The sequence below is a fragment of the Lactobacillus ultunensis DSM 16047 genome, from assembly GCF_001436305.1.
Taxonomy (GTDB): domain Bacteria; phylum Bacillota; class Bacilli; order Lactobacillales; family Lactobacillaceae; genus Lactobacillus; species Lactobacillus ultunensis.
Map to the genome: position 1 here is coordinate 57,672 of NZ_AZFO01000004.1, position 48,393 is coordinate 106,064.

Sequence of the window (48,393 nt, forward strand, 5' to 3'; positions counted from 1 at the left end):
AGATTGCTTTAACAGTAGCAACAGTCACAGCCGCACTTGAGCCTAAACCATATTTTTTACCATCTGCCGAATCAAGATCGGAATTTACATGCAAATCATATACTTTCATCTTGATATTTTGTTCAAGACAATATTGTTCTGTAAATGAAATTGCGGATAAAATATATTCAAATGGGTTGTCACGATTATCAATTACCATCTTGGAACCTTGACGGACCCAATGAATTGAATCTTGTGAATATTGTTTTGAGTGAATCAAGCCCGTAGAAGTCTTGCTCTTAGTAATTGACACACGTACAAACTGGTTGACTGCAACTAAAACAGCAGGACAATCTTGCTCTAAAACCGCATATTCTCCAGCAATATATAATTTTCCGGGTGCTTTTTCTGTTATCAAAAGAACTAAATCCTCGAATCTAATTAACTTTCTATTACAACTTAGTCCAGATAAGTAATGCCAGGACCAAAACTTGCATCCACTATATTAACACTATTAAATATTCTCTCAAAGCGTTCTTTAATTTCTTTGCTATTTCTTAATTGACAAAGTACTTTGATATTTGGACCAGCATCAATAGTGTAATAACACTCAATTCCTTCATTACGAAGCTGTTCAATCAACTTAATAGCTCGCAGAGTGTTGGGCTCGAAATAGGTGAATTCTGGTTGGGCTGTCAAGTTAATGGCATGCATTTCATTTGCGTTAAGTTCTGCTAGTTTGCCTAAGGCAGTGAAGTCATTTTTTTTAATAGCAGCAATCATTTGCTTCATTTCTAAATCATTACGTTTGATCCATGGTTCAAAAAAAGGAGATGATTGGGCATCCTTCATTCCTCGTGTAGAGGAGATCTTTTTTTGTTTAGTATTTAGCTCGATTGCTAATAGGTGTAGATCCATCTTAGGCTCTTCAACTAATGCATATGCATAAGAACTCTCGTCAGATTCACCTTTTTGCCAAATTGCAAAACCACCAAAAATAGAACGGCAGGCTGATCCAGATCCCATTCTTGCTAAACGAGAAAGTTCTGTTTTGTCTACTGAGATATTGTAATATTTACAAAAAGCAGCTGCCAAAGCTGCAAAAGCAGAACTCGAAGAAGCTAAACCAGCTGAAGTAGGAACGTGATTAGTCGATTTGATAATCAAATTGTCGTGACAATCAAATTTTCTTTTTAGAAGATCAAGATATGAAAAAACTCTTTTGCTATTAGTTTCATCTTGTTTTTTATTATTTAGATAAAATTGATTTTCACCATTAGTTTTTTCTATAGAAGTATCAGTGTAGAAAGCATCGAGTGTCATTGAAAGACTAGACATTAAAGGTAGTCTTAGCTTGGGATCTTTTTTACCCCAATATTTAATTAGAGCAATATTAGTATGGGCACGTACCGTTTTATTCATTTTCAACTCCTAAATTTCTTCTATCCAATAATTACTGATGATATTTTGACATTTGCCAGCAATATTTTTGGCGATCTGGGAATTCTTACATAAAGTAATAGTAATTCCGCCTAAACCACCACCTGATAATTTAAAACCTAAGGCTTGATTTGCCAGTGCAATTTGTTGGAGTTGATCGATCTTTTCAGTAGAAATACCGAAGGAATGTAAAATCTCTTGTGCTTCATTAAAGACCTTGCCTACGGTTTGAACAGCGTGTGTCATCCAGGCTTTTTTAGTAATATCTGCTAATTCACCCAAGCGTTGCATATTATTTTTTGCATCGACAGATTTGTCTAAAAGATTATGAACTTTAGTAACCGCCTCTTTAGTATTGCCTAATTGCCCGGTATCCATAATTAGAAGGGTGGCTCCTAATTTTGCATGTAACTTTTTAGGTCCCATTTTTTTATTGAAAAATACTAAGTAATCAGAATTTACTGTTGCAGCATCAAGGCCTGAAGCTTTACCATGGTTTATCATTTCTGCATGATTAGTCACAGCCATAATTTCATCTTCAGTCAAATTAAGGTCAAAAAATTGATTCATTGCTTTGGTTGTTCCTAATGCTACGGTAGCACTTGAGCCAAATCCACGTTCCATTGGTATTTCACCAGTATAGGTTATCTTTAATGGTTGCTGAGACTTAGCTTTTTCACGCATTGTTTTGACAACGTATTTGAGGCCGTTATATTCATCTGGTGCATCAAAAAAAGGTCCGTGATAACGGGCAGTATCCATCCACATTTCGTCAGCATCTTCAACTGTAGTTTTGATATGCAAAACTTTAATAGGCATGGCTAAAGCATCGTAGCCATAGACAACTGAATGTTCTCCGATAATAATAACCTTCCCATGGGCTAAATAACTACTTTTCATTCTTTAATCATCCTTAAATTTCAAATTTTAAAAGTATGCTAAAATATTAAGCAAGGAGTACGAACAAATGATCAAAATTTTAACAGGACGGCAAACCGATCCAGTACAAGAAAAAATTCTGGAAGAAGCAGTTGAAAATTATAAGCAACATCCAGAAAACGAAACTTTTATCATTGTCCCTAATCATATTAAGTTTACCACAGAAGTTAGAGCAATTAACAAACTTGCGACTAGTAAACATCAAAGTGAGACAGCTGTTAAAAATTTACATGTTTTATCATTCTCACGTCTTGCTTGGTTCTTTTTAAAAGATGCGGAGCAAGGTTTACCTATGCAACTAGATGATGCAGCTAGTGCAATGCTTTTAACTCATATTGTGGAGCAGGAGAAGGATAAACTTTTAATTTTTGAAAAAACCAATACCGGTTTAATTAATCAGTTATACAGAACTATTTTACAAGTTTATGATGGCAATTTGGATTTAGATAATATCGAAGAAGATAATCTGGATGAAGAAACTAAAAGTAAAGTTCATGATCTCAGAATTATTTATGATGCTTTTATCAAAGAAATAGCCGGCAAGTTTTCAACTAAAAATGAGGTCCAGGTTCAGTTAAATGATATTTTAGGTAAAAGCAAAAATTTGAATACTACCAGTTTTTACTTCTGTGATTTTTCTCATTTTACATTGCAGGAAACCCTAACTATCAAATTATTGATGCGTAAGGCGAAGAATGTTGTTTTAGCTTTTAAGACTAGAATTGGAGATATTAATCCTCAAGCTGAAGAGGGTGATTATGACTATGTTATCCAACAGACGATTAAACATTTTACGTCTTTTTTGCATGAAAGAGATATGGATTATGTGGTCGATAGTTTGCCAATTTCACCTAAGCCTACGGCAAGAGAGCTGTTAAATGGTTTATGGACAGAAACTATTCCTAAAGTTGATGAATTAGATCAAGTACAACTAGTAAAAGCTGATTCACGTTATGCGGAGGCTTATTTTGTTGCACGGACAATTTATCAGCAAGTCGCACTGGGGAAATTTAGGTATCATGATTTCTTAGTTTTAGCTCCAGATTTAAAGGAATATGAAACTTACCTCATACCTATCTTAAGGCAGCATCATATTCCGTTTTTCAATGACTTACAGCAAGAGATGAAATATCATCCTCTGGTTGTCTTAATTGAAAGTCTGTTTAATTTACGTGATTTAAAAGATAACCCATTTCAAACTTCAAATATGTTGGCTATCTTAAAGACTCATTTGCTTATACCATCGTGGTATAAAGAAGAAGCAGAATATATTCATGATGTTGATGAATTGGAAAATTTTGTTTTAGCTCATGGAATTAATCATGGCTTATGGAGAAAGTCTTTTTCTCATTTTGTTGATGCGGAAGTCATTCGTTTGGACAAAATGGATGAAGAAGTCGCCAAAATTGATCGTTTACGAGGTTATCTAGTTGATAAAGTAACAACATTATTTGAAAGTCTTGGTGGGGAAGAAGATAGTCAGAAAGCTTTAACGATTTTCTTTGATTTTTTAACTCAAAATGGAGTGGCAGCCAAGCTTGAACAATGGAGGGATGCTGCTAATGAAGCAGGGGATCTTCAACAAGCACAGCAACCAGAGCAGTTATGGGATTTGTTAATTCAACTTTTAAAAGATTATTTGACAATTAATCCTGAAAAATTTGATCTAGAAGAATTCTTTAATATGTTGATTAATGCATTTAAGGAAGCCAATTTCTCTCAAATTCCATCAACTTTAGATGCAGTGAACCTATCTGAAATGGGAATGGTTCAAACTAGTGGCTATGAGCAAGTATTTATCATTGGGGCTACGAGTGGTAATTTGCCAGCTATTCAAAAGATGCCAGGTTTTTTGACTACAGAAAATTTGAATCAGTTACAAACTAGCTTTGATTCAGATTCATATTTGGAAGATAATCAACAATTAAATAATTTGGATCAGAATTATCAGTTCGGCCTTTCTTTATCTCTTGCGCAAAAGAAAGTTTATGTTTCTTATCCCGTTTTGAATGCATCTAATGAAAGTTTAGATCCTTCGATTTATTATAAGCGACTTGAAAGTTATGGTGCTCATGAGTTTTGGCAACATGATTTACCTGAAAAAATGCAAGATTTGTTGAGCTTCATCACTAATCCTGATTCAAGTCTTGGTTATTTGGCATACATGAATTCAATCAACTCATCAAAAACAATTGACGAATTATTGGAGATCACGCAAAAAGCATTACCACAAAAGACTGATGATATTTTAAAGGCTAGCCAGTTTGATAATCAACCAGAAGATATTGGACAGGATTTAGCTTCTCAATTATACGGACAGAATTTGAATTCATCAGTTTCTCAATTAGAAACTTTCTATGAAAATTCATATGAATATTTTTTAACTTATGGTTTGAAATTACGTAAGCGATTTGAAAATGAATTTGATGTTATTCAAGCGGGTAATTATTTCCATGAGACGTTTGATCGCTTAGTTAAACAGTTAAATAAGCGTCATCTTGATCTTGCCGATCTGAATAGCGTTGAATTAGAACAAATGCTTAATTCTGTTCGGGATGTGATGAAAGATGAAGGTAAATATGCACAATTAATGAATGATCCATTTAATCAGTATTTGTTTAAATGCCTTGATCATACTACCTCAAAAGTGGCTCATAATTGGCGTAAATCATTAACTAAGACACCACTTAGAGCTAAATATTCAGAATTAAGTTTTGGTATTGGAGAAAAAATCAAGGGTTTGAGTTTTGAAGTACCTGATCTGTCTGGAGTTCATAAAGTGGACTTACGGGGAAAGATGGATCGTGTAGATCTAGCTAACTTTACAGACAATAGTCAGGTTTTGGCTCAAGTTATTGACTATAAATCTTCTGCTAAAAAATTCGATTTAGGGATGTTTTATAACGGTATTGCACTGCAAATGGTATCTTATTTGGATGTCCTAATTAAAAATGGTCAATTCTTTGCTGGTGATGAACAATTATCATTACTGGGAGCCTTCTATCAAACTGTTACTAGACAATTAGAGCGATTAAATAGCAATAAGCTGATTGATAGCAAGTTAAATATTCGTGAATCTGCTACTGATAGTAAGCCTAAATTAATGTATAACGGTTTAATTAGTAATGATCCCCAAATTTTAACTGAAGCTGAACCTCTTTTAGAAAATAGTAGCAGTCAGCCTTCTCAGCTTTACACTGGCGTCAAAACAAAAGCAAAAGGTGGATTCAGCTTACCAACTAATCGAAGCTTTAGCGAGGAAGAAATCGAGTTGTTGCTTGAATATGATGAGTATTTGATTAAGGAAGCATCAAGCCAGATTCTTTCAGGTAAGATTAAATTAAATCCATATAAGTATGGTAAAACCAGAAGTGCTCTGACTTATTCTGACTTTAAAGATATTTTCTTCTTTGATGCAATGCTTAGACAAAACCAATATCATGAAATTTCAAATATGAAGAAAAAAGAGTTATTAACTAAAATCAAGGAAAAACTAGGAAAGGAGGATTAATTTTGCCACATTTTACGAAAGAACAAGAAAAAGCTATTAATGATCGAGGACATGATATATTAGTTTCTGCATCAGCTGGGAGTGGTAAGACAACTGTGTTAGTTGAACGAGTATTAAGAGAAATTTTAGCTGGTACTCAAGTTAACGAACTATTAGTTGTTACTTTCACCAAAGCTGCTGCCGAAGAAATGAAAACCAGGATTAAAAATGCTTTGACTAAAGAATTAGCAAAACCAGGTGCAAATCGTAGATATTTGCGTGAGCAACTTAATCAAATCGATACTGCTAATATTTCAACTATTGACGCTTTTTGTCTTGAAGTTATTCATCGTTTTTACTATTCAGTTGACTTAGATCCTAGTTTTCAAATTTTAACTGATGAAACTCAGGCAGCTTTGTTGAAAGAACGTGCTTTGAGAGAAATTGAAGGAGAGCGCTTAACTGCTAAGGATTCTAGCTTTAGAAAATTTTATGATAACTTTGCTGGTGATAGGGATGCCGATAGTTCACGAGATTTATTGTTAGATTTATATAATTTTGCAATGGCTAAGCCGGATTATCAAAAGTGGTTACAAAAATTACCAGTTATCTATGAGACCGATGATAAAGTTGTTGCTTCGAAGTTGTGGCAACGAAAAATCAAGCCTTATTTACTAGATAGCTTTGGTGATTTGCAGGGTAAGATTAATAATCATTTAGAGGCAACAATTTTTGAAACAAAAGAATTGAAAAAATGTCGGGATGACTTTACTCTTTTTGAACAAAATTTAGACAATTTTATAACTGCCTTAGAAAATGATGAAGACTACGATCATCAAAGGAAATTATTACGTGCTTGTACCTTTAATGGTAGGTATCGAAAATCAAAAAATTGGGATGAGGATATCCTAGATTTTTATAATGAGATGCAAAAGATTAAAGATGAGGCTAAGGACCAAATATTTGATACGTTTACATCATTTTTTGCAACTAATGAAAAAGAACAACTTGAAATCATGCAAGATGGGGAAAAAATAGTCAGCGCTATTTCCCAAGCAGAAATTGCATTAATTCAGCGATTTAATAAATTAAAGCGTGACGAGAACTGGCTGGACTATAGTGATATGGAACAGTTAGCATATCAAATCCTAAGTCAAGACACATCGAGTTCAAAGATGGCACGAGAATTCTATCAAAACAAATTTAAGGAAATTTTGGTTGATGAATATCAAGATATCAATGCGCTCCAAGAAAAGATTATTCAACAAGTCAAGAATCCTGAAAAGAATACTTTGTTTATGGTAGGAGATGTTAAGCAGTCAATTTATGGTTTTAGACAAGCAGAGCCAAGTTTGTTTCTTAAAAAATATCACGATTTTGCTAGTGATCAGGATGATCATGAGGAACGAATTTTGCTTTCTGATAATTTCCGTTCTACTCAACCTGTAGCAGAAACTGTTAATACTTTATTTAATAGTATTTTGAGTTCTAATTTTGGCGGAATTAATTATCAACACGAAGGCCAACTGATTTTTGGTGCGAAATATTATCCAGAGAATCTACCCAAGGCTAGTGAAGTTATTGTTCATAAAAAAGAAAAAAACAACGAGGAAGAATCTAATAGTGATGTAGATTTCTCTGAAATTCAAATGGTATTGGCTCGTATTAAGCAATTAAAAAAAGAACACGTTCAAATTTATGATTCTGATAAAAAAGAAGTGCGTGAGCTAAAATATAGTGATATCGCCATACTGACAAGAAGCCATAGTGATAATCTGAACATCATGCAGGAATTTGCTAAGGAAAATGTCCCTCTTTTTGTTACTGATGCAGAGAATTACTTTCAAACTTTTGAATTAACTGTAATGATGAATTATCTGAAGATCATTGATAATCCAGATCAAGATATTCCATTGGTTACTGTTTTACGCTCACCATTATTTAATTTTGGTGAAAAAGAACTAGCTATGATTAGAATTAAAAGTAAGAATAGCAGTTTTTATAGTGCACTCACTTCTTACGTTGGAGTTGGAGACACCTTAAGTAAAAAGTGTAAGGATTTTTTAAATCAATTAGCTGATTTGCGTGAATTTGCGACTACTCATAGAATTTCAGAATTAATTTGGAGTATTTATGCACGAACTAATTTAATAGAAATAATGACTGCTTTACCTAATGGGGAACAACGGAGGGTTAACCTAGAAGCACTTTATGAACGCGCATCTTCCTATGAAAGCGCAGGGTTCAAAGGACTTTATCAATTTATTAATTTCATTAATAGAATGAGACAAAGCCAAAAGGATTTAGCGCAACCTTTATTAAGTAAAGAGGCAGGTAACGCTGTTCGTTTGATGACAATTCACGGTTCAAAAGGATTGGAATTTCCGATTGTTTTCTATCTAGGGATGCATCATCAATATCAACTACGTGATTTGAAAGGAAATTATGTAATTAATCCAGACAGTGTTGGCATTACTCTTAGAGAAAAGCATTATCGCGTAGATTCTTTAGTAAAAGCAATGGGTAATGTTACAAAAAAGAGACAATTGCTTGAAGAAGAGGCGCGTGTACTTTATGTTGCATTAACTAGAGCTAAACAGAAGTTGATTTTAGTGGGTGATATTCCTAGTTTTGATAAAAAAGTAAAAGATTGGTCAAATGAGTTAGATCATAAAGGGCAATTACCACTGGCTGATAAATTATCTGCAACAACTCCTTTGAGCTTTATGGGTCCTGCTTTAGCTTTTGATCGGCATGTTGCTATTAAGATGAATGATATTACTAATTCAGTTGACCAAAGTCAGTCATTGCTTTTTGTAGATTATTCAGATGAAGAAATCCAAAAAATGAATAATTCAAATGAAAATCAGTCGGAAGATGAGATTGATGATAATTTGAGGTCTTTGCTGACTAAGACGACTAGGAATATGTATCAGTTTAACTATCCATTTAAAGATGCTAGTGAAACTACTGCATATCAAGCTGTTTCTGAGATTAAGAAGGTTTTTAATGATCCAATTGATACAGATTTAGAAAATTCGCATGTATTAACGTCAACTAATCGTTATTTACAACCAATTGATACAAAACCTAATTTCCTATATCAAACGAAATTTACTGGTGCTGAAATTGGTACTGCTACGCACTTAATTTTGCAATATTATAATTATGCAGGTGATGGTAGTACTGATCAGCTAGATCAAGAAATTGCAGAATTAATTGACCAAAAAAAGCTAAATCCAGATATTGTTTCTAGTTTAAAGAAAGATCAAATTGAATGGTTTGTTCATAGTGATTTTTCAAAAGATTTTTGGAAATTTCCAGAAAATCTTAAGCGAGAAGTTGACTTTTCAAGTTTATTGTCTGCTAAAACTCTATTTGAGAATTTTAGTGATCCAAATGCTAAAATTCTTGTTCATGGGACAATTGATGGTTATTTTGTCACAAATAATGGTATTATTTTGTTTGACTACAAAACTGATCATGTAAATAAATCACACTTGGATAAGTCTATTGAATTAATTAAAGAAAAGTATACTGGACAGCTTCGTTTATATGAACGAGCTTTAAATGAATTTAGTCAAAAGAAAGTAATTGGTAAGTATTTAATACTGCTTGATGCCAAGAGAGCAGTCGAATTTAAGTAGGAAGGAGGAAAGAAATGGCAAAGATTTTTGCGAAAGATACCTTTGCTGTTGTTGATTTAGAAACTACAGGAACACAGCGAGAAAACGGCCATCATATTATTCAATTTGGTTGCGCTATTATTAAAAATCTGAAAGTTGTCAAAACGTATTCTTTTATGATTAATCCTCATCGTGAAATACCACAATCCGTTGTCAATTTGACAGGAATTCATAATGAGGATGTAGCTAAAGAAAAAGATTTCAAATTTTATGCACCTAAAATTGTCAAAATTCTGCAGAATGCTGTTTTTGTAGCTCATAATGTGGATTTTGACTTACCTTTTTTAAATTATGAATTAACTCAACATGGTTATGATGCGTTAACCAATAAAGCAATTGATACTGTTGAATTAGCTAAAATTGCTTTTCCAACTTTGCCATCATATAAATTAAGTGATTTAACTTCTCAGCTAGAAATAAAGCATTTGAACCCACATAAGGCTGATTCCGATGCTTATGGTACAGCTATTTTACTAATTAAAATTATCAAACAATTAGAAAAGTTACCACAGGCAACCTTGAATACATTAAGCTCTTTATCACATGGTTTAATTCGTGATACTTCGTGGGTTATTACTACAATCGCTGATAATCTGAGGAAAGAGAAAAGACCACTTGGATCCGAATATATCCAAGTTCGTAATATTGTTTTACAAAAGCAGAATGAACATTTTGATAGTCATGGTGAAAATGATAAGTTTCCAGAGAATGACAATGAAAAAAGAAAACTATTTAAAGGAAAATTACATTTTCGCCGAGCTCAAGTTGATTTAATTAATCACTTGCATCAATTTATTAATGATCCTACAAAAAGAGCAATGTTGATTGAAGCACCTAATGGGACTGGAAAAACTTTTTCATATTTGTTTTCATATGCTTATCAGCTTTATTCAGGAAGAAAATTGGTAATAGCAACACCTACCAAAGTATTGCAAGAACAGGTAATGAAACAAGAAATCCCGCAACTATTAAAAGTTACTAAATTGGATCTTAAGGCTGAAGTTGTTAAATCAAGTAGTCGGTATCTCTTGATCTTGATGGTTTTGTGCAGACTATTTTTCAGGGTACGCCTAATAAACCAACTTTAATATTACAAATGCAGATTTTAGTTTGGTTAACAGAGACTAAAACAGGTGATCTAGATGAGCTAAATTTGACCAATTATAACGCACCTTTGTTTGCACAAATTCAGCATCCTGGAGATGCAAGAGTAGGAAGTCGCTTTGCTGAAGTAGATTTCTGGAATCTTGCTCGTCGTAGACAAGAAGAAGCTGATATTTTAGTAACTAATCATGCTTATTTAGCAAATCACTATATGGATACTATTTGGGGGCAAAATCCTTATTTGGTAATTGATGAAGCTCATCGATTTGCTGATAATGTAATTAGTTCTCGTAACGATTCACTTCGTTTTGAAGCACTTTGGGGTGTTCTTAGTCATTTACGGAACTTGCTTTATTATTCTGATGAAGGCGTTGAAAATCAGTTTAATGATAATGTTCAATTAAACTATCTGTTAAAGAAATTAGATCCAGAAATTTTAGATTTAATTCATTTAATTAATAAATTACAAAAAGAACTTTATGCTCAGTATTCTAATGCTATTAATAAATTAACTTTATCAAATGGTACTTTAGAATTAAGTTTTCAAGGAAAAGGATTGTTTAATTCTGATAGTCAGTTTAAGGAAATCCTTCCAAAATTTGAACAAAAACTTGAAAAAGTTAGAGATCTTACAAATCAAGTTTTGTTTGAACTCTATCATGAACAAGAGCGTATGCTGATTAATGTTGAATCATTAGTTGGAGAAATTACAGAACAAATTGATCGTCTAGACTATTATTCTGAAAAAGGATATCAATTGGCAGATTTGCTTTCGGATCAGAATAACGTGGAGCAAGATGGTTTTATCCTGATGATTACTAATTCAGAAGATCCACTTAGTACTAATTTGAACTGGTTGATGCTTGATGCTAGTGAAGTCCTTAAGCAAATATATAGTCGTTTTGATCACATTGCATTTGTGAGTGCTACTTTAACAAGCAATCATAATTTTGACTTTGCGTTAAGTCAATTAGCACTAGGGGATATGAATCTGGTTAAATATATTGGTAAAAGCACCTTTAATATGAAGAAACATTTACAGGTGCTTTCTGTTAAAGATATGCCAGAACCAGATAGTGATACCTATGAAGAAAATATTGAACAGATTTTAGTTAACGATTTACAAGGGAAAAATCATATTTTGGTGTTGATGACTAATCTTGAAAAAATTCGCGATGTTTTTACCGCAATTTTAAATGCACCAGAACTAAAAAATTTCGAAATCCTTGCTCAAGGGATGTCTGGTTCTAATAACCGAATTGCTAAAAGATTTGTAATTGCAAAAAAAGCAATTATTATTGGAGCAGATAGTTTTTGGGAAGGAATTGATTTCCATAATTGTGGGATAGACACTGTTTTTGCGGCTAGAATACCTTTTGAGTCTCCTGATCAGCCAGAGGTTCGTTTAAGACAAAAGAAATTGGAAGATCAAGGGATTAATGTTTTTGAAAAAGACAGTTTACCGCGAGCTGTTATTCGCTTCAGACAAGGTATGGGGCGTTTGATTCGGGGTGAACATGATCATGGTCAATTTGTCATTTTAGATCCTAGAATATGGTCTAAGAGTTACGGTCAAGCGTTTATTCAATCTATTCCGGTTGAAATCGAAAAAGTTACAAAAAAAGAACTAAAAAAGAAGTTAAGAAATAAATAAAAATGATACAAGACGATACAAGGCAAACAATAAAATTTGTGGGATGGGTAATAGGATTAATTATCATAGCATTTTTAGCTAGCATTGTAATTTTTTATTGTGCGGGGGCGAAAAGTCGAGGCAATGATCAAAAAATAGCACAACTCGCATCAAACAAGACGCCTATCACTAATATTCAAAAGTATTATCATTTGGATCGTGGTACTAGTAGTTATGCCATTAAAGGTACTAATCGAAAGGGAGAAGGCTATTACTTTATTTATTTACCAAATACTAAAAAAGCTTATTTATATTCAGCCAAGAAAGGTGTAAGTGAGGATAGAATAAAAAATAATTTTAAATCTTCTCACACTGATGCTACAATAAATCATATTAATCTGGGTTGGTATAAAGGAGAAGCCGTCTGGGAAGTTGCTTATAAGAAACAAAATGGCAATCTAGGCTATACTTTATATGAATTCAAAAACGGAAATGATATATCAGAAGTCGATAATTTATAGAAACTTTGGTATTATGGAAACTGTATAATTGATAAAAAGGTGGATAGGAATTTTATGACAGAATTGATTTCAATTAAAGATTCTTCCAAGCATGTTGATGAAGAAGTAAAAATGCATGTTTGGCTAACAGATAAAAGATCAAGCGGAAAGATTATCTTTTTGCAATTGCGTGATGGTACTGCATTCTTCCAAGGGGTAGTTCGTAAGAATGATGTATCAGATGAAGTATTTGAAGCTGCAAAGTCACTTAGACAAGAAGCAAGTTTTTACATCACTGGTACTGTTCACGAAGATGCACGTTCACACTTCGGTTACGAAATTCAAATTACTGATTTAAAGGTAATTTCAAACAATGAAGGTTACCCAATTGGTAATAAGGAACATGGTATTGACTTCTTGCTTGATCATCGTCATTTATGGTTAAGATCAAAGAAACCATTTGCAATTATGCAAATCAGAAATACTATGTTTAAGGCAACTGTTGACTTCTTTGAAAAAGAAGGCTTCATCAAATTCGATGCTCCAATTTTTATGCATTCTGCTCCAGAAGGTACTACACAATTATTCCACGTAGAATACTTTGATCATGATGCATATTTATCTCAATCAGGTCAATTGTATGGTGAGGCTGGTGCAATGGCTTATGGCAAGATCTTTACTTTTGGTCCAACATTCAGAGCTGAAGAATCAAAGGGTCGTCGTCATATGACTGAATTCTGGATGATGGAACCAGAAATGGCTTGGATGCATCAAGATGAATCTTTAGACTTACAAGAAAGATACTTAGCTTACATGACTAAGCAAGTTTTGGAAAAGAATCAATACGAACTTAAGATTTTGGGTAGAGATCCTGAAAAGCTTCGTCCAACAACTGAGGGTAACTTTACTCGTCTTCCATATGATGATGCTGTAAAGATGCTTCAAGATGCTGGTAGAGACTTCAAATGGGGCGATGATTTTGGAGCACCCGATGAAGGTTACATTTCTGAACAATATGATCGTCCTGTCTCTATTGTGAACTATCCAACTTCTATTAAACCTTTCTACATGAAGAAGAATCCTGATAATCCTAAGGAATACTTATGTGCTGATGTAATTGCACCAGAAGGTTATGGTGAAATCTTTGGTGGCTCAGAACGTGAAGGTAATTACGAAATTCTGAAACAACAAATTGAAGATGCAGGTCTTAATTTAGAGGATTACCAATGGTACCTTGATTTACGTAAATTTGGTGGTGTTCCTCACTCTGGCTTTGGTATGGGATTTGAACGTACAATTGCTTGGATATGTCATCTTGATCACATTCGTGAAGCAATTCCATTCCCAAGATTAATTAATAGAATGCAACCTTAATTAGGATTAGCAAATTAAATATTTAAGTAAAAAGTTGGACTACTGGGTAGTTCAACTTTTATTTTTGAAAGGAAATTTATTTTGCATTTTAATGATTATCGTGCGTTAGGTTTTACCACTTTACAAAATGGTTTGATAGCTTATTATCCTCAACTAAATATCAGTGATGCAGAGTTATTATTAATTATTCAACTTGAAGCTTTTAATCAACGAGGGGAGGCCTTCCCTTCAAATGAAAAAATTGCGGCTAATACTAATTTATCAGTAATCGATGTTGGAAATTTGATTCAACGCTTAATTGATAGAAATTATTTAACAATTGAGCAGACTACAGATAGTCAGGATAAGATTGGCAATAGATATAGTTTAGATAAGCTATATGACGCGTTAGATAAGTATATCGACCAAAATATTATAATCAAGGATCACGAAAAGAATAAGAAAGTGGCAGTAACTGACGATCTCAGTAATAATCCTCTTAATTACTTATCGCGTAAAGTTGAAGTAGAATTTGGACGATATTTAAGTCCAATTGAGAGAGAAGAAATTGCTCAGTGGCTTAGTGTTGACCATTATGCTCCAGAAATAATAGAATTAGCTTTGCGCGAAGCTGTATTATCTCAAGCATATTCTTTGAAATATATAGATCGAGTTTTACTTAATTGGCAGCGACACAATTTAAAGACTCCTGCTGAAATTGAAAGATTTTTAAAGAGGAATAGATAAGCATGTCAGAAAAGTTATTAAGTGATAAAGAAGCTCGTAATGTTTTACAGAAAATTTTGACTTTGTATCCTAACGCTAAAAGTGAATTAAAGTGGGATAGTAAATTTCATTTGTTGTGTGCTGTTATGATGAGTGCTCAAACAACTGATAAGATGGTTAATCGAGTAATGCCTAAATTCAGTCAAGAATTTCCCTATCCAAAAGATTTAGCTAATGCTCCGATTGAACAGATTGAAAATGAGATCAAGACAATAGGACTATATAGATCTAAAGCAAAGCATTTAAAAGCTACAGCTAAAATTTTAGTAGATAAATACAATAGTCAAATACCTAAAGATAAAAAGATATTGATGACTTTACCTGGAGTCGGTGAGAAGACTGCTAATGTTGTATTAGCAGAAGGATACGGTGTACCAGCAATTGCGGTTGATACCCACGTTTCTAGGATCTCGAAAAAGTTTCATATTGTTGATCAAAAGGCAACACCTCATGAAGTTGAAAAACGTTTAGAAGCAATATTGCCTAAGGAAGAGTGGATTAAAACACACCATGCGATGATTTGGTTTGGACGTTATACAATGCCCTCAAGAGCCAAAGGAGATCCATATTCTTATTTAAATTCACAAAAGTAATGTAAAGAAGCGATTGAAAATCGTTTCTTTTTTATTAGGTAGAATTTTTAAAGTAGATTGTTACTAAATCAATTAAAAGCAAAAAAAAGTCTGCTTACGCTACGCTCCAGCAGTCAACAATAAAACAACCTCAGCACTCCAAATCTTATTAAAATAAAACTCCTATCACTTTTCTGATAGGAGTTATTTCATATTCGAAATTACTTTTTAATGATTATCGGAACCTCCTTGATCATGATGTTCTTCATCATTAGAAGATTCACTGTTTTGCGCATGGGAACTAAAAGATTGAGCATTACTTTGTGAAGAAGATGATGACGAAGATGACCGTGCAGTGCTACTTGATTGAGTAGTAGTGCCATTTTGTCGTCTAGATGATGCATGACTCTCAGTAGTTGTAGATGAATTAGTTGTATTGTTATTGTCATCATTTGTATCAGTTTCTTCATCATCTTCATCATAACTGGCTGCACTGTTTCCGATACCAGCAGGGGCGTGACCACGAACGAATAGTTGCCAAGTACCGCCGCTTGAAGCCACTTCAGGTGGATTAGAGTTGTTGACAATTCTTGCTCTAATAACTGATTTAGGTTGTTGCCAATCTAGATTTGGCTTGTTTCGCATGAGGTAGGTCATCATACTCTTATAAATTAATTGGGCAGATTGTTGACCAACACCAGAAATGGTACCGTCTTTCAAATTATCATATCCTGTCCATACACCCATGACGTATGATCTAGTATAACCAACAAACCATGAATCTTTTGGTGTGGAATTATAGCTAGGGTATTTATCTAGATCTTCTTCTGAATACTTCACAGTACCAGTTTTACCCGCTTGATAAAGATCAGCTATTTTAGCATTAGTACCTGAACCACGCTTTATAACACCTTTTAGCATATCTGTAATCATATATGCAGTAGATTTTTTCATAACTCGAACACCATTTGAATCATAGTTTCTGGTTAATCCATCAGGTGTTTCAATCTTGGAAACAAATTGGGGTTTATGATAAATACCCATAGTAGCAAATGCACCATATGCGCCAGACATTTGTAAACTTGAAGCATTGGCACCAATAGCTACTGATAAACCTGAGCTTGCAGGAACATTTACTCCCATTCTACGAGCGAAAGCTGATGCACGTTTTACGCCAACTTCAGCTAACGTTTTAACAGCAGGTACGTTACGTGATTGTTCAAGTGCCTTACGCATGGTCATCATGCCATCATATTTGTTATCCCAGTCATAAAGTTGAATATTGGTACCAGGATAAACATATTTGCTATCATCAAGCATTTTGGCAGTTGACCAATTTAAATATTGAATGGCTGGACCATAATCTAAGACTGGTTTAATTGACGAACCGGTTGACCGTCCAGTTTGAACAGCACGGTCAAGTCCTAATTGAACTGATGGCAAATGACGCCCACCCAAGATAGCTACTACATGACCATTATTAGGATCTACTACGGTAGCACCAATTTGCATCTTATTATTGGTAAAAGGAACAGAACCATCATTAGCTAGTTGATAAAGTTTATTTTGAGCTTCTTGATCAATATTTACTGTAATTTTAAGGTTATCGTTGTATGGATCAAATCCTTTGTTTTTGACTTCTGCAACCACTTCCTTAATATATGGATCATCAATTTTTCTGATTTTAGATTCATTATTAGCGTGTCGAGGTCTAAGTCCCTTAGAAATTGGTTCATTAATAGCTTGATTGTATTGTGATTTTGAGATTTTATCATTTTCTAACATTGTCTTTAAAACAATATTTCTACGATATTTCGCTTTTTGAGGATAAAGATATGGATCATAAGCTACAGGGGCATTAGGCATCCCCGCAATTAAAGCAGTCTGAGCCAAATCAAGCTTTTTAAGAGGTTTATTATAGTAATAATTTGCGGCAGTACCCATACCGTAATTACCATAATTCATAAATACCTTATTGATGTAGAATTCCAAGATCTGGTCTTTGCTAAATTCATGTTGAACTTTCATGGCCAACCAAGCTTCTTGTGCTTTTCTTCGCAGTGTTCGTTGCGATGCAGCAGTAGAAAAAACGGTTAGTTTTACTAACTGCTGAGTAATGGTTGAACCACCTGCAGCAATGCTGTTACTTTTAGCGTTGGTTAACATTGAGCCAACAATTCTAATAGGATCAACACCTAATCTGTCTTTATAAAAACGTTTATCTTCAACAGATACAACTGCATCTTTAAGTTGTTGTGGTATATTTTTGTTTTTAACATAAATACGTTTTTCTGATCCAAGGGAGAGCAAAAACTTACCATCATTGGTATATAAACTAGAAGTACCACCACTTTGTAATTGATCTTGACTAATATTTGGTGCATCTTTTGCATAAAAAGCAAAAAGGCCAATTCCAGATACAACTAAAAGTAGTATTACTAAAAAAATCCATTTAATAACCTTGACCCACACGTGACTATTAGTCGACCTTCGTCCATGATAGTCTCTACGTGATTCACGTTTCATATTATTATCTGCCATTATTCTCTTTTCCTATCTGCAATAAAGTTATCAACTGCCTCAAGATAAGGTAGGGTAGGACGGAAGCCACTTTTGATCTCGTAAGAATTATTTTCAATTTCTTTTAAGGTCATTGAACTTTTGTCCTTTTTCCTCCAAGCACGGATCACAAAGCTAGCAGGGGTAACAAAATACCGTTCCAAACTAGCAAATCTAATAATTGTAAAGCAAATTCCTTGTTGTTTTAGGCATTCATCAAGATGAAAAATCTGATGTTCATGAAAATTTTTTAAAGGAAAATTAGTTTTGTTTCTTGTTTCCTTTGCCTCAAAATCAAGATAATATCCTTTATATACTCCATTATAGTCAGTAGTAGAAGCCTGTCTGAAGTAAGCTTCTCGAATTACTGCTTTGGATCGTTTAGGATAATCAACCTTGACTATTTGAACAGGGGTAGGCTTTTTATGAACAACAGCTATTTCTTCCATTAAATAGTATTTATTAGATTCGTTTATTTGCTGTTCCAATGTCATACCACGATCAGAAAAGTTAACACCTTTCTTATGTTTGTATGAACGACGGATACCGTGTTCTTCTTTTTTAGTTACTGGTTTTCTAAATGCAGCTAAACTGCCGCTAGGATATTTGACCATTATCCTCACTCCTGTTAGCATTATAGCAATAAAGATTAGATTTTTGAATATAGGAGGCTCTAAGATCAGTGCAGCGTTTATGGGTAACAGGATATCGTAGCTATGAACTAAATGTTTTTGGTGATCGTGATCCCAAAATCACTGTAATTAAATATGCTTTGAAAAATTATTTTGTCAGTCTCATTGAAGAAGGACAATTAGATTGGATTATTACAGGGGCAAATCTTGGCGTAGAGCAATGGGCTGCCGAAGTAGGGTTAGAATTAGGAGAAAAGTATCCTGTTAGAACTTCTATAATGATTCCATATGAAGAATTTGCCAATCGTTGGAATGAAAACAATCAAGCCAAATTTATTAATTTAAAAGAAAAGGTAGACTTTTTTGCTTCCACTTCTAATACTCCATATCAAAGTCCGGTACAATTGCGTAATTACCAAAATTTTATGATTCAGCATACTGATCGAGCAATGATGATCTATGATCCAGAGCATCCTGGTAAACCTAAATATGATTATAATTTAATCCAAAAATATCAAGAGTCTAAAGAATATCCTTTAGATTTAATCGATTTTTATGATTTACAAGACGCTGCTGAAGAATATCAGGAGAATCATCAAAATTCAAAGTTCTCTGAATAATCTAAAACTTTTATTAAAGTGAATTTCTTGGTTTTAAGTAGCTCTTCTTTTTGCTAAAATAAAGGGGAATGTAAAGGAGTTGTCAGTAAGATGGCAAATTTAAATGATATAAAATTATCAGCACAAGACATATTAAAAAAACAGTTTAGAAGTAAAGTTAAAGGTTATGATCCTGATGAAGTTGATGCTTATTTGGATCAAGTGATTTCTGATTATGAGACATTTCAACAGCTCATTGAAGATTTATATGGACAAATAGGTACACTACAACGCCAATTAATGGATGAAAAGCAAAAAGAGAAGAAAACTGTTGAAGCAGAAAAAGAGGAAGAGGAAAAAGTTAAGACTTATACTCCAACTCATAGAAGATCTTCAATGGCCACTAATTTTGCGGAAGATGATGACAATCAAGGTGAAATTTCAACTAATATGGCCATTATTCAAAGAATTTCAACTTTGGAAAGAAAAGTTTACAATCTTGAACAACATGTTTATGGCTTAAAGCATTAATTTTTGCTATAATGGTTAATAGTGTGAATTTTGAGTAGGCGCGGCTAGCTTTATGCTAGTTGAGGAAAGTCCACGCACGCACAAGCTGCGATGCTTGTAGTGATCGTATTCAGCTCAATAAGCTGGAGAGGAGTTTTGCTTCTACGGCGGAAAAAGTGCTAAATCTTCGGACATGCATTACTATCCTGAAAAGTGCCACAGTGACGAAGCAAGATCAGAAATGATCTTGGTGGAACGAGGTAAACCCTGCGAGCGTGAAACCCAAATTTGGTGGGGGAGCTTCGGTCTAAGAAAATGAACTAAAGACCGAGTTATTGCTTTAGCAATAAAGATAGATGACTACTAAAAGTGATTTTGCCAGAATCACTGGAACAAAACGTGGCTTATAGAAATTCACACAGGCAGAGTTGGGCTTTTTGTCCAACTCTTTTTTTATTTTGAATAAATGAAAGTGTAATAATGAAAGAATATCAACTTTATGCAACTATGGGCGCTGGATTTGAAAGCGTCGTTAATAAAGAATTACAAGGCATGGGCTATCAAACAAAAGTGGAAAATGGTCGTGTCTTTTTTAAGGGAACACAAGAAGATATTGTAAGAACCAATTTATGGTTACGAACGGCAGATAGAATAAAAATCTTACTTAAAGAATTTAAAGCAACTGATTTTGATACTTTATTTGATCAGGTTCACAATTATAATTGGGCAGAGCTTTTACCAGTTGATGCCAAGTTTCCTGTACAAGGTAGGGCAATTAAGTCTAAGCTTCATTCTGAACCGGATGTACAGTCAATTGTAAAAAAAGCAATTGTCAATAAAATGATCGAACAGTATCATCGTCGTGTCTTTTTACCAGAAACGGGTAGTGAGTATCCTTTAGATATTCATATTTATAAGAATATAGCACGATTATCTCTGGATACGACTGGCGCAAGTCTTTTTAAACGTGGCTATCGTGTTGAACATGGTGGTGCACCTTTAAAGGAAAACTTCGCGGCAGGGTTATTAAAATTGACCCCTTATAATGGTACACATCCATTAATTGATCCAATGACTGGTTCTGGTACTCTGGCTATTGAAGCGGCATTGATAGCTAAGAACATAGCACCAGGAACTTGGCGGAAATTTGCTTTTGATGGCTTTGACTGGTTTGATGCTAATTTGCATAAAGAAGCTTTAGAAAAAGCCAAGGCAGAAGTTAAAGAACTAGAAGCTCCTATTTGGGCTAGTGATATTGATCAATCTGTTCTCGAAATTGCTAAATTAAATGCTCATAATGCAGGTGTCTTACAAGATATTCGTTTTAAGCAAGTAGCCGTTAAAGATTTTGCTACAGATTTAGAAAATGGAATTATCATTGCTAACCCTCCATATGGTAAACGATTGAAAGATCGTGAATCTGCGGAAGAACTATATAGAGAGATGGGAAAAGTTCTGCGCCCGTTAAGTTCTTTCAGTCAGTATTACTTGACTGCTGATCCAAATTTTGAAAAGTGTTTTGGCGCTAAAGCTACTAAGAAACGTAAATTATTTAACGGTAATTTGAGAGTTGATTTCTATCAGTATTGGGCAAATAGAAGGAAAAAATGATTACAAAAAATCTTAATACGGAAATCTGGGTCATTTCCGATACTCATTTGATTGCTGATAGTTTACATGATGAGGGACAAGCTTTTTCTCGTATGCAAAAAACAAGTCAAGGAAAGGATTTGTATTATCAAGAAACTGCGTTGACTGCATTTATGCGTATGGCTCAAAGAAAAAAGCCAGCTGCTATTATTGTTACTGGAGATGTTACTTTCAACGGTGAACGAGTTTCTGCAGAAAAGTTTGCAGAAATTTTCAAACCGCTAAAAGATACTAAAGTATTAGTTTTGCCCGGCAATCATGATATTTTTGATGGTTGGGCAAGAGAGTTTCGCGGTAAAAAACAATTTTATGCTGGTGAAATCAGTCCTTTATTTTGGCGCTCAATTTTTGATAAGTCTTATAGACAAGCTACCGATGAAGATGAAAGTTCATTAGCTTATAGTGTTCAGTTAAATCCCCAATATTTTTTAATTTTGGCTGATTCTAATATTTATGGTAAAGAAGAAACAACAGAAGCACCTCATACTAGAGGCATGATTGGTAAAGAACAATTAAAGTGGATTGAAAAGCAATTCCGTTATGCTCAAGAGCACGATTTACGACCTATTCTTTTTATGCATCATAATCTTTATGCGCATAATCCTGCAGTGAACAAAGGTTATGTGGTCGATGATGCGGTTGATCTAAGACGTTTGTGTGCAAGATATAATGTTAAGCTTGCTTTTTCGGGTCATATTCATGCTCAAAATATTATGGGACCGCATGATATGACTCCAACAACTGAGATCGCTACTTCTAGTTTTTGTTCAAATGATCAGGGGTATGGGGTAGTCAGATTGCATTCTCGTCATATTACTTATGTTAGAAGAACTTTCGATATGACTCGCTACTTAACTAAGGAAGAAAAACAGAATTATACATTAGAGCATTTCCATAAATATCTAAAGGACTTACAATTAGGAAGTATTTCAGCTGATATGATGCAAAGTGAATTAAATAAATATCATGATGATATTGACTTAGTAAGAGAGATGGGTAAATTGTTTGGCTGGATGAATTATCACTTCTTTACAGGACAAAATCATATTAAAAGTAGCGAATTGAATAAAATTCATTCATCAAGGGCTTATCAAATCTTGATGAAACACCATCCAGAATTTCGATTATACTTAGAAACGCTTTATGATACTTCAAATCATAGTAATTTACAGGTAAAAATTAAATACTAAAAATATAAGAGAGCAGGAATGTTAATGGAAACTGCTCTCTTATTTTTCTCAGATTTGTTACAATAAGAGTAATAAATAATAAACAGGGCGTGATCTAAATTCTAAAATCTAAACGGCATTTCATATTCTTAGGAGCTACAGGAATAATTTATTATTCTTGGCTTTTAATTGTTCTTTTGATAGCTATGATTCTTGGTTATGAAGGGAACAAGTCAATTAGTATTTCTGGAATAGTGGTTGGGCTTATTTTTTGCTTATTGTTGCTATATACAATATGCTTTTCTTATTTTCAAGAAGATGGTAAGCAGTTTATTTTTAAGCTACCTTATCGTACTAAAATGAAAGTTAGTCAGCCCATTCTTTATGCCAAATGGCGTAATTTTCAAATTTATAAAATAAGAAGCGAGTTTCAAAGCTATTCTATTTTAATCATATCAAGAAAGAAGAAATAAATTAATGGAATCAGATATTAAGATCGCACAAGAAACTAAAGAATTACCAATCGAAGAAGTTGCCGCTAAAGTTGACTTAAAAAAGAAAGATTTAGAACCATATGGTTATGACAAGGCCAAAATCAGTTGGACTGCCATAAATCGTATTCGTAAGAATGATAAACTTGGCAAATTGATCTTGGTCACTTCAATTTCACCAACTCCAGCTGGAGAAGGAAAATCAACTATTACAATTGGACTGGGGGATGCCATTCATAATCAATTACATAAGAATACTATGATTGCATTGCGTGAACCTTCGATGGGACCTGTATTTGGCCTTAAAGGTGGTGCCACTGGAGGTGGTATGGCTCAAATCATTCCAATGGAAGATATCAATTTGCACTTTACAGGTGATATGCATGCTTTAACATCCGCAATTGATACATTAGCTGCCTTGGTAGATAACTATATTTACCAAGACAACAGTTTAAATATTGATCCGGATCGTATTTTATTAAAGCGCGGACTCGATGTTAATGATCGTACTTTAAGAAAAGTTACGATTGGTGAAGGCTCAAAGTTTAATGGAATTGAGCATCAATCAAGTTTTGCCATTACGGTTGCTAATGAATTGATGGCTATTCTTTGTTTGGCTAATGACATCGATGACTTAAAGGCAAGAATTGGTGATATGTTAGTTGGTTATACCAAGGATGATCAACCAGTTTATGTTAAACAATTAGGATTTGAAGGTGCAATTGCTGCACTTCTTTCAAATGCATTAAAACCAAATATGGTTCAAACACTTGAACATACTCCAGCATTAGTTCATGGTGGACCTTTTGCTAATATTGCTCATGGAGCTAACTCGGTAATTGCTACTAATTTAGCTTTACATTTAAGTGATTATGTCTTAACTGAAGCCGGTTTTGGTAGTGATTTGGGTGGTCAGAAGTTTATGGACTTTGTTTCTAAGCATCTTGATAAGACACCAGATGCCACAGTTGTAGTTGCGACTGTTCGTGCCCTTAAGTATCAATCTTTAGGCTCCACTCAAGATCTGGATAAAGAAAATCTTGATGCTTTAAAGGACGGTTTTAAGAATCTGGAACGTCATATGAATAATATGCGTTCGTACAATGTTCCTGTTATTGTGTTAATCAATCGTTTTGCTTCAGATACAGACGAAGAAGTTACACTTTTAAAGAAATTAATTAAGGAACAAGGAATTCCGGTTGAGGAAGTTCGTTATCATGATATTGGCTCAAAGGGTGGTGTTCAAGCAGCTCAAGCTGTAGTAGATCTAGCTGATTCTGGTAAAGCTAATTTAAAGCCAACTTATCAAGAAAACGATGATGTAAAAACAAAGATTGAAAAAGTAGCTACACGGATCTACCATGCTTCTGGTGTTGAATATACCGAAAAAGCTGAAAAAGAAATTCAAGAATTAGAAAAATTGGGGAAGGATAAATTACCAGTTATTATTGCTAAAACACAATTTTCATTTAGTGATGATAAAAAGAAACTGGGTGCCCCAACTAACTTTAAACTTCATGTTAAAGGAATCAATTTAAAGAATGGAGCTCGTTTCATTGTGGTAACTACAGGACATGTTTTAGATATGCCAGGATTGCCCAAACATCCAGCTGCTTTGGATATTGATGTTGATAATAATGGGAAGATTAGCGGATTGTTCTAAAATATGCAAAGTTTATATTTACTTATTTCATTATTTATTGTTTTAGCCGATCAGGGTCTTAAAAATTATATTGTTAGCAACTATACAGTTGGTGAAGTGCATCAAGTTATCCCAGGTATACTATCATTCAATTATTTACAAAATGATGGTGCAGCTTGGAATATATTAACTGGTCAGATGTGGCTATTCTACCTTATTAGTATTGTAGTGATCGGAGTTTGCTTATACTTTTTGTTTAACAAGAAATATAAGAATACTCTATTCGATATAGGTTTATCGCTAGTGTTGGGTGGTATTATTGGGAATTTTATTGATAGAATTCATTTGAAGTATGTAATTGACATGTTTCAACTGGATTTTATTCATTTTAATATTTTCAATATTGCTGATTCTGCTATTACGGTTGGTGTAATTATTGTCTTTGTCTACTTAATTTTCTTTGCAGATAAGGAAGGTCAAGATGCCTAAAAAATATTTACTTGAAGTTAAAGATGAACATGGTCGTTTAGATAAATTCGTCTCTGAACAAGTGCCAGACTTATCAAGAACTAGAGTCAAAGAGCTGATTCAAGATAAAAATATTTTAGTCAATAATAAATCAGAAAAAGTTTCTTATAAGGTTCAAGCAGGTGATTGTGTTCTGGTTAATGTTCCAGCAGTTAAGCCGCTAGACGTTGTTCCTGAAAATATTCCATTGGATATCGTATATGAGGACGATGATGTGATTGTGGTGAATAAACCACAAGGTATGGTAGTTCATCCTGCACCAGGGCATCCTGATCATACATTGGTTAATGCTTTGTTGTACCATACAAAAGATTTGGCACAGTCTCCAGAGGGCTTTAGGCCAGGAATTGTGCATCGAATTGATAAAGATACGTCTGGTTTATTAATGATTGCTAAAAATGCCAAAGCCCGTGAGTCTTTAGAAGATCAATTAGCTCATAAAACAAATAAACGAATATATTGGGCAATTGTTCATGGCAATTTTGGTGAAGAGGGCGGTACCATCGATGCACTAATAGGACGTAATCCTTATGATCGTAAAAAGATGGCAGTAGTTGAAAACGGGAAAAAGGCTGTCACTCATTTTAAAGTGCTGGAACAATTTAAGGGTTTTAGTTTGATTGAATGTCAACTAGAAACGGGTAGAACTCATCAAATTAGAGTTCATCTTGATTATATTGGACATGCTGTAGCTGGTGATCCTTTATATGGCCCTCGCAAAACTTTGAAAGGACACGGACAGTTTTTACATGCAAAAGTCTTAGGATTTAGGCATCCTCAATCTGGTAAGTGGATGGAGTTTAGCGTAGAACCTCCTAAAATTTTTCAAGATACATTAGCTCAATTAGAAAAAAAGCAAGTGATAAGATGAAACGTTATTTGATTTTAGAAGATGGAAGTTCTTTTCCTGGTGAAGGAATTGGAGCAAATATCATCTCTACAGGCGAACTGGCTATTCAAACAACCAATTTTGGCTATCAAGAAGCATTAACCGATCCAACAAATGCAGGTAAAATTTTGGTTTTTACTTCACCTATGATTGGAAATAATGGGATTAACGCTATTGATTATGAGAGTATTGATCCAACCGTTAGAGGGATTATCGCTAATGATATTGCATTAAATATCTCCGATAGTGAAAACTTTGAAGATTTAAGTTCTTTTTTAAAGGAAAAGAAAATACCTGCCATATTTAAGGTTGATACTCGTGCTTTAGTTCATCGTTTGATGGAAGAGGGCACAATCAAAGCCTCTATTATGGATACTAACGATGAACATGCTTTTGATCAGATTAAAGCTTTAGTTTTACCAAAAAACAAATCAGCTATGGTATCTACCAAGAATGCATATGCATCCCCAAATGTTGGTAAGACTGTAGCCGTTCTTGACCTCGGCTTAAAACATTCTATGTTAAGAGCATTATCTTTAAGAAAAGTAAACACAACGGTGTTGCCGTATAATGCTAGTCCAATAGATATTGAAAACCTAAGACCTGAAGGAATTATTATTTCAAACGGTCCAGGTAAGCCTGAAGAAGTAATAAATCAGTTAACACCTGTCTTGGATCATTTTTATGGAAAATATCCAATTCTAGGAATTGGTCTTGGCTTTTTGGCTTTGAGTGATTATCTAGACTTTGAATTGGTCGATTTACCACAAGAGTTTGATGGAATTAATTATCCTGTAATTGAACAGAATACAAATACAATCTGGCAGACATCTATGAATATTGATCAACTTGTGTTACCGGATAGTGTGAAGATGAATATGAATCGAGAATATTTTGACCTTCATAGTGAGTTGGTGGCTGGCTTTTGGAATGTAAAAGACAAGCTAATTGCGACTGCCTTTAATCCTGAAGGTGCACCAGGGACTCATGATGCAGATGAGGTCTTTGATTATTTTGTACAAATGATGGAGTAGATTATGCCATTAGAAAACGATTTAGATAAAATATTAATTATTGGATCTGGTCCCACTTTAATTGGTAGTGTAGCTGAAATGGATTTGATGGCTACTGAAGCAATCGATGCCCTAACAGAAGAGGGGATTGAAGTTGTTTTAGTTAATCCTAATCCAGCCACCATTTCTACGGATAAAAAACCTAATGTGACGGTCTACCTTGAGCCAATGACATTAGATTTCTTAAAGCGTATTTTACGGATGGAAGAACCTGATGCTATTATTACAGCTTACGGTTCAACTAATGGTTTAAAGGTTGCTCATAAATTGCTGCAAGATGGAATTTTAGAACAAATGGGGATACAACTACTAACTCTTAATTCTAGAATGCTACAAATGGGCAACCAACAGAAACGTACAGAATTACTGGATAAGCTTAGAATTGAAACCAGTAAATCTTGGGAACTTAATCAAGGTATTCAGGATAATTTAGATGCTTCATTAGAAGTGATAAATAATAAAGTTGAATTTCCTGTTTTAGTAACCAAATATAATCGGTATGTTCATAATGAGCACTTGTGTTTTAAAGATGCAAATGCTTTGATGGAATATTTTAAAAAAGAAAAGCAAAATGATGCTTTTACCTGGAAGAACTATCGTTTAACGGAAGATCTTTCATCTTGGGAAGAAGTCATCGTTGATGTAATCCGGGATAAAGACGGCAATCTTGTTTTTATTAATTTTGCTGGTTCAATTGAGCCAGTTGGTATCAATTCGGGCGATTCAGCTGTGGTGATGCCATCCCTTACTTTGAATAATGATCATATTCAAGAATTACGAGAATCAGTTAGGAAAATTACTGATAATTTGAACTTAGTTGGTTTTGCTAGTTTCCATTTTGCTGTTAAACACCATGGTACTCAAATCAAATCTAAGCTTTTGACAATTCGTCCTCGGTTAACTAGAAGTTCAGTTTGGATTCAACGAGTTGGCTTATATGATGTTGGCTATATTGTAAGTAAGGTAGCAATTGGTTATCGTCTAAACGAAATCATTGATCCTTTATCAGGACTAAATGCATCTGTTGAACCAACACTTGATGCTGTAGCAATTAAGATGCCGTATTGGTCGTTTGCGGAGTCTGGTTATAATCACTACAAGCTAAATAATAGAATGCAAGCTAGTGGTGAAGCTATGGGAATTGGTCGAAATTTTGAGACCGCCTTTTTAAAAGCAATTGACGCAACAATTAACCTTGAACGTGGTTGGGAAGCTTTCGTGAAGGAATGTCATAAGTCAAATGAAGAAATTCTGGATGATCTAAAACATCCTAATGAATTGCATTTAATTAAACTTTTGGCAGCAATCAATCAAGGAATCCCATTATCTGATTTGCAAACAATTACACATTTGCACCCTATTTATTATCAAAAATTATTGCATATTATTCATATTGGCCAAGCATTAGTTAAAAATAGGAATAATCTAACTGCAGAATTAGTAAAAGAAGCAAAAGTTTATGGCTTCTTTAATCCTTTATTAGGTAAAATTCTAGGTAAAACCGCAGAAGAAATTCGTCAAATTGTGGCTGACTATAATTTAAAGCCAGCTTTCTTGAAAGTAGATGGTTCTGCAGGTGTTTACAAGCCTAATGTTTGTGCATATTACAGTGCTTATAATGTGCAAAATGAAGCTAAAACTTTACCAGCTGAGAAGAAGATCTTGATTTTAGGGATGCTTCCATTGCAAGTATCCGTAACAAGTGAATTTGACTATATGGTCGCTCATGCAGCTAAGACTTTACATAAGAATGGCTATGTTACAGTTCTGTTGTCTAATAATGACGAATCTGTTTCTTCAAGATATAAAGATATCGATAGGGTATACTTTGAATCTATTACGCTTGAAAATATCCTGATGGTTGCCAAAAAGGAAAATATCCAAGAAGTATTACTACAATTTTCAGGTAAGAGAATTAGTGGCTTCAGCAAGAAACTTGAAGAAAGTGGCTTGCATGTTATCGGACAGAAAGAAGATCCTCGTGATAAAATTAATCATTTACTGGACCAAAAGTTCACTACACTTAAACGTGTTCCAGCTTTAAAGACAACTGAAGTGGCTAAAGTATTTAGTTTTACCAGCCAGTATGGTTTTCCGATTTTAATTGGTGGTATGAATAAGGAAAACAAACAAAAGTCTGCAGTTGTTTATGATATCCCAGCAATAAAAAAGTATTTAGCTGAAAACCAATTAGATGAAATTACTGTTTCTCGTTTTATTGAGGGGAATAAGTATGAGGTAACTGCAATTTCTGATGGTAAAAATGTAACATTACCGGGAATTATTGAGCACTTGGAACAGACAGGGTCACATGCTTCAGATTCTATTGCAGTTATTCAACCTCAAAATCTAACTTTAGAGCAGGAAGCAAAGGTTGAAAAAGAGTCAGTAAAGTTAATCAAACAACTACAAACAAAAGGTATTTTTAACTTACATTACTTATTTGTTGATGACGTTTTATATTTATTGCAAATTAAACCATACGCTGGTCATAATGTTGCGTTTCTGTCTAAGTCATTAAATAAGGATATTGCTGCATGCGCTACTGAAGCATTAATTGGTAAGACATTACCAGAATTAGGATATCCAAATGGGTTATGGAAGACTAGTAATTTTATTCATATAAAAATGCCTGTTTTCTCATATCTTAACTATACTAGTGGAAATACATTTGATTCGAATATGAAGTCATCAGGTTCCGTAATGGGTCGAGATACTCATTTGGCCAAAGCACTGTATAAGGGATATGAAGCGAGTGATTTACATATTCCAAGTTATGGCACTATTTTTATTTCTGTTAGAGATGAAGACAAAAGTCGTGTAACTGAATTAGCACGTAGATTTGATCGATTAGGTTTTAAACTGATTGCAACTGAAGGTACGGCTAATATGTTTGCAGAAGCAGGTATCACTACTGGCGTTGTAGAAAAAGTGCATAATGATCCACGTAATCTGCTTGAAAAGATTCGGCAGCACAAAATTGTAATGGTAGTTAACATTACTAATCTCTCTGATGCAGCGAGTGAAGATGCCTTAAGAATTCGAGATCAAGCTTTGTATACTCATATTCCCGTATTTTCAAGTATTGAAACTGCTGAGCTAATTTTGGATGTTTTAGAATCCTTAGCTTTGACTACACAACCAATCTAATAATTAATGTAAAATAAAAATCCAAATTATCAGACAGATAATTTGGATTATATAAGGGAAGACATGTTAAAAGCATGTCTTCTTTTTATTTCTTATCAATTTTCATAGGCATAACTTCGTCTTCTTTAGGTGTAACTTCAATAGAATTTTGTCCAGTGTAAATGACAAATCCGGGTTTAGCTCCATTGGGCTTCTTAACGCGTTTATCTTGAACATAATCTACTTGAACATGAGCGGAATTTTTACCTTTAGAGAAGTAAGCTGCAATTTCCGCTGCTTCTTTAATATCTTGTTCAGTTGGTTGATCATCACGTAGAATGACATGTGAACCAGGCATGTTTTTAACATGGAACCAGTAATCAGTTTTATTTGCTTTTTTCAAGGTCAACCAATCATTTTGATAATTGTTTTTACCTACTAAAACATGTTTGCCAGATGAAAGTTTGAATTCATTTAAATTCTTTTCGGTAACTTTCTTTCTCCGTTTGTTTTTCTTTTGTTTGCGAATGTAACCTTGATTGATCAATTCATCATTTATTTGGTCAATGTCTTGGGGATCCGCGTTGTCAATAGCTGTTTGGATAGAATCAAAATAACGTAAGTTTATTTTAGCAATTCTGATTTGCTCATTTACATGTTTAATTGAATCACGTAATTTCTTGTAACGAGTAAAATATTTTTGAGCATTACGAGCAGGGGAGAGTGCTGGATCCAATTTGATTTCAAGTGGAGCATTATTTTCATAGTAATTAGGTAAGGATACTTTGGTCATACCAGGTTTTACTTGCGAAAGATTTGCATTTAAGATTTCACCTTTAATACGATATCCTTCAGAATTTTCTGCAAGGTTTAATTGCTTTTCTAGCTTCTTAATCTTCTTACTTAATTTTTTCTGCTCATTTTTAACAACTCGTTCAACTTGACTTGCACGTTGTTTTACCCAATCACGATTAGCTTGATACTCGTAAAATTCATCCAAGCCTTTGTTCAAATCAGGATTAGAACTTTCCTTTTCTAGGTCCAAATGATATGGAAGATAGCAAAAGATTTTACGTTTATTTCTAGGAGTTTTTAAAACAAAAGCTCTTGGATTATTAAATTGATCGAAAAAGGTTTTGAATGAAGAGTAACTATAGTCATCCTCGAGATATCCGAGGAGTTCATTTCTGTCGTCTCTATCTAAACCATCCATCTTTTTAACTAAATCAGTTGGCTCATTTTTTTGGCATAGATCTTTAAATTTGCTTTCTGATAAAGTTAATCCATTTAATCCAGGTTTCAAAGGAGGCAATTCATATTTTGCTTTAGGTAGTAAAATACGTGCTCTGTTTTCATCGGGATTAATTCGTTTTAGTAGATCAATAATATGATTGTCTTGTTGATTATATAAGATAACGTTACTGTGACGACCCATAAGTTCGACAGAGAGCACTAACTTAACTTGATCACCTAATTCATTTCGATTGCTGAAATGAAAGTTTATAATGCGATCTAAACCAACTTGCTCAATGGATTGTAAAACTGATCCTTCTAAGTACTTTCTCAGCACCATAACAAAGATAGGCGCTTTTTCTGGGTTAGCAATAGTTTGATCAGTCAAATACATTCTTGGATATTGTGCGTTGGCTGAAATTAGGAATTGATAATTTTTCCTATTTTTTCTAAAAATTAAGACTAGGTCTTGATCAAATGGTTGATAAATTTTTGATAAGCGACTGTCTACAAGGGTAGGGGTTAAGTCTTTTAATAAGCTATGAATAAATAATCCATCAAATGCCATAATATCACCTCAAAATACGACTAATATTATAACAATAATTTGCAATTTTCTAAAATAGAAAAGTCCTTATCGCTTTAAGTTTATCTATAAATATAAGCTAATATATAAGCTAAAAATTATAATTAATTTGTTTCACAAAAACTGAAAGCAAAGTTAGACAAAATGTTTCACAAGAGCTAAAATATAAATTGTAACATGCAAATTTGTCTGCAAATGGTATTATCAAACACTATGTTAAATGATAAAATACAAATATAATAAATTTGCTTTGGAGAAAAAGGACATATTTATGGATGTATTATTTTTTAGTACAATTGCTGATCAAGTGAAAAAAGAAATAAATCACAAATGTGGTTTAAATATTTCACAAACTAGAATTCTTATATTTTTTGACGAAACAGATAATAAAGCATTGTCAATGGGTAAATTGGCTGAGGGGCTAAATATCTCATTGTCTACTTTGAGTCGTCAGCTTCAGCAAAAGAAAACTAAGGGCTTAATAAATCTTGCTCGCTCTAAAAAGGACTCTAGTAAGATTGTGAATTTAAATGAAGATGGTATAAAAAAAGCTCGAGAACTTAAGAAAACTCTTGCAGAAATTGAAAGAACTTTATTTGTGTATCTTGATCAAGACGCATCTGCTTTGTTTATTAAGCAACTTAATAAGATAGCTCAAAATTCATCGTCTCTCCAAGGGATGGAGTAGGGGATAAGATGCGTAAGTAGATACTTTTATGCTATAATTCTTCTATATTAAACATTTAAACTTAGAAATTAAGAAGGGTTAAAAATTGAAAATTGCATTAGTTACTGACAGTACTAGTGTCTTAACTAAACAAGAAGTTAGTGACAATAATATTAACGTAGTGCCTATTCCGGTTATTGTTGGTGACAAGGAATATTTAGAAGGTGTGAATATTACTTCTGCTCAACTTTTTGATATGGAAAGACAAGGTGCTGCTTTTCCTAAAACTTCACAACCTAGCATGGGTCAAATGATTGAATTATTTAATAAACTACATGGTGAAGGGTATGAAGCAATAATTGCTATTACCTTATCAAGTGGTATTTCAGGCTTTTATCAAAACTTGGTAAATATGGCTCATAATAATCCAGAATATAATTTGTATCCATATGACTCGAAGATGACAGTAAGACTGCAGGGCTATTTAGTATTGGCAGCTGCAAGAATGATTAAGGCTGGTTTAGAACCTAAAGCAATTCTTGATAAGCTAGATAAGATTCGTGAGACTATTAATGAGTTTTTTGTAGTTGATGATCTTAAAAACTTAAGTCGAGGCGGTCGTTTAAGTAATGCTAGCGCATTTATTGGTACTATGCTTCAAATCAAGCCTTTGTTGACTTTTAATGATGAAGGTAAAATTGTAGCCTTTGACAAGATTAGATCTTTAAAGCGTGCAGTACTGAAAGTTGAAAAACTTGCTATAGAAAAGACTGCGGATCTGCCATATAAGGATAAGTTACGTTTGTTTGTATTTCATTCAAATGATCAAAAGCAAGCTGAACAAATTAAGAATTTTGTTAATGAAAACTTTCCAGATAAACCTGTAGATGTGGCAGAATTCAGTCCAGTAATTGCTACACACTTGGGAGAAAAATCAATTGCTATTGCATGGATGGTCGATATTGATAAATTAGATTTCAGTAAGTAAAAGAGTGTATCCTAAAAAGATACGCTCTTTTTTATGTTGTCCAAGTAATAGTAAAATTATTATCGTATTACAATGCATAATTATAGTGATAATAGATTAACTATAGTTACTTAAGTAATAAGCAATAATAATTTTATTATTATATTTAAGCAAAAAATATAAAATAAATATCAATAATAAATATATTATTAATCTAAAAAGGCGCTGATTTATTCAGCGTCCTTTTCATTAGAAATCTTATCAAGAGCAGCTTTCTGCTTTTTTTGATCAACGTGGGTATAAAGATCAGTTGCCGTAGTTCCTTTTTGTCCAAGTTGTTGAGCAACTAAAACCTGATCTTTAGTTACTTCATATAATTCAGAAGCTAGAGTATGGCGCAATTTATGAGGAGTAAGGGGATGACCAAAAGCTGCAGAATATTTATTAACCATTTTTTCAATAGCATTGGTTGTTATTCTTCTAGTTTGGTTATGCCAGCGAGTGAGGAAGAATGCTGTTTGCTGTGGATCAGCCATATAGCGATTTCTACGAATCGTTTTATATTTTTGGATATAGTCAAGTGTCCATTCCGCAATTGGAACACTGTCTTTCTGTCCGCCTTTACGAGTAACATCTAAAACTGCATCTTTTAGATTCAGATCTTGTAGATCAACGCCCGCACATTCGGATACTCGTATGCCAGTTCCTAGAATAAGAGCAATGATAGCCATGTCTCTTTCTTTATTTCTTTTAAAACCTGGTTTTGCTTGTTTATTACATTTGTTTTCATAATCATGGTCAATAAACTTTAAAAACTCGAATTTTAAGTTACCAGTATACATATGCGATTCTAAAACGTGAGCGCGATAGTTTAATGTTTTAGTATCATTTAAGGATTGAATCTTGAGCATAACATTACGGTCGAAGTAAGGTTTTCCGTGGTTATTATCTGCTGTGATAGTTAAGAATTTAAAAAGAGAACGTAATGCATTGATAGATCGATTAATGGTTGTAGGGGAGTTTAAATGACCTTGTTTATTTTTTGTATGACCAAGATAATCAATATAAAGCATGATGTCATTGCGTCGTAGAGAAGCTAAAGTATCCGTCTCGACATGTTGATTGTCAGAAGCATTTGAAATACCTTCTTTGCGTAACCAATCAAAAAAGCGACGGATTTCTGTTAAGTACTGATAAGTAGTAGTCAATGAGTGATTCGTACCCAGATGGTATTGTTTAACATAGTCAGGCATCTTATCTAATTCAATTCTTATTAATTCAAGATACTTAGTGGTTTCCATAAATTACTCCTTTTGCAAACAAATGTTTTATCTATTATAGCATTTAAATGAAAATTCTAGAGATGAAAAAAGCACCCATCTGAAAAGATAAGTGCCAAAAATATTCTAATCTATATATTAATTACGCTTGATACTAACAGTGATATCTATAATAAACATCGTAAAAGAATCAATTGTAAAAAATAATTTAGAAAAATCATCTTTACTTATAACTGAGATACTAGCAACGCAATATTGGCATTTCAGTTACAGTAACAATGATTCTATTTCTAATATAGCTAATCTACCTAAAGCAGATTAATCGATATTAATAAATAGTGTTGTTTGTATGGTACAACATAGCCCTTTATGAGTATTTTAAGCTGTTTAATTAGAAGGATCAAGCCAAAAATAACATTTTTTGAAAATTAAACATTATATTAGTCTAATGTTATCATTAATAATGTAATGTTATTGTTTATCAGCAAGATAATCGTATTTTGTGCGTAAAAATTGTACAATATAGACAATAACTTTAGTGAGATGAGGAAAAACAATGACAGAAGAAGAAATCGAAGTAAACTTTCAAGCTAAAAATCCAAGTGGCATTAAATTATTGAATCGTTTATATGATGGACACTTAGTATTAAACGATATTGGTGTTCGCTTAGATGAACAACTTAACAATGAGAATGAAGAATTAACTGTACCAACTCAAGATGATGTTGATAATTTAAGCAAAACTTTTGGTAAAGCTGTTCAAACTTTTAGTGATATTACTGAAGCTTATGGTGATGTCAATAACTTCGCTGAAAACTTTGCTGGTTCAACCAAGGACTTTGCTGAAAAGTTAATTACTGAAATGGCTGATTTCAATAATGGTATTGCTGATATTGGCGATACTGAAGGCGGACTAGAGAATTATGATAATGATAAGCTTAACGACTGGGTTAACCAAGTAATGGGTGACATTGTAGAAACAAATGAAGCTTTTAAAATCTTGGTTAATGACAAAGATTAAGGAGAGTTTTAGGATATGAATAAAGTTCCTCTGTCTACTTGGACAGAAATCCTGCAGGAGACTTTTCTTCATCCGTTCACTTGGAAGGCTAGAACAAGTATAAGGACCTATTGGTCAGGCTGGCTTATTTTAGCGTTGTTAGATTTTATTCCTGGAATTTATTTATTAATAATGGGTGTAGTACCTCTTTTTCTAGTTGGTCTTCACCAGCCAGGCGCTTTTGATATTTCCTGGTATATTGCTATGGCAATAGCTGGAGTAATTAACTTATATTTCTTTCTTTGCAAATTAGGATTAATGATACGTCGATTACATGATTCAGGCAGAAATGGAGTATGGGCTTGGTTAACATTTATTCCAGTTGCTGGTGTTTTCATATGGCTATATTTGATGCTTCAATCACCAACATTTAAACCAATTAAATGGGACCGTTATTTAGTAAAAAATAGATAATAAAAATACCACTCATGAGATTTGACTCATAAGTGGTATTTTTTTACTTCAAGCTTGCAATGGGATAAACAGTATAATCAGCACGGTAAACAAATAATCGATGCCCATCAATTACAAATTGAGTAGAGTTTTTCATATCACTTTTATGGATTGAAACGTCATTACCAGTAAAGACTGCGATCGGCATCCCTAACTGACTTCTAATCATAACCACCTTAGCATCGCCTTTCCAGTCATTCTTAAAATTTTGATACATCGTATTAAGAAGTGGAATTGAACGGTTCTGATCGTCAATCTTTACATGTTTATTAAAAGCATCTTCGTAGTTTTTCAAACCTTCATAGGCAATTAAAGTAGAACCTACGTGGATCATACGTTGCTTTCCATAATCAACATCGATAACGCTAGATTTTTCTTTCCCATTGTCATTTTGTTGCGACATTTTCTTATCAGTATGAATATTTACTGATTTTGCCTTGATTTGATCAATTTTTTGACCATTTGAATCATAAGTGGAAACGGTTAAAGGTAATGCGCCAATTTTGGCTCACATTGACAGCTCCCAGTTTTGGAAATCACTACAAGCGGATAGGGTGAGGATGACAATACTTAATCCTAAAAATAGACTCAGCTTTTTCATTAACTTCATTTTTCTTCAACTTTCTTTTTACTTATTGATTTTTGATAGAGTAATTTTAACATTTTTCTCTTTAAAAGTGATTAATAAAAATGCACTAAGCATCAACTTAGTGCATCAAAATTATTAGAATCTATCTGCTTTAACATAAGCATTTTGTCCCACTCTGTAGTAAGCTTCATTATGAATATAGTGCTTAGGACCATAAGTTTTGACAGGAGAACCTTGTTTAAATGACTTCCAGCTGCTATTTAAAGTGCCATCATTTTTATAGACATATGCATCATATTTGAATTTTCGAGCATTACCTAGCACATTACTGGATAAAACATACTTATTTTCACCAATTCTAAGAGCTGATTTGCCATTTTTTAGTTTAGTTTTACCACCATAGTATGTAATTGTACTGTATGCCTTGTAACTTTCACCCGTACGTTGACCATCATGATTATAAACATTGGCTTTATACATTACTTTTGCAGTATGTTTTGTATTTTTGTTAACTGGGGCTTGAGATACAGCTGACCCTGAGATAGACAAAGGCAAGATAGTTACGTTGCCATCAGTAGACATACCTTTCCAATTATCCGTGTATTGCCAAATAGCAACTCCGTCCATGGAAGGGAAGTATTTAAAGTTAGGTTTGTCAACACGACCAGAAATAGCATAGGCAGCTACCCATAGAGAATTAGGATATTTTTTAACGATTGAAGGCGTATTGATATTATTTTGCAAAACTGATGAACTAGCATACAAGAGTGGTTGGTAACCAGCAGATTTTATTTCATCCATGAACGCAATAATGGCATTAGCAGTCACATTTTTACCATTAGTAATAATATTGCCTTGACCGGTTTCATAATCACAAGCTAAATATGAACCCTTTGGTAATCCTAAAGCTTTAGCAGAAGAAATGGCATATTTGGCTTCTTTTCTGGCAACACTTGAATTAGAGCTAAAAGTTGCAAAATGATAACCCATGGGCATCATATCATTTGCAATTGCAGACTTAATCTGACTAGCACCTTTAGGGTTGCGATAGCTGGTACCTTCACTTACTTTAACGATGGCAAATTGTGAACCAGCCTTTGCATGAGCGGATAGATCAGCACTTTGATAACTTGCCACATCAATTCCTAAAGCCTTAGCAGCTACAGAAGTGGTGGAAGCTTGCACTTGAGAAGTTGAAATAAAACTAGGGATAATGGTCATACCGGTGTTCATTAACATAGTAGCGCAGGCCAATTTAACGATAGTTTTCTTTTTAATCAAATTAATTCCTCCATAATTAGTGGAGAGAGTTAACATTTATATCTCTCACTTAATATATCTAAATTTTATATATTATAGACTACATTGGTAAGTACCAAAAGGCAATATTCGAGATCGATTATTAATGAATTAGTAATAGTATAGAAATATTTTGCAATCAAACTGAGATAAATGTTTACTTTTATTTTCAGGGGGATAGAATTTAAGTGAGAAAGCGCTTGCAAGAATAGAGGCGAACAATTATGAAAGAGGCTCAGTTAGTCCAGCAGCATCAGTTATATCCTGGTAGCCAAATGCGGAAGCAATTAGATCTAACCGCACTAACTCCTTCAAATAATGATGAAAAAGTTGGTAAGAAACCTAAAGTGTTGAATGTCATTTTCAGTATTCTTATTGTTGTTTTAGTATCTTTGTTTTTAACAGGGTTTGGCTATCAATTATGGTGGGTTTTTGCTTTAGTTTTAATCCTAGGCTTATTTATTACTTTACCAGTATGTTTTAGTTCTTTCTGGGAAATAAATCAGCAACAATTAATTATTACTACTTATAGTGAAAACGGAATAAAGAAATTAGGCCAATTGCTTGGTATAGTAAAGGCAGAAAAACAGGTAATTGATTTAAGTCAAATACGGGATGCACGAATTAAATATGAAAAAATACCAAGAGTGAGTCTATTTAATTTCAATCCGGATCATCTATATCTGTTATTAGCAATAGATCATGAAGATCAAATAAAACTAGATTTGAATAATGTAAATTATGTTAAGTTAAATAATATTATTGCTTTTCTGACTAATAAAAATGTCAATGTTTATGATGAACAAATGATTTTACAATTATTGGCTGAACATAAGAATTTATTCAAACACTTTCATAAGAAATGGGTAACAGTTTATTAAAGTAAAAAGCGGGAAGAGTTCAAATTGAACTTTTCTCGCTTTTTGTTCTGAATTATCTTTAATTTAATACAGTGATAAAGTACCTTTTTGCTTAATATATTTATTTGTAAGATTAAATACAAGTAAACCAATGATCAACCAAAAAGCTGCATTAAACAAAGAACCAACTAGATAAAAAGGTAAATTATAGCTATGTTGATTAACAATTAACCTGATCCAACTTACCATCGGACAAATAGGTAAGAGGCAAGAAAGAATTTTAATTGGAGAGGAATAGTATTCAAAATTAATAAGTAAAACAGCTAAGTAAATATATTGAAAAATGATCAGTGTACTACCAATTCTCTTGAGACGCAGCACTAAACTGACTACTACATAACCTAATCCAATGGTAGCTATTAAGGTTAATGAAAATGGAAGTAGTGTGAGTAGTGATAAATTGAGCCAATGCCCAGTAAAGAACATAATCAACAGCAATACTAAAGTAACTTGTACTGTTGAAGTAATAATATTTACTATGCTCTTGTTAAAAAATAATTGTTTGGTGGAAATAGGCATTAGATATTGTTGTTCTAAGATACCGTTCCGCGCTTCATTGGCTACGGTCATTCCCATTTGACTAATTGTATTCTGAATTAAAGTCCAGAGAACATAGCCAATGACTGTAGCATTTAGAGATGAACCAATTATTCCATTGCCAACTAATGTACCACTCCAAAAGATTCCCATGAACATTAAGATTAATAAAAAGAGATCTGATAAATAGTTAAAAAGATATCTTTTATATAAATAAATTTGGTACCAACATTCAGCTTTAAAACTTTTCATTTTTATTACCCCATATAATGTTCAAAAATATCGCTTAGATCTCTAGTTTTAGTTTCTATCGTTTCTACTGGTAATTTACTTAATAAGCTAAGTACCATAGACAGGTATTGTGTTTTTTTGATACTTAAGTAATACGTATTTTCATTTTTGGCAGTCACTTCGCAATAGGACATGACTTTTTCTTTCTCAGCAGTTGTAATTTTGCGTGAAAACTGAACTTCAAATACCGTTCTTTGATTCAATTTAGCAAGACTTGCTTTGACATTGCCTGAGAAAACAAGCTGACCATGATTGATTAGAAGAATTTTATTAGCTACTTTTTGTGCAAAATCTAACTGGTGAGTGGTAACTAAAATACCAATTCCATGAGAAGCTAATTGCTTTAACATATTAGTCATAATCTTAGTTGAAGCCAGATCAAGTCCTAAAGTTGGTTCGTCTAGAATCAATAACTGGGGATGCGCAATCATGGCACAACAGATACCAATAATTTGCTGCATCCCGCGACTTAGTTTGGTAATAACTGTATCTTTTTTTGCAAGTAAATTAAATCTTTTTAATAAAAACAAGCCTTTTTCTGTTGCTTCTTTCTTGTTAAGACCTCTTTGACCACCCCAGTAAATAAAGTTTTCTATGGGTGATAGGGACCAAAACATATTTTTAGAGCCTTCTAGTAGGACACCGGTATTTTTAAGAAGAGGCAGATTTTTATGGGTAACATCTTGACCTTGAAAGAATATTTGTCCTTGATCTGGACTAATTAAATTTAAAATTATTTTTAGAGTTGAAGTTTTACCAGCACCATTTGGACCTAAAAAGGCAACAATATCGCCACTGTTCACTTCGAAAGAAACATTAGAAACTGCTTTTTTATTTGCTTTTTGGTATGTTTTGGAAATGTTTTTAACTGTTAAAAGGTCAGACATATTTAATCATCCTTTCTTTTTCAACTGCTCGTTGATATGTTTAATGTCAAGCCATAAGCGGAAAAAGTATCCTCCGTAAGCGATGGCATACATGATAATAAAATTAAATATGGTGATAACGAGAGAATGCCATGTGTAGTTGAAATCGTTAAGTAATAAGCAAAATAAGATCCAAGGGACAAAACAGATGAAGAAGTTAACTATAATTTGTTTTCTTAACGACCACTTATCGTTATCAAAAATCCAACTAGCCAAATTGAAGAAGATACCAATTAAGAAAGAAGCTACTAGCCAAAAAAGAAAGGTCGTAAGTGGTAATTTGCCTGTTTTAATGCTTTGAATATTAAGTGATAGCATTGCTTCTACAGCAATCCAGATCATACCGATACTAATACCAATTAGTCCACTGTGTAAGAGAGTTTTTAAACGTTTCATAAGCCTAGTTTCTCCTTTAAATTCTTTATTTTTCTGCGAGAGATTTGAACATCAATCTTATTCTCTAGAATTGCATCAATGTTGCCGTTTTCTAACATTTTTAGATGATCTAATTTACGATAATTAATAATGGCGCTTCTGGAAGCCATGATAAAATCGCCGGGTAAATTCTTCTCGATCTGATATAAGCGTCCCTTAAAGATATATTTATCGGATTGGGTATAAATTTGTGTTTTTTCATTTTCCACTTGAATTAAGAAAATATCATCATACTTGACTTGAAAGGCATCCCTATCCTGATAACACCAAAGGAAATCTTGTTTAGAATTTAACTCTTTGGTAATTTGTTCAATTTTGGTAGTCATCTTTTTTATCCAAAATTCAGCTTTTTCTTCGGTTAAATTTGAATCAATATTTAGCTTAACTTTCATTAATTTCCCTCCTCGTTGTTTAACAGTATACATATTTATTATTACCAATCTAGCTAATTTCGGTAAACGGTAGTAATAGCTCGGTGAATGGTTTATTTTCACTGTTTCAAGAGAAAAAGAGATTGATGCTCTCCAATTAAGGATGTATCAATCTATTTTGTTTAAAATATGTGAAGTTAAAATGGCTACAAATATTAAATGGTAATTAGTGCTTGAAAAGAATATATGATAAAATTATTATAAGTTTAATTTAAAAATTTAAATAGAGGAAAAATAAGATGCATTTCATATTAAAAGTCAAGGCCTTTATAAGATTCTATGCTGAATTGGCTTTTGATAATAAAATAAGCTTGATTTTTACACTTTTATTTCCAGCAGTTTATCAATTACTCAATTCTAATCAGATTACCATTACTAATGAAAATGATTTTATACAAGCATGCATATCGATGAGTGCATATATCATTGTATCTACAGCTTTAAACGGTGTAACCATGTCTATCATTTCAACTAGGAATAGTGGATATATAAAAGCATACTATTATGCTAGTGGTAGTAGATGGGCTATTTATTTAGCGAATCTATGTGTTCAATTAATTATAGTTTTATTGGAGAACTTAGTTTTTATAATATCGTTCATGATATTATATAAGTTCTTTTCTATTCATTTGTTAATAAATTTTGTTTTAATGACTGTAATTTCATTTCCTTTTGTTGCATTAGGATTTAATATTTTATTTTTGCTCAAAACAAGAGCATCAAATATATCTATTTTAGCAACTGCACTTATCATAGGATTCTTGGCTTTATTTAGTGTTTCTACTGATATTGCTATACCTAATTTTCTAAAAGTCTTAATCGGAATTAATCCTTATGTATTTGTAAACTTTATTCTGCGTGAACTATTACAGCCTAATTTTATCTTAGGTTTGAATGTAATACTCATTTGTATAATATTTGGCTTGCTTGGATTTGTTGGTTATCAATTTATGGATTTACAAAACAGGGGCATTAAACATTAATGATTGAATTAAAAAAAGTAACAGTCAGTTACTCCAAAAATAAAATTTTTAAGAATTTTTCAGGGAAAATTTCGTGTAATAATTTAATTGTCTTAATGGGAAAGAATGGTGTTGGGAAAAGTACTTTATTAGATATTATTAGTGGCTTAAAAAAGATTGATTCAGGATCTTTATATGGCATCCCGCCAACTAAGAAGATAATGTATATGTTTCAATCCACTCCTTTTTATTCAAATGTGAAAGTCAAACAAATGTTAAGGATGTATAAAACTTTTGGGAGAATTACTAGTTTTGAAAAATATAAAATCTCAGAAATAAACGAATTCTTTGATAAAAATATTGAGCCATTACTAAATAAATCTTTGGGTGATTTATCTGGAGGTGAAACCAAACTAGTATTTACATATGCATCCGCGATGGTTCTTAAATCGTTATACTTATTTGATGAACCACTTTCTGGAGTTGATCCGGAGAATCGAATAAAAATTATCAACTTATTAGAAGATTTAGGGAGAAAAGTACCGATTATTATTACCGCCCATGAGATCTTACCATTTAAAGATATTGATTGTACTTTAAAGTATTTATCGTCAAATAGATTTCTTTTTTCTGGTAGTTATGCTCAGTTAATTAAAAATTATGGTGCAACATCTGAAGAAGCATTTCTTAATTTAACTCAAGAAATGCGGAAAGAAAATAAAAAGCATCAATAAAAGTAATTGGATAAAACCATATGTTTAAAAATAAAGAGATTGATACTCTCCAATTAGGGATGTGTCAATCTCTTTTATTATCTTAAGTATATTAAATAAAATACGGCTGTGAGTACCTCAGCTAAGCCTTGTAAGAGGATGGTAATACCGGCTCCAAAATGTTGGACGATCAATCCACCTAGAAAAGAGCCAATAGGAATCATACAGTTAATAATACTGCTATTAATTGTTTCAATTCGGCCTAGTATATGGGGACTAAAGCTGCGTTGAATTAATACTTCAAAGTTGATATTCATGATACTGATCCAAAAAGCGCTGCTTAAAACAAAAAATAGGATCAAAAATGGAAGGTAATTAGCTATTAAGACTTCAAGCATTACTGAAATTCCCGCAAGGAAAAGACAGATAGTTACCAACCTTGCCAGTTTACCTTCTTTAGCTGTAAAATGTGCCACTACCAAACTTCCTAAAAGCCCACCAATTGATGAAAATAATTCTAAACCACCGTAACTGATAGCGGACTTGTTTAAATAGTGACTAGCGAAGTAGGGCATCCCTACTGAAGAAATTCCATAAAACAAATTAGTCACTGCGAAAGGTAAGATTAAAAATAAGATCTTTTCTTCGTGTGCTAAAGTTTGCCCGCCCTTAATCAAGTCTTTTAAATAGTTACCAGTGAAATATTCTGATTTAGCCGTTAAAAATTCTTGAGGTATGTACAATCTTGCATAGAAAATTAAAGCAATTGCAAAAACTAAAGCACTAATAATCACTGTGCTTTTTAGCGATAAATAAGTAATTAGTGCAGTGGCTAAGGCATCTAAGAATAAGTCCAGAGTTTGATAGGACATCTGAAAGATACCATTAACTTTAGCTAGTTTCTCTTTATTAATAATTGCTGGTAAAATTTTCTCTTCAGTTGGATAAATCAGGGTAGAGCCGATTGTCGAAAGTACATAAACTATTAGTAACAATACAATAGTTATTACTGCTTGCTTTTGTGCAAATAAAAATACAGCTATAATACTTAAAATAATTTGTAATAACGAAACATAATTAAGCAACTTCTTAGTGTTAACGCGATCAATTAATGGTCCGAATAAGAAGGCTAGTATGTCAATCGTGGAATCAGCTATAAATACCAATGAAAGAATCAAAGGTGAGCGAAAGGTAACTTTGAAATACCAAAGAATTGCCATGTAGAAGAGTGAATCAGCAATATTAGTGGCAATTCTTCCAAATAATAAAACTCTTACAGTATTGTTTTCTTTTTGAATTAAGTCTTTTAACATTTTCCCGTGCCTCTAAAAATACTTTTCTAAAAACTAGTACTTCTGAAAGTCAGGGAAAAGTTACTAATTAAATATAGTTAACAAACCCCAAACTTTCAGAATTTGGGGTTGAGCCTTAAGTAACGCTTAACAGTTAACAGAAAGAAGTTTAACTGCAAGCTTAAACCTAAGTTTTTATGAATAAACACTTAGAATTCATCTCCTGTTTAAATAGTAGTCATTATTATAGCATAGATATTTAGCATGCTTTTTGTACATAAAACAAAGAATATTTCAAAAATTCAAAATTAAACTATTATAACAAGTTTGACAATTTAGTATTTTATTGTACGATTAATTTATAATTTTTTAAGAAGGAAATTTTGCCATATGATGAGTACCGTATTTTAGTCTAGAGGGACTAATTTACTTGTTCCCTCTAGATGAAAAGTTAAAATATCAACTATTTATTCAGAGGATGAACAAACTTAAATGAAAAAATTAAATAAAGACGAATTAGACTTTAACCGTGTAAAAGAGATAGTAGCTCATTATGCAACTACACCAGAAGCTAAGAGCGAGATTATGACGACAGCTCCCAAAATAAGTTATAATGCTGTCAAACTTTTGTTAGATGAGACACAAGAAATGTTAAATATTTTGAATCGAGATTTGCATGTTCCATTTGTTTCATCTGATTCGCTTAAACCATTAATGTTGAAGGTTAAAAAAGGGTTGATACTAGATGCAGATGAGTTAGAAAAGATTGCGGATTTCATACGTGTTAATCGTTTGCTCAAACGTTTCTTACTTAAACAAGATGATGCACCAATCTTGAATAGTTATGCTGATGAACTTGATGTTTTAGATGATCTTGAGCAAAAGATCTATAGAACGATCGAACGTGGACGAGTTTCTAATAATGCTGATCATGATTTGGCCAGACTTCGTGTTCAAGTTAATAAACTTAATGATCAAATTCAGTTAAGCTTACAGCATTTTCTTCAAAGTAAGAAATATCAAAATCTTTTACAAGATAAGTTAATAATTGAAAAAGATGATCATTATACACTACCAGTTAAAGCCAGTTATCGTAATACTTTTCCTGGTAAGGTTATCGATTCTTCAAATAATGGGAATACAGTCTTCATAGAGCCAAATAAAGTTGGTAATTTAGCTGATCATAAGAATCAAGTTCAGTCTTCGATAACCGCCATTGAAATGCCAATTTTAGGTATGTTAAGTGCGACAGTATTTGAAAAAATATCAGTTATCGAGAATAATTTGAAAGTTATTACTGAAATTGATGTGATCTTAGCCCGTGCTAAATATGCAAGGAATGTCAATGGAGTCAAGCCTGAATTAAATATAAGCAATCAACTTATTTTAAATGAAATGTGTCATCCCTTGTTGAAAAATCCTGTTCCGTTGTCTGTAAAAATAGGCAAACCACAAAGAGGATTATTAATAACAGGTCCAAATGCAGGTGGGAAGACAGTTACATTAAAAACAATTGGTCTGAGTATATTAATGACCGAGGTAGGCTTATTCTTACCAGCAAAGAGCTGTAATATTCCAATCTGTGGCCATGTTTTTTCACTGATCGGTGATCAACAAGATATTGATAATTCACTATCAACTTTCTCAGGTGAAATGGTGAAGATCAGTCAGATTATTAAGTGTGCTAAGAAAAATAGTTTAATAGTTCTGGATGAGCTAGGAAGTGGCACGGATCCTAATGAGGGTGCTGCTTTGGCTATTGCTATCTTACAAGAATTACAGCTTCGCGGTTGCATCGTAATTGCAACGACACATTATAGTTCGATTAAGGATTATTCAATAAAAAATGATGCATTTGCTACCGCGTCAATGGATTTTGATATTGAGAATTTAAAGCCTACATATCGTTTAATCATGAATCAAGCAGGTGAAAGTCGAGCTTTATGGATTGCTAAAAAAGCAGGTATGTCGAGCCAAGTTTTAAAAACAGCTAAAAATATTCTAACTACTGGAAAGATACCGTTAAAAGTTAGTGATGTATCATTTAAAGCCAGAAAGATGCATAAAAAGCTAATTTTGCATAAGGGTGATGTTGTATTTGTAGGTGAATTAAATAAAGAAGCACTTTTTTATAAAAACTCTAAACTTGCCAATAAGATTATAGTTTTTGTTGATAAGAAATTTATTGAAGTATCAACGAAGAGGGTAAAATTAAGGCGGAAAGCTGTTGATTTGTATCCCGCTGGTTACAATCTTGATCTTCTATTTATCAAGGATTGGCAACAATACAAATTTAATAAAGATTTAGATCGCGGCTCAAAGAAAGCTTTTAAAAAGCTTAAGCAAGAAAAGTAGTTAAAAAAGTATTGATATGATGCAAGCCTTAAAAAGGTTGAAAAAAGAATCCGATATCCATGTTTTAGAGACATGGTTATCGGATTTTTTAAATACTATTGCAAACTAAATCTATGTTAGGTAAAATCTTAAATAATATTTTGAAAATTATGAAAGAAGGCGGATGAAATGGAAGAAGAGACTTTTATTCTAGATTTTGATAACAATCATCATGCAGTACTTGAACCTAATTTTGAACAATTACCTTATAAGTTTCATTCAAGATTGCTTTATGCATTTGTTCCCAAAGATGAGCTCGACAAATTTCTGAAAAAGTATCCTCATCAAACAATAGGGCATTTTAAGACCATTTCTTTTCAACCATCTGTTTATGAAGTAAATATTAATGATGAAAAGTTTACTTTATGTCAAGCTCCTATGGGAGCACCAGCGGCGGTGAAATTATTAGATTGGTTGATAGATTATGGGGTTAAGCAAATCTTGGCCTTTGGTAATGCAGGCGCACTGAATGATTTACCAGAAAATTCGATGTTTGTACCAGTCAAAGCTATTAGGGATGAGGGGACATCCTTCCATTATATGAAGCCAGGAAAATTTGTCGACTTGAAATCAGATTTTTTGGACAAAATCGAAGGCATAATAGACCAGCTAAATTATTCTTATGAGGAAATTGTTACTTGGACCACAGACGGTTTTTTAGGGAAACACCAAGGAAAGTTACACAATTTCGTCAGTTAGGAGCTTCGACAGTCGAAATGGAGTGCTCAGCACTTGGAGCATGTGCTCAATTTAGGAAAGTCGATTTTGCTCAAATCCTATTTACAGGGGATACATTAGCCAATATGGATAATTATGATCGCCGCAATTGGGGAAGAAGTTCTTATAGTGTTGGCCTTGAGATAGGGGCAAAAATCTTGATTCAAGTGTAGTGTTAGTCGGTAAATTTACTATTTAATTTCTGAAAAATGGTGAGTGCAAATGTTAAAAAGCATTACTGTAAAAAAGCGGATTGCAATTATTTTTGATACATTCCCTGTCAAGTAG

Annotated in this window: 38 protein-coding genes, 1 other RNA gene and 2 pseudogenes (1 of these 41 cut by a window edge); 27 read left to right on the top strand and 14 right to left on the bottom strand. The window is 33.1% G+C overall.

From position 1 onward, the window contains the following. The 3 genes in view from FC57_RS02125 to mvk are tightly spaced (at most 41 nt apart) and all read right to left on the bottom strand, a layout consistent with a single transcriptional unit that may run on beyond the window. Positions 1–397, bottom strand: partial view of a phosphomevalonate kinase gene (locus tag FC57_RS02125; protein ID WP_007126240.1) — the 5' end (the start) only. 686 nt of this gene lie to the left of the window's left edge; only the first 397 of its 1,083 coding nucleotides appear in the window; it begins with the start codon at positions 395–397; the stop codon falls past the left edge of the window. A gap of 41 nt (positions 398–438) precedes the next feature. After that, on the bottom strand, positions 439–1,401 hold the full coding sequence (mvaD, locus tag FC57_RS02130) for a diphosphomevalonate decarboxylase (RefSeq protein WP_007126239.1): 963 nt from the start codon (positions 1,399–1,401) through the stop codon (positions 439–441). A 9-nt stretch (positions 1,402–1,410) separates the two neighbouring features. After that, positions 1,411–2,319 (bottom strand): mevalonate kinase, encoded by a 909-nt coding sequence (gene mvk / locus FC57_RS02135; protein WP_007126238.1) that lies wholly within the window; start codon positions 2,317–2,319, stop codon positions 1,411–1,413. Positions 2,320–2,386: 67 nt separating this feature from the next. Here mvk and FC57_RS02140 point away from each other — a divergent pair, with 67 nt between their 5' ends. From FC57_RS02140 to nth, 7 genes and pseudogenes are all read left to right on the top strand, one after another. Then, positions 2,387–5,869 carry a PD-(D/E)XK nuclease family protein gene (locus tag FC57_RS02140; protein ID WP_007126237.1) on the top strand — a complete coding sequence of 1,161 codons (3,483 nt, stop codon included), beginning with the start codon at positions 2,387–2,389 and terminating at the stop codon, positions 5,867–5,869. 2 nt (positions 5,870–5,871) lie between these two features. Further along, positions 5,872–9,495 (top strand): helicase-exonuclease AddAB subunit AddA, encoded by a 3,624-nt coding sequence (gene addA, locus FC57_RS02145; protein WP_007126236.1) that lies wholly within the window; start codon positions 5,872–5,874, stop codon positions 9,493–9,495. A gap of 14 nt (positions 9,496–9,509) precedes the next feature. Continuing rightward, positions 9,510–12,292: pseudogene (locus tag FC57_RS02150) on the top strand (helicase C-terminal domain-containing protein). A 2-nt stretch (positions 12,293–12,294) separates the two neighbouring features. Continuing rightward, on the top strand, positions 12,295–12,792 hold the full coding sequence (locus FC57_RS02155) for a hypothetical protein (RefSeq protein WP_007126233.1): 498 nt from the start codon (positions 12,295–12,297) through the stop codon (positions 12,790–12,792). Between the two features lie 54 nt (positions 12,793–12,846). Continuing rightward, positions 12,847–14,145 (top strand): asparagine--tRNA ligase, encoded by a 1,299-nt coding sequence (gene asnS / locus FC57_RS02160; protein ID WP_007126232.1) that lies wholly within the window; start codon positions 12,847–12,849, stop codon positions 14,143–14,145. Between the two features lie 81 nt (positions 14,146–14,226). Next, positions 14,227–14,871 carry a DnaD domain protein gene (locus tag FC57_RS02165; RefSeq protein WP_007126231.1) on the top strand — a complete coding sequence of 215 codons (645 nt, stop codon included), beginning with the start codon at positions 14,227–14,229 and terminating at the stop codon, positions 14,869–14,871. Between the two features lie 2 nt (positions 14,872–14,873). Beyond that, complete coding sequence (gene nth, locus FC57_RS02170; RefSeq protein WP_007126230.1) at positions 14,874–15,503, top strand: endonuclease III; 630 nt, start codon at positions 14,874–14,876, stop codon at positions 15,501–15,503. 207 nt (positions 15,504–15,710) lie between these two features. Here the strand turns inward: nth and FC57_RS02175 are convergent, their stop codons facing one another. Both FC57_RS02175 and recU read right to left on the bottom strand, forming a co-directional pair. Continuing rightward, complete coding sequence (locus FC57_RS02175; protein WP_007126229.1) at positions 15,711–18,023, bottom strand: PBP1A family penicillin-binding protein; 2,313 nt, start codon at positions 18,021–18,023, stop codon at positions 15,711–15,713. After that, positions 18,023–18,655 carry a Holliday junction resolvase RecU gene (gene recU / locus FC57_RS02180; RefSeq protein WP_040529688.1) on the bottom strand — a complete coding sequence of 211 codons (633 nt, stop codon included), beginning with the start codon at positions 18,653–18,655 and terminating at the stop codon, positions 18,023–18,025. Before recU ends, FC57_RS02175 begins: the two co-directional genes overlap by 1 nt. Before the next feature lie 68 nt (positions 18,656–18,723). Here recU and FC57_RS02185 point away from each other — a divergent pair, with 68 nt between their 5' ends. The 11 genes from FC57_RS02185 (at position 18,724) to FC57_RS02225 (ending at position 30,374) form a co-directional block, all read left to right on the top strand. Next, positions 18,724–19,293: an SLOG family protein gene (locus FC57_RS02185; protein ID WP_007126227.1), complete on the top strand. Its 570-nt coding sequence runs from the start codon at positions 18,724–18,726 to the stop codon at positions 19,291–19,293. 90 nt (positions 19,294–19,383) lie between these two features. Further along, positions 19,384–19,803, top strand: coding sequence for a DivIVA domain-containing protein (locus tag FC57_RS02190; protein ID WP_007126226.1), 420 nt, complete (start codon positions 19,384–19,386; stop codon positions 19,801–19,803). Positions 19,804–19,829: 26 nt separating this feature from the next. After that, positions 19,830–20,194, top strand: an RNA gene (rnpB, locus tag FC57_RS10580) — RNase P RNA component class B. Between the two features lie 68 nt (positions 20,195–20,262). Continuing rightward, positions 20,263–21,393, top strand: coding sequence for a THUMP domain-containing class I SAM-dependent RNA methyltransferase (locus FC57_RS02195; protein ID WP_007126225.1), 1,131 nt, complete (start codon positions 20,263–20,265; stop codon positions 21,391–21,393). Continuing rightward, positions 21,390–22,622: a metallophosphoesterase gene (locus tag FC57_RS02200; RefSeq protein ID WP_007126224.1), complete on the top strand. Its 1,233-nt coding sequence runs from the start codon at positions 21,390–21,392 to the stop codon at positions 22,620–22,622. Before FC57_RS02195 ends, FC57_RS02200 begins: the two co-directional genes overlap by 4 nt. A 185-nt stretch (positions 22,623–22,807) precedes the next feature. Beyond that, complete coding sequence (locus tag FC57_RS11480) at positions 22,808–23,074, top strand: hypothetical protein (protein ID WP_007126223.1); 267 nt, start codon at positions 22,808–22,810, stop codon at positions 23,072–23,074. Between the two features lie 4 nt (positions 23,075–23,078). Next, a complete protein-coding gene (locus FC57_RS02205) occupies positions 23,079–24,755 on the top strand; it encodes a formate--tetrahydrofolate ligase (RefSeq protein WP_007126222.1) in 1,677 nt (558 codons plus the stop codon). 3 nt (positions 24,756–24,758) lie between these two features. Then, positions 24,759–25,223, top strand: coding sequence for a signal peptidase II (gene lspA / locus FC57_RS02210; protein WP_007126221.1), 465 nt, complete (start codon positions 24,759–24,761; stop codon positions 25,221–25,223). Next, a complete protein-coding gene (locus FC57_RS02215; RefSeq protein ID WP_007126220.1) occupies positions 25,216–26,133 on the top strand; it encodes an RluA family pseudouridine synthase in 918 nt (305 codons plus the stop codon). The genes lspA and FC57_RS02215 overlap by 8 nt, the downstream gene beginning before the upstream one ends. Next, entirely contained in the window at positions 26,130–27,185 is a 1,056-nt protein-coding gene (locus FC57_RS02220; protein WP_007126219.1) for a carbamoyl phosphate synthase small subunit, read from the top strand. The genes FC57_RS02215 and FC57_RS02220 overlap by 4 nt, the downstream gene beginning before the upstream one ends. A gap of 3 nt (positions 27,186–27,188) precedes the next feature. Then, a complete protein-coding gene (locus FC57_RS02225) occupies positions 27,189–30,374 on the top strand; it encodes a carbamoyl phosphate synthase large subunit (RefSeq protein ID WP_007126218.1) in 3,186 nt (1,061 codons plus the stop codon). Positions 30,375–30,459: 85 nt separating this feature from the next. Here the strand turns inward: FC57_RS02225 and FC57_RS02230 are convergent, their stop codons facing one another. Continuing rightward, positions 30,460–32,154 (bottom strand): Rqc2 family fibronectin-binding protein, encoded by a 1,695-nt coding sequence (locus FC57_RS02230; RefSeq protein WP_007126217.1) that lies wholly within the window; start codon positions 32,152–32,154, stop codon positions 30,460–30,462. A 289-nt stretch (positions 32,155–32,443) separates the two neighbouring features. Between FC57_RS02230 and FC57_RS02235 the strand changes: the two genes are divergently transcribed. Together FC57_RS02235 and FC57_RS02240 are read left to right on the top strand one after the other, a co-directional pair. After that, positions 32,444–32,860 (top strand): MarR family winged helix-turn-helix transcriptional regulator, encoded by a 417-nt coding sequence (locus FC57_RS02235; RefSeq protein WP_040529683.1) that lies wholly within the window; start codon positions 32,444–32,446, stop codon positions 32,858–32,860. Between the two features lie 85 nt (positions 32,861–32,945). After that, positions 32,946–33,827 carry a DegV family protein gene (locus FC57_RS02240; protein WP_007126215.1) on the top strand — a complete coding sequence of 294 codons (882 nt, stop codon included), beginning with the start codon at positions 32,946–32,948 and terminating at the stop codon, positions 33,825–33,827. Positions 33,828–34,036: 209 nt separating this feature from the next. Here the strand turns inward: FC57_RS02240 and xerS are convergent, their stop codons facing one another. Next, positions 34,037–35,107, bottom strand: coding sequence for a tyrosine recombinase XerS (gene xerS / locus FC57_RS02245; RefSeq protein ID WP_007126214.1), 1,071 nt, complete (start codon positions 35,105–35,107; stop codon positions 34,037–34,039). Positions 35,108–35,642: 535 nt separating this feature from the next. Between xerS and FC57_RS02250 the strand changes: the two genes are divergently transcribed. Then, on the top strand, positions 35,643–36,107 hold the full coding sequence (locus FC57_RS02250) for a hypothetical protein (RefSeq protein ID WP_007126213.1): 465 nt from the start codon (positions 35,643–35,645) through the stop codon (positions 36,105–36,107). A gap of 15 nt (positions 36,108–36,122) precedes the next feature. After that, positions 36,123–36,560, top strand: a complete 438-nt coding sequence (locus FC57_RS02255; protein WP_007126212.1) for a DUF805 domain-containing protein — start codon at positions 36,123–36,125, stop codon at positions 36,558–36,560. A 43-nt stretch (positions 36,561–36,603) separates the two neighbouring features. Here FC57_RS02255 and FC57_RS02260 read toward each other — a convergent pair whose 3' ends face one another. Together FC57_RS02260 and FC57_RS02265 are read right to left on the bottom strand one after the other, a co-directional pair. Then, the gene (locus FC57_RS02260; protein WP_236695702.1) at positions 36,604–37,101 is read right to left on the bottom strand and encodes a DUF5052 family protein; all 498 of its coding nucleotides are present in this window, start codon (positions 37,099–37,101) and stop codon (positions 36,604–36,606) included. Positions 37,102–37,323: 222 nt separating this feature from the next. After that, positions 37,324–38,469, bottom strand: coding sequence for a GH25 family lysozyme (locus FC57_RS02265; RefSeq protein ID WP_040529680.1), 1,146 nt, complete (start codon positions 38,467–38,469; stop codon positions 37,324–37,326). Positions 38,470–38,711: 242 nt separating this feature from the next. On the opposite strand from FC57_RS02265, the gene FC57_RS02270 reads away from it, so the two are divergent. After that, on the top strand, positions 38,712–39,368 hold the full coding sequence (locus FC57_RS02270; RefSeq protein ID WP_007126208.1) for a hypothetical protein: 657 nt from the start codon (positions 38,712–38,714) through the stop codon (positions 39,366–39,368). Between the two features lie 63 nt (positions 39,369–39,431). Here the strand turns inward: FC57_RS02270 and FC57_RS02275 are convergent, their stop codons facing one another. From FC57_RS02275 to FC57_RS02290, 4 genes are read right to left on the bottom strand one after another with little or no spacing between them, the layout of a single operon-like run. Then, positions 39,432–40,196, bottom strand: a complete 765-nt coding sequence (locus tag FC57_RS02275) for an ABC transporter permease (protein ID WP_007126207.1) — start codon at positions 40,194–40,196, stop codon at positions 39,432–39,434. Positions 40,197–40,201: 5 nt separating this feature from the next. Beyond that, entirely contained in the window at positions 40,202–41,122 is a 921-nt protein-coding gene (locus FC57_RS02280) for an ABC transporter ATP-binding protein (RefSeq protein ID WP_007126206.1), read from the bottom strand. 6 nt (positions 41,123–41,128) lie between these two features. Beyond that, complete coding sequence (locus tag FC57_RS02285; protein WP_007126205.1) at positions 41,129–41,557, bottom strand: DUF3021 domain-containing protein; 429 nt, start codon at positions 41,555–41,557, stop codon at positions 41,129–41,131. Then, positions 41,554–41,988, bottom strand: a complete 435-nt coding sequence (locus FC57_RS02290) for a LytTR family DNA-binding domain-containing protein (protein WP_040529676.1) — start codon at positions 41,986–41,988, stop codon at positions 41,554–41,556. The genes FC57_RS02285 and FC57_RS02290 overlap by 4 nt, the downstream gene beginning before the upstream one ends. Positions 41,989–42,266: 278 nt before the next feature. Between FC57_RS02290 and FC57_RS02295 the strand changes: the two genes are divergently transcribed. Both FC57_RS02295 and FC57_RS02300 read left to right on the top strand, forming a co-directional pair. Next, positions 42,267–43,010: a hypothetical protein gene (locus FC57_RS02295; RefSeq protein WP_007126203.1), complete on the top strand. Its 744-nt coding sequence runs from the start codon at positions 42,267–42,269 to the stop codon at positions 43,008–43,010. Then, the gene (locus FC57_RS02300) at positions 43,010–43,723 is read left to right on the top strand and encodes an ATP-binding cassette domain-containing protein (RefSeq protein ID WP_056990007.1); all 714 of its coding nucleotides are present in this window, start codon (positions 43,010–43,012) and stop codon (positions 43,721–43,723) included. Before FC57_RS02295 ends, FC57_RS02300 begins: the two co-directional genes overlap by 1 nt. A gap of 77 nt (positions 43,724–43,800) precedes the next feature. Here the strand turns inward: FC57_RS02300 and FC57_RS02305 are convergent, their stop codons facing one another. After that, a complete protein-coding gene (locus tag FC57_RS02305; RefSeq protein WP_007126200.1) occupies positions 43,801–45,015 on the bottom strand; it encodes an MFS transporter in 1,215 nt (404 codons plus the stop codon). A gap of 471 nt (positions 45,016–45,486) precedes the next feature. On the opposite strand from FC57_RS02305, the gene FC57_RS02310 reads away from it, so the two are divergent. Together FC57_RS02310 and FC57_RS02315 are read left to right on the top strand one after the other, a co-directional pair. Beyond that, on the top strand, positions 45,487–47,349 hold the full coding sequence (locus tag FC57_RS02310) for an endonuclease MutS2 (protein WP_007126199.1): 1,863 nt from the start codon (positions 45,487–45,489) through the stop codon (positions 47,347–47,349). Positions 47,350–47,517: 168 nt separating this feature from the next. Next, a pseudogene (locus FC57_RS02315) lies at positions 47,518–48,278 on the top strand (nucleoside phosphorylase). The last annotated feature ends 115 nt before the right edge of the window (positions 48,279–48,393 follow it).

Coding starts and splice junctions, on each gene's coding strand:
- mvk (WP_007126238.1), bottom strand. CDS start 2,319: ATGAAAAGTAGTTATTTAGCCCATGGGAAGGTTATTATTATCGGAGAA.
- xerS (WP_007126214.1), bottom strand. CDS start 35,107: ATGGAAACCACTAAGTATCTTGAATTAATAAGAATTGAATTAGATAAG.
- FC57_RS02295 (WP_007126203.1), top strand. CDS start 42,267: ATGCATTTCATATTAAAAGTCAAGGCCTTTATAAGATTCTATGCTGAA.
- FC57_RS02275 (WP_007126207.1), bottom strand. CDS start 40,196: ATGAAAAGTTTTAAAGCTGAATGTTGGTACCAAATTTATTTATATAAA.
- recU (WP_040529688.1), bottom strand. CDS start 18,655: ATGGTCAAATATCCTAGCGGCAGTTTAGCTGCATTTAGAAAACCAGTA.
- FC57_RS02285 (WP_007126205.1), bottom strand. CDS start 41,557: ATGAAACGTTTAAAAACTCTCTTACACAGTGGACTAATTGGTATTAGT.
- FC57_RS02270 (WP_007126208.1), top strand. CDS start 38,712: ATGAAAGAGGCTCAGTTAGTCCAGCAGCATCAGTTATATCCTGGTAGC.
- FC57_RS02305 (WP_007126200.1), bottom strand. CDS start 45,015: ATGTTAAAAGACTTAATTCAAAAAGAAAACAATACTGTAAGAGTTTTA.
- nth (WP_007126230.1), top strand. CDS start 14,874: ATGTCAGAAAAGTTATTAAGTGATAAAGAAGCTCGTAATGTTTTACAG.
- asnS (WP_007126232.1), top strand. CDS start 12,847: ATGACAGAATTGATTTCAATTAAAGATTCTTCCAAGCATGTTGATGAA.
- FC57_RS02310 (WP_007126199.1), top strand. CDS start 45,487: ATGAAAAAATTAAATAAAGACGAATTAGACTTTAACCGTGTAAAAGAG.
- FC57_RS02195 (WP_007126225.1), top strand. CDS start 20,263: ATGAAAGAATATCAACTTTATGCAACTATGGGCGCTGGATTTGAAAGC.
- mvaD (WP_007126239.1), bottom strand. CDS start 1,401: ATGAATAAAACGGTACGTGCCCATACTAATATTGCTCTAATTAAATAT.
- FC57_RS02220 (WP_007126219.1), top strand. CDS start 26,130: ATGAAACGTTATTTGATTTTAGAAGATGGAAGTTCTTTTCCTGGTGAA.
- FC57_RS11480 (WP_007126223.1), top strand. CDS start 22,808: ATGATTCTTGGTTATGAAGGGAACAAGTCAATTAGTATTTCTGGAATA.
- FC57_RS02290 (WP_040529676.1), bottom strand. CDS start 41,988: ATGAAAGTTAAGCTAAATATTGATTCAAATTTAACCGAAGAAAAAGCT.
- FC57_RS02175 (WP_007126229.1), bottom strand. CDS start 18,023: ATGGCAGATAATAATATGAAACGTGAATCACGTAGAGACTATCATGGA.
- lspA (WP_007126221.1), top strand. CDS start 24,759: ATGCAAAGTTTATATTTACTTATTTCATTATTTATTGTTTTAGCCGAT.
- FC57_RS02140 (WP_007126237.1), top strand. CDS start 2,387: ATGATCAAAATTTTAACAGGACGGCAAACCGATCCAGTACAAGAAAAA.
- FC57_RS02255 (WP_007126212.1), top strand. CDS start 36,123: ATGAATAAAGTTCCTCTGTCTACTTGGACAGAAATCCTGCAGGAGACT.
- FC57_RS02190 (WP_007126226.1), top strand. CDS start 19,384: ATGGCAAATTTAAATGATATAAAATTATCAGCACAAGACATATTAAAA.
- FC57_RS02300 (WP_056990007.1), top strand. CDS start 43,010: ATGATTGAATTAAAAAAAGTAACAGTCAGTTACTCCAAAAATAAAATT.
- FC57_RS02235 (WP_040529683.1), top strand. CDS start 32,444: ATGGATGTATTATTTTTTAGTACAATTGCTGATCAAGTGAAAAAAGAA.
- FC57_RS02230 (WP_007126217.1), bottom strand. CDS start 32,154: ATGGCATTTGATGGATTATTTATTCATAGCTTATTAAAAGACTTAACC.
- FC57_RS02205 (WP_007126222.1), top strand. CDS start 23,079: ATGGAATCAGATATTAAGATCGCACAAGAAACTAAAGAATTACCAATC.
- FC57_RS02155 (WP_007126233.1), top strand. CDS start 12,295: ATGATACAAGACGATACAAGGCAAACAATAAAATTTGTGGGATGGGTA.
- FC57_RS02280 (WP_007126206.1), bottom strand. CDS start 41,122: ATGTCTGACCTTTTAACAGTTAAAAACATTTCCAAAACATACCAAAAA.
- FC57_RS02250 (WP_007126213.1), top strand. CDS start 35,643: ATGACAGAAGAAGAAATCGAAGTAAACTTTCAAGCTAAAAATCCAAGT.
- FC57_RS02200 (WP_007126224.1), top strand. CDS start 21,390: ATGATTACAAAAAATCTTAATACGGAAATCTGGGTCATTTCCGATACT.
- FC57_RS02215 (WP_007126220.1), top strand. CDS start 25,216: ATGCCTAAAAAATATTTACTTGAAGTTAAAGATGAACATGGTCGTTTA.
- FC57_RS02225 (WP_007126218.1), top strand. CDS start 27,189: ATGCCATTAGAAAACGATTTAGATAAAATATTAATTATTGGATCTGGT.